The following is a 56176-nucleotide window of genomic DNA, read 5'->3' as shown; positions in this document are numbered from 1 at the left end:
GGCAGCGGCACCCTTTCCACCTCCGCCGCCGGCAGCAGAATCTCCAGCCTGCTGCGCCCGGCGCTCGCCAGCTCGGCAGCCACCGAGATGTCGGCGAACAGCTGCCCGCCGGGCAGGCCCTCGGCCTCCTGCAGCTGGTATTCGCCGCTGCCCGGCAGCGACAACCGCTGCCAGCGCGCCAGATCCGCGGCACTGCCGAGCAGGAGTGGGCGATCGAGCGCGGCGAGCAGTGTATCGGCCGCTGGGGCACCGTCCCTGTACTGCCGCAGACAAGCGGCACTCAATGGGTCGATACCAATCACTGCCGGTGCGCCGCTGGCGGCGAAGCGCACTTCCAGGCGCGGCGACGCGCAGAGCCCCGCCCTGCGCAGCAGTGCGAAGTCTTTCACATCCACCGGGCGTCCATCGGCGCGCACCACACTCAGCAGCGGCTCCAGCGCCGCCCTGGATCTTGCGACCGCATTCTCCGCCGAGCCGGTCAGTGAGCGGACCCCGCTCCACAGCATGGCCGCACACACCAGGATCAGCAGCAACCCGGCCAGCTGGCCCGGGTGGCGGCGGTAATGGCTCAGGAAGACAGTGCCGAGTCCCATGGGCGCAGGGCTCCTTCCCGCAATTCGAGAACCCGGTCGCAGCGCCGGGCCAGCGCCGGGTTGTGGGTGACGATCAGCGCGCCCAGCGCCCGTTCGCGGATGGCGTCGAAGAACAGCGGCGCCACGCGTCTGGCCGTTGCATAGTCGAGGCTGCCGGTGGGCTCGTCGGCGAGCATCAGTTGCGGCTGCATCACAAAGGCACAGGCCAGTGCCGCCCGCTGCCGCTGGCCGCCGGAGAGTTGATCGGGATAGCGGTGTGCCGTATCGGCAATACCCAGCCGCTCCAGCAGCGCCTCGCCGTCATGCTGCTGCAGTCCGGCCAGCCCGGCGCGAAAGGCGATATTGCGAGCAACAGTGAGCGTGGGAATCAGGTTGCCGTCCTGAAAGAGTGTGGCGATACGGGTGCGGCGCAGTTCGGCCCAGTCGTCGTCATTCAGTTGGGACCGGTCGCGGCCGAATACCCGCAGCTGGCCGCTGTCGGGCGCCAGCAGGCCGTTGAGCAGATTCAGCAGCGTACTCTTGCCCGAGCCCGATGGTCCGATCACCGCCACCGCCTCGCCGCGGCGCAGCTCGAGGGACAAGCCGCGCAGTACGCTGATCTGTTCGCGGCCGGTGCGGAAGGATCTGGTGAGATCCTGGGCCTGGACCAGGGCATCATTCATGGTTTGGTGGGCTGCCTGATGGACTTTGGCAAGTTTATCGCATTGGGAGGCGCTGCAGCGTCAAGGACGCAGAATCAAAGACCCCCATCATATAGGCAGGATCTTCCGCCACACCCGGTGCACTCTTTGCCCATCAGCTCCAGCCACTGTCTACCCGTACAGCTGTGTAAAAATACAGCCTCTACCCTGCCGCGAAAAACTTAATCCAGAATCACGGAGAATTTACCAATGCGATGTCAAATTCCAGACCTGTCTATGGCAGTACGTCTACCCCTTTAATTCGTGCCTATCCGATTTTTTATCCTCTCTTTCCCGATATTTTTCGAAGAACGCATTGAGGAGCGGCGCTTGCCGGAACAGGTGACACGTTTTACCATGCGCGGCAGATGTAACGCGCCCGCAAGGAGCGCTCCACAAGGAAAGTTGGGACTCGCCATGCAATTCAATCACGATCTCCCCATTGTCGCCGGACATTCCGCCGGAAAACGCATTCGCTGCACTACCGCCCTGATGCCCACCTATCAGCGGCTGAAGGACGCCGCCGATCGGGGCAATTACTGGCCGCGTATCGCGATCAGAGAGCTCAATGCTTTGACCAGTGGCATGCTGGATAAGAAAAACGTGTACGTCCGTCCCGGGAAACGGGATTATTACGTTGTTTTCCTTCCGGGTATCAAAGCCACGATCAATCGCTGGGCCAATGATCAGTATTGCATCACGGATATGGTGCTGGATGAGCATTATTTTGAGGCGACAAGTCAGAAGAATACCCGGATGGGGCTCTACCGAGCTACGCCGCTCAAGCGCGATAAACGGTGGATCGCTAGATATGTTGAGGATGGCCGGGTTGATTCCAGGGATGGTCGTATGGTTGCGGTATCAGATGCGGGCTATTCGGAAGCCGACCAAGCCGCCGCAGCAGTGATCCCGCGCGCGATTAGGGCTCCCGACGTGCCGGGTGCCAGTGTTCGCAATGACGGCTGTGATCTGCACTTCACTCCCGGAAAAAAGCGGCTGGGCAACTTGGTCCGCTATGACGCCCTCGCTAATAATCATTGCCGCGGTTCGGCACTGCACCTAGCCTACACCATGGCGAAAGCGAGGAATATCAAAAATGTCATCTGGGTGGCTGATCACGGCGGCTCGGTGGTACTGACTCAGGCCATGCAGATTTTGGTGGACCAGGGTGTTACCCTCAAGGGCCATACCGCTTACTTGGCTAAGCCCGCAAGCTCGCCCCGCCAAGCGGTAAACCTGGCCCACCAATTGGAAATGACACTCAACGAGGCCTTCGCCGATACAGGCCTAAGCCCGCGGGGCGCCTTCAGTCAATGGCTGGCAGCCGGCGCACGCTTCGCGAACAAGAATGATGCCTACGACAGAGAGCGCCATGTCGAAGCTTGGGTTGCCGGTGCAGGCAAAGTGGTCGCCCCGATGGGGGCGGCTGCCTTCACTGCCACCCTGGCAAATGCAACTGTCGCATCCGCACCAATTTTCGTTGCCATGAGCGCTATTGCCGGGGCAGTCGGCACCATCGGAGTCACCCATAGTCTGGGGAAAAGCCTAGTGGCAAGTACCCGTGAAAAACAACTAAAGCGCTGAGGTCTCCATGTGGAATCCAATCAAATACCCGCACGTAGAATGGTTTAAGCGCGATCTCCACTGCATTCCCAAGGGACCCAGCTTCAAATGGGCCCCCTGGAAAACCCTGCCCCTTGCGGGCAGCAGATTGCGCCTGAAGGTGCCGCGTCACTGCCCCACACATTCCACTGTCAAGCAATACGATCTCCCGTTCGGTAAAGATCCCACGGGCCGCTCCATGGGCTCCTTCTCAGAAGTTGAGATGGCCAACGATCACTGGGGTTACTGGAGCGTCCTGTATCGCTGCTACGCCTTCTGGGGGCCCTGGATGAGCGGCTGCAAGGCGGAGCTGGAGTTTGCAGTTTGCGTGATAGGACGGCAGGAGGAGTTCGAATTTCCCAATACTTCGTTCTTTCACCCCCGCGCCTTTGAATCGGTGCTTACCCAGTACCTGAACGACCTTTACGGACACCACCGTTGGGGCTCCACAAAAACCGACCCTCGCCCCCGGCACGCGGGCCCCTTCGACTGGAAGCCTCGCTACCACCTGCCCGTATTCGGCGCCAGCTGCAAGATCGACAGTACAGGGATGGACGGCAAGACCCTGGAGGATAACCCCGAGCGCTTGTTTTTCTTCCCCATTAGCGACCGGCACTTTGTCGAAGTCCTGTTCAAGCGCAAACTTTATGACCGCGATAACAAGGGCAAGCCGACCTATGACGCCAGCCCGGTGCGGGATCTGCAGCATGCGATCTTCGATAGCATAAGCCTGGAACTCGGCCCCGAGGCACAGGCCAGCTATGACAGAATCAAGGCCGAGTGTCCCGATATGCGCCTGACCGAGACTTTCGCTCCGCTCAACTGGCCCACAAAAGCCACAACGCCAGGCGAGGTCTATGAACCCGAGCAGGCATCCCACAAGGCCCTGGGTTTTTGACACACAAGTGCTGAAGCCACGCCATGTGGAATCCAATCAAATACCCGCACGTAGAATGGTTCAAGCGCAACAACTACTGCATCCCCAGGGGACCCAGCTTCAAATGGGCCCCCTGGAAAACCCTGCCCCTTGCGGGCAGCAGATTGCGCCTGAAGGTGCCGCGTCACTGCCCTACACATTCCACTGTCAAGCAATACGATCTCCCGTTCGGTAAAGATCCCACGGGCCGTTCCATGGGCTCCTTCTCAGAAGTCGAGATGGCCAACGATCACTGGGGTTGCTGGAGCGTCCTGTATCGCTGCTACGCCTTCTGGGGCCCCTGGATGAGCGGCTGTAAAGCGGAGCTGGAGTTTGCGGTTAGCCTGATAGGGCGGCAGGAGGAGTTCGAGTTTTCCAACACCTCCCTCTTTCACCCCCGAGCCTTTGAATCGGTGCTGACCCAGTACCTGAACGACCTTTACGGGCACCACCGCTGGGGGGCTACAAAAAACGACCCCCGCCCCCGGCACGCGGGCCCCTTCGACTGGAAGCCCCACTACCACCTGCCTGTATTCGGCGCTAGCTGCAAAATCTACGATACGGGCATGGACGGCAAGACTCGGAAGATCAATCCTGAGCGCTTGTTTTACTTTCCTATTAGCGACCGGTATTTTGTCGAAGTCCTGTTCAAGCGCGACTTATTCGCTCTCGATAGCAAGGGCAAGCCGACCTATGACGCCAGCCCGGTGCGGGAGCTGCAGCAGGCGGTCTTCAACAGCATAAGCCTGGAACTCGGCCCCGAGGCACAGGCCAGCTATGACAGAATCAAGGCCGAGTGTCCCGATATGCGCCTGACGGAGACTTTCGCTCCGCTCAACTGGCCCACTGAGGCCACAACGCCGGGTGAAGTCTATGAACCCGAACAGGCATCCCACAAGGCCCTGGGTTTTTGAGGCTCGAGCACTGAGATCATCCCATGTGGAATCCGATCAAGTACCCACGCCTGGAATGGTTCCAGCGCGATACTTACTGTATCCCCAGAGGGCCGAGTTTCAAATCGGCCTCTTGGAAAACTCTGCCCCTTGCCGGTAGCAGGTTGCGCCTCAAGGTTCCACGCCACTGCCCTGCAGACTCCTCCGTCAAGCAGTACGATCTCCCATTTGGTAAGGATCCCATAGGTCGGTCTATGGGCTCGTATTCTAAAATGGCCATGGCCAATGACCATTGGGGCTATTGGAGTGTCTTGTACCGCTACTACGCTTTCTGGGGGCCTTGGATGAGCGGCTGCAAGGCGGAACTGGGCTTTGGAATGAGTGTTGTGGGACGGCGGAAGGGGGCCGAGTTTCCCAACACTTCCCTCTTTCACCCCCGCGCGTTTGAATCGGTGCTCACTCAGTACCTGAACGATCTTTACGGGCACCAACGCTGGGGCTCCACAAGAACCGATCCCCGTCCCCGGCACGCGGGTCCCTTCGACTGGAAGCCCCACTATCACCTGCCGGTGTTCAGCGCGAGCTTCATGATTTGCAATACAGGGTCAGATGGTAAGACCCGGAAAATCAATCCCGACCGCCTGTTTTACTTTCCTATCAGCGATCGATACTTTGTCGAAGTCGTGTTCAAGCGCGAGCTCTACGCCCGCGATAACAAGGGCAAGCCCACCTTTGATGTCAGCCCGGTACGGGATCTGCAGCAGGCGATCTTCAATAGCATAGGCTTGGAACTCGGCCCAGAGGCGCAGGCCAGCTACGACAAAATCAAGGCCGAGTGTCCCGACATGCGCCTGACGGAGACTTTCGCTCCGCTCAACTGGCCCACCGAGACTACCACGCCGGGTAGAGTTTATGAGCCCGAGCAGGCAGCTCAAAAAGCCCTGGGTTTTTAAAATGCAAGCGCCGAGACCTACCCATACCGTAGGATTAGCTCACCGCTACAGCTCCACCTTAATATCCGCAATCACCGCATTGGCAATATCGCGCGCAGTTTCAATATCGTCCGCCCGCGCCAGGGCCACGCCCAAGCGGCGCTTGCCGGCGACCTCCGGTTTGCCGAACAGGCGCAGCTGGGTATCCGGGCGGGAGAGTGCGGCGGTCAGGTTGCCGAACTGCATCTGGGTGGAATTGCCCTCCACCAATAGTACCGATGAGGCCGAGGCGCGGTGCAGCTGGATATTGGGAATGGGCAGGCCGAGGATGGCGCGGGCGTGCAGGGCGAACTCGGAGAGGTCCTGGGAGATCAGGGTCACCAAGCCGGTATCGTGCGGCCGCGGTGAGACTTCACTGAAGATCACTTCGTCGCCTTTGACAAACAGCTCCACACCAAACAGGCCGTGGCCGCCGAGGTTGTCGGTCACCGCCCTGGCAATCTCCTGGGCGCGGCTCAGCGCCGCTGCCGACATGGCCTGCGGCTGCCACGACTCCTGGTAATCGCCATCGGCTTGGCGGTGACCGATAGGCGCACAGAAACTGGTGACAGTGTTGCCGCTGCCGTCGTTGTGACGAATCGTGAGCAGGGTGATTTCGTAATCGAAGTCGACAAAGCCCTCGACAATCACCTTGCCTTTGCCGGCGCGGCCGCCCTCCTGGGCGTAGGCCCAGGCCTCTTCGATCTGTGAGGTATCTCGCACCAGGCTCTGGCCCTTGCCCGAGGAACTCATAATCGGTTTGACCAGGCAGGGAATGCCGATCTCGTCAATAGCCGCCTTGAATTCCGCCTCGCTGGCGGCAAAGCGGTAGGTGGAGGTGGGCAGCCCCAGGGTTTCCGCCGCCAGACGGCGGATGCCCTCGCGGTTCATGGTCAGCTGGGTCGCCCGCGCGGTGGGGACAATATTGACCCCCTCCTCTTCCAGTTCGGCCAGGGTGTCGGTGGCGATCGCCTCGATCTCCGGCACCACCAGGTGCGGCTGCTCCTGTTCAATCACCCGGCGCAGGGCACCGCCGTCGAGCATACTGATCACATGGCTGCGGTCGGCCAGCTGCATCGCCGGAGCGTTGGCGTAGCGGTCCACCGCAATGACTTCGCAGCCGAGGCGCTGCAGCTCGATCACAACCTCCTTGCCCAATTCGCCGGCCCCGCAGAGCAGGACGCGGGTGGCGCTAGGAGAGAACGGGGTGCCCAGGGTAGCCATAGAATTCCTGCCTTTTTATGTATGTAGCGCCGGGGATATCACCGGCGCCCTATTATCCTATCAAAGCGGCCACAATTTCACCGCCGCCATTTATCACGTCACGCAGCAGCTGGAGCCACAGCCCGCGCTGCTATCGGCATAGGCATTTATCCGGCTGCGATTTGATCTAGACTTGGACTGGCCACAGTGCGGGCCAGTCTCACCGACCGAGGAACGCCCGATCAACAGGAGCGCTCGATGAATATCAGCACAGCAAACCGGGCAAGACTGGCGTTTGCGCTCACGCTGCTTCTGGTTCTGGTGGCGGGCGCTATCTGGTATTACCAAGCCTCCGGCCGTTTCGATAGCTACCAGATTGTCACCGAGGATTCCGTGTCCGGCTTGATTGCCGGTGCCCCGGTCGAGTTCCACGGCGTGGATGTGGGCAAGGTCACCCTGGTCGAACTCGCCGGTCCCCGCTCCGTCCGTATTCTGCTGGACGTCGAGAAAGACGCACCCGTCAGTAAGGCAACTGTCGCCACCATCACCGCCCGCGGACTCGCCACCCGGGGTTTCACCGGCTATGTCTATATCCTGCTGGAAAACACCGGTACGGACCAGGGTCCACTCACGGCCGCTCCCGGCGCCCGCTATGCGCAGATACCCAGCACGCCATCCCGCTCGGTGAACCTGGACACCGCGATCAGCCAGGTGAATCAGAACGTGCAATTGCTGACGGAATTGCTGCACACCCTGTTGGACGATAAGACCATCGCGTCGTTCAGGCAGGCCGTAGACAATCTGCAGCAGGTCAGCCGCATGCTCGCCGAGAACCAGGAGAAGCTCAGCTCGATCATCGCCAACACCGAGCGGGCCAGTGGCCGGCTCGGGCCGCTGCTGGATTCGAGCAGCGACACCATCGACGCACTGCAGCAGGTCAGCCGCATGCTCGCCGGGAACCAGCAGAGGCTCAATTCGATTATCACCAACACCGAGCGGGCGAGCGGCCGACTCGGACCGCTGCTGGATTCGAGCAGCGACACCATCAACGCGCTGCAGCTCCAGGTACTGCCCGAAGCCTATAGAACTATGACCACGCTGAACAGGCTGACGAATTCGATGAACCGCCTGACGGACAAGATCAATCGCGATCCATCCATCCTTGTGCGCGGCAGTGCCCCTCTGCCCCTGGGTCCGGGCGAAACCGAATGAGCGTAAACGGCTGCGCCACTCTACTCGTTGCACTCATCGCAACACTGGTTTCCGGCTGCACGCTGTTTTCCCCGCTGGAAGACGAAATCCGGGTGCAGGTGATAGACCAGCTGCCGCTCGAACTCCCGCAACGGCAAACGCATCCGGTGACGCTGCTGGTACTGCCGCCGGCAACAAACCCGGTTTACGACACAGTCCGGATGGCCTACAGAACACGGCCGTATCAGATCGACTATTTCAGTCAGCACGAATGGGGCGCAACACCAGCACAAATGCTGCTGCCGTTGCTGGCGCGGACGATGGAGAACACCCACTACTTCGACACAGTGATCACGCCCCCCTACTTCGGCCCGTACAGTTATGCGCTGCGCACGGAGATTCTCGAACTCACGCAGGATTTCAACTCCGATCCGGCAACATTACATCTTTCCCTGCGGGTGCAGCTCGTCGATGGGGCATCGAACCGGATCATCGCAAGCCAAGCCATATCGCTGCGCGACCCCATATTACAGGAGACGCCCTATGCCGGCGTTGTGGCGGCCAACGATGCCACGGCGAAAACCCTGCAGCAGATTGCCGGATTTGTGCTGGTGAGTGTGCGGTGAGCGGGGGCTAGGAACCTGTACCGGGCAGTATCTTTTTCAGAGTGTTATCCCGGAAAAAGAAATGGTGCCTCAGCGCCGCGCCGGCATGCACGACAATAAAGCCGATCAATGCATAGCCGAGCCACTTGTGGATATCGATAAATGCCTGGAACAGATAGTCATTCTGCGCAATTAAATCCGGCAGCCTGATACCGAAGAAATACACCGGAATGTCCGCGGCGGAAGACATCAGCCAACCGCTGATCGGCAGGGCGAACATCAGAGCGTAAAACCAGAGGTGGACAAAGCGCGCGACCACTTTTTGCCAGTCCGGCAGGTTTTCGACCAGAACCGGTAGTGCGTTGCCGACGCGCCAGGCCAACCGCACCGCGGCCAGCCCCAACGCCAGCATGCCGAATTCCTTATGATTCAAGATAAGCAGGATTTTTTGCTTGTTGAATCCGACATCTGGCAGACCACTCATATAGAGCCCCTGCACGGTAAGCGCAATAAGCAATACCGCCATCAGCCAGTGCAGCGCGATGGCCACGGCGCCGTAGCGCTGCCCCGTGTTTGTTAGCCTTGTCATAGTTCGCGCTGGCCGGCAGCTACTGCCCCACCTAGCGGTGCGCCAGCGCGTAGTCGATCGCCGCACAAACCGCGACGGCCTGCGCGCTATTGCACTGCTCGGGCGTCGCGCGGGGGCTGTCGGGGTAGACCTCGGTGGTAGTCTTGTAGCGGGCGCTGGTGATGCTCGCGCACAGGCCGAGCCGCTTGAGCGGGTACTGGATAACGCCCCGCGCGACCACGGTTGAGCCGATAATCTCACCGTTGTCATCGGCCGGGGCGATATGGGTGACCCGCTCCACCGCGGCGATCACCGCCTGCTGGAATTCGGGCTGCGGATTCTCGCTGTCGTCCACCAGATAGAAGCCGTCGGGAATCCCGCCCGGCACGAACGGCTTGCCGTCGCGGGCGGCCAGTGCGGGGCGGAATTCGGTTTCATCGCTGTCGGTGGTCTCGTGCAGATCGATATGCATCAGCACACGATCGCGCACCGGCGCCACCAGCCGCATCAGCGCCGCTGACTCTTGGGCGGGGCTGCCCTCGCGGAAGGAGCGGTTCGGGTCAATCGCATGGGCGTTCCAGCGCTGGATATGCTCATAGCCCCAGGGACTGACGCAGGGCGCGACCAGCAGGTTGACCCGGCCGGCATAGTCCGCGGCATGCTGCTCAACGAACCGCAGCGCGCCGTGCACACCGCTGGTTTCGTAGCCGTGCACCCCGCCCGACACCAGCACGACCGGCAGATCGTCACGCCAGTCGCGGCTGCGGATCGCCAACAGCGGATAGCTGTCGGGGCCATAGTCCAGACGGCCGTACTCCTCCACGTCGAAGCGCGGGCGCAGGCGCTCGATTGCGCTCAACACCTCCGCGGCGTAGCTGCGCTGACGGGTCTGTCGCGACAACCACTCGGCGCGCTCCGCCTCGCCCCAGGGAGTGCCGGGGGTGCCGATTGGATAGGGTGCGGGGGCCGTGTTCATAGCGCTTGTTCTCCAGTGATGATCGAGGCAGGCAAGCATTCTACACCCGGACAGCAATATTGCGGCGTCCTTAAAAAGAGGCGGCTCACATCCGCGGCAACCACATACCCATGGTAGCGGCAAAGATGCCAATGGCCATAAAGACGGTCAGCGGCACCAGGGTACTGACAAAGGCGAGCTGTGCGCCCTGCCCGGCTTCGCGCTTTTGACAGTGGAAATACCATTGCAGCATGGCCAACGGGACCAGGTACTGACCAAAACCCAGGGCGTACAGGAAGGGCCCGGTGAAGGATTCCCAGTCGACTCCCCATCCGCCGGTGAGCATCGCCCAGCCCATCAACACCACACGAAAGAACCACACCGCGCTGGCGGCCATGAACAAGCGCAGGGCCCAGCGCCGGTGCTCGGCAAAGCGGCCGGCCATGGCGGTTCGCAGCGCCAGGAACGCAAACACCAGAATCAATACCCCGTCGATGGAGATGCTGATCTGGGACACCAGGTCGCCAATGCTGTGGCGCGTCCAGGTCATGTACAGCCCGCCGACACTGCTGATGACGGCAGCCAGCAGGTAACTGCGGCCCAACCAGCGGTGGAAGCCGGGCGCATGTCGGCGCACGGCAGGAATCAGCTGCAAGGGGCCGCCGCCGATCACAATCGCGGCCAGCAGAACGTGCGCCGCCGCGGCCAGGTTGCCCAGCGTGTCGCCCTCGCGAAAGCCGGCCGGCAGGTGCAGGCCCTCCAGGCCGTGGAGTCCGGACTGCGCGATGGGCGGGTAGAACACGGCGAGAATGTAGGCAACGAAGATCGCGTGCCCCGTTGCCGCGAGGCAAAACCAGGTTTTTACCGTCAGGTTAACGGCCCGCCGCGTATCGAACGGGCGGAGCAGTGTTGGACTCAGTACAGCGTCGTTCATAGTGTTTCTCCAGGCGTCTGTGTAGCGGGACTCACGCGGCTGACTCACAGGGTGTTGGCTCACCCTGGTTTCCACGGCGTGGTCCTCGCGGACTTGGGCTGAATGTGCCTGGCGAGCATGGTCGGCTTTTGCAGGCCTCTGCACATCCGCCACAGGCAGGAATCCGGTCTCCCCCAAAAGGTGGAGATGGCACTGCTACCAGCTCCCCCGCAGGGCTCATGACAGCTGGCCGCGCCTGGTTTAGCATGCGGGAATGAAGTCGCCGCCCCCCAAGACACAGGCATCGAATCCGCCCGACGCCGGCACAGAATTACCCAAGCTTCCGGTCTGGCAGCCACTGCGCGGACCATTCGAGCGCTGGCCACAGCTGACCGACCTGCTTATCGCCCTGCTCGCCTTTCTGCTGACGCTGCTGATGTGGTCGCGCCAAACCGTACACGATGTACTGGCCCTGCAGAGCCTGTGGGATGTCGCCGCCTTTCAGTGCGCCTTCGTCGGCTGCTTCGCCCTGTTGTGGCGCCGCACCCACCCGTGGCAGGTGCATGCCGTAATTCTCGCAGCCAGTCTGCTGCTGGAGCTTGGGTTGCCGGCCAATGGCATCGTTGCCCTGGCTTTTTCGCTCTACAGCCTTGGCCGCTACGAGCCCAATGCCCGAATCAGCCTGATCGCGGTTTTTGCGACGCTGGTTTACGTGGCGCTTGATATGAGGGTCCTGGTTCAGCCCACGGCCTCTGGCACCGTGGCGGTCGTACTGGCGTGGGCACTGTGGCACACTGGCCGCCGGCTGCGCTTTCGCGGCGAATACCTGCGGTTGCTGGAAGAGCGAGCCGAGTATCTGGAACGCGAGCGCAATGCCGAGTCCGAGCGCGCCGTGGCGGCCGAGCGCACCCGAATCGCGCGCGAGATGCATGATGTGGTGGCGCACCAGGTTAGCCTCATGACGGTTCAGGCCGGCGCCGCCAGAACCATCTGCCGCAATAACCCCGAGGCGGCCAGTGAAGCCATGGCTTCGGTGGAGGCCGCCGGTCGCCACGCCCTGTCGGAGATGCGGCATTTGCTCGGCGTGCTGCGCCCGGCCAGTGACGAGGCAGCACTCACACCGCAGCCGGGCCTGGATGACCTGCCAGCCCTGATCGAGAAGGTCCGGCAGGTCGTAGCCAGGGTGGACTATGAAACCCACGGCGAGTTCGCGGGTGTGCCTGCCCGAGTCGCCCTCGCCGCTTACCGCATCGTTCAGGAGTCATTGACCAACGTCATCAAACACGTCGGTGCCGCGGCCAGTGTGCGCGTGAGTGTGAACGCAGAACCCGGCCATATTGCCATTCGTGTTCGCGATGACGGGCATGGCACCGGTGAGCAGCCTATTAGTGAACAACACAGCAGTGGACATGGTATCGCGGGCATGCGCGAACGGGCGGAACTGCTCGGCGGCCACTTGCGCGCCGGTGTGATCGATGGCGGTGGCTTTGAAGTGACTGCACAACTGCCCACTACGGAAGGGGGAACCTGATGATACGAGTCATGGTGGTGGATGATCAGGCGCTGGTGCGGCGCGGTTTTGCCCTGGTGCTGGATAACGAGCCCGATATTGAAGTGGTGGCCGAGGCCGGCACCGGCGTCGAGGCCATCGAGGCAGCGCGTGAGCAGCAGCCGGACATCATCCTGATGGACATCCGCATGCCGGAGATGGATGGGCTGGAAGCCACCGCGCGCATTTTGGAAGCCGGCGACGCAGCCTGCCGGGTCATCATCCTGACCACTTTCGATCCCGACGAATACGTGTTTCGTGCGCTGCAGGCTGGAGCCAGTGGTTTTGTGCTCAAGGATATTCCGCCCGAGGCACTGGTGCAGGCGGTGCGCACCGTTGCGGATGGCAGTGCCATGCTCGCACCCGGCATCACCCGGCGCCTGATCAGCCAATTCGCGCAAAAGATGGGGGCAGGACGCAACCTGGCAGAGCGTTTGGAGCGCTTGACCACTCGCGAGCGCGAGGTTCTGGCGGCCATCGCCGCTGGCAAGAGCAATGCCGAGATCGCCGAGACCCTGTTTATTGGCGCGGCCACCGTCAAAAGCCACGTTTCCAGTGTGCTGTCCAAGCTGGGGTTGCGCGATAGAGCCCAGGCCGTCGTCTTCGCCTACGAATGCGGCCTGGCCACCGTCGGGGAGCGCGATGTCGGTTTCTAGCGCAAGACCTTCCAGCCCAACATCAGGCTTGCAGCGCAATGCGCTGTATAACCTTGCCGCTGTCACTGCTGTACTCCTGGGCGCTCTGCTCACCCTGGGCGCCTACGGGCATTTTGCCGCTGTCTGGGCGCAGATTGTGAGCGAGGATACTGCCCTGCCGCGTCGCCTGCTGCTGATGCTGCCCGGCGCGATGCTCGCCGGCACCGCCGTGTTGAACATCCTGCTCAGCAAGCCGCTATGGCAAGCGCGTGGCTACGCGCTTACCGGCGCCCTGGCGGGCAATCTGATTGCCATGGTGTATTTGGTCTACTTGCTGATACGAGGTGTGCCGGGCCACCCTATTGGTACCTTCCTGGCCCTGGAAATGTCGTATGTCATCCTGCTGGTGGGTATACGGGCAGGCTTGGTATGGCCGCCGGTAGCTGAAAAGTCAACTGATACCGAATCGAAATAAAGTCCCTAGCCCGGATTTTGCACCACGTCAGATACTTTTTTCCGACCAATAAATTTGTAGAGAAGCAGAGTCGGGGGTTCTAGGGAAGACGATATACTTGTGGCCAGGTACGACACGGAACTCTAATTTATGCTCTCGGTGTACTATTGTTTCAATGGAAACTTCTAGACTTCCTAGGCCCACTGTTTCATGCCCAGTAGTTGAGGGTATTGAAAATTGTGGTGCGAATGAATATTTCTTATTTTTTAAATCTTCTTCCTCTACTTTGAAATTAAATTTACCCCTCTCTAGTAGTGAAAAATCTCTATCGATAAAAAATATATCTGGGTTGATTTTTTTGATGTTTTCAACCTTCCTCAGTACTCTGTCGTAGGTGTTAGAGCAGTAGTGTTCCCCTAAAATTTCCTTTAAGTATTTTAGATGCCTACTGTCTATATCAATCCGGTCAAAAGTATATAAATCTTTGACGGCTGCTATGTTAGGATATGTCCACTTCTGAAAATATATGGTTGCGTTAGCGATAACCGTTAAACATTCACTTTCTGATTCAGCTTGATCAGAGAGCCTTACTTTGAATTGTCTCCCTCCACCGAATTGGGCGCCTAGAATTGTAATTGTGAGGTTTTCTTCCTGAGATTTGGAGTTTGAAAAATTCGCGACAGTATAGCAATTGGGTAAGTGCGGTGAATGAAGTTCGCAAATAGGCAGCTTCAAGGTAAAGCCAAGGTGATCTCGATCTCTTTTGTATCCTTGTATGAATCGTTTGACACTTTCGAACCAGTTTGGTTCGTTGGCATCAATATTGGAAAGTTTTTTAAGATTAGATATAAACTCGTCTTTATCTGCAGCTGCATAGTAATCGGTAAATTCATCTTCGCTCACATCTTGGTTTTGTAAAAATTCCACCGGGCTAAGTATCTTTTTCTCTTCTAGGATATCCATGTCCAGAGGGCAGTTGGTTTCGTTGAGGGTGGTGTCTCTAGAGATTTCTTCGTGAGATACTTCTGTTTCAGAAGTCGCACTAGTATCAGTTTCAAATTCCGAAGCCATTTCTTGCGCACTCCTGCTTGAAATCTACGACATTTAATATGCTAGTGTGAGATAATAGTAGTGGGTAGTTTTATTTATTCCATCCGATATTTTGGAATGGTCTTTAATTGTAATTTTCAGAGTTATTGTCAAATCTGGTGTATGCATCAGGCGGCTACCCCGTCTGATGGCATACACCAGATTTGACAATAACTCATATTAAGCACCAGGTAGCAGACACAAAAAGCGAGCCTCAATTGAGGCTCGCTTTTTCGACTTCCGAATCCAGCTGAGTAGTGCCCGCTGCTATTCGCGGCTCCACTGCAACGCAAACTAAAAGGAATCGCCAGGCACCCGCACCCAGCCATCCATCAGAACCCGCGCACTGCGACTCATGATGGCTTTGGTGGCACTCCACTGACCGTTCACCACTTCCGCTTCCGCGCCAACCCGCAAGGTACCGGACGGATGGCCGAAGGTCACGGCATTGCGCTCCCCTCCCCCGGCAGCCAGGTTCACCAGGGTACCGGGAATAGCAGCCGCGGTGCCGATGGCCACCGCGGCGGTGCCCATCATGGCGTGGTGCAGTTTGCCCATGGACAGGGCGCGCACCAGCAGATCGATATCATCTGCTGCCACTTGCTTACCGCTGGACGCAGTGTAGTCCTTCGGCGGCGCGACAAAGGCGACCTTGGGGGTATGCTGGCGAGCGGCTGCTTCTTCCACCTTTTCGATCAGACCCATCTTCACTGCGCCGTGCGCCCGGATGGTTTCGAACATGGCCAGGGCCTTGTCGTCGCCGTTGATCGCCTCCTGCAACTCGGCACCCGTGTAACCGATATCCGCGGCGTTGACGAAGATGGTCGGGATGCCGGCGTTGATCAGGGTGGCTTTCAGGGTGCCGACGCCGGGCACTTCCAAGTCGTCCACCAGATTGCCGGTGGGGAACATGGCGCCCTCGCCGTCGGCTGGGTCCATAAACTCGATCTGCACTTCGGCCGCCGGAAAGGTGACGCCGTCCAGCTCGAAATCGCCGGTTTCCTGTACTTCACCGTTGGTGATGGGTACGCGGGCGACGATGGTCTTTTTGATATTGGCCTGCCAGATGCGCACGGTGCAGATGCCGTTTTGCGGGATGCGCTCGGCAGCGACGAAGCCGCTGTTGATGGCGAAGGCGCCGACGGCGGCGGTGAGGTTGCCGCAGTTGCCGGACCAGTCTACGAACGGCTTGTCGATGGAGACCTGGCCGAACAGGTAGTCCACGTCGTGGTCGGGCTGTTCGCTCTTGGACAGGATGACCGTCTTGCTGGTGCTGGAGGTGGCGCCGCCCATGCCGTCGGTCTGTTTGCCGTAGGGGTCGGGGCTGCCGATGACGCGCAGCAGGAGTTTGTCGCGGGCTTCGCCGGGGACCTGGGCGGGTTCGGGCAGGTCCTGCAGGCGGAAGAAGACGCCTTTGCTGGTGCCGCCGCGCATATAGGTAGCGGGGATTTTTATTTGGGGTTTGTGGCTCATTGTGTTCTCGGCAAAAGTCATTCAATCATTTTGTGGGAGCCTGCCTTGCAGGCGAAAGTATCGGGGCTCGATTCCTTCGCCTGCGGGGCAGGCTCCTACAGTGACTTCTGATCAGGCGGTTGCCTCCGCCTCGAGGAAGTCCTTGGCAAAGCGCTGCAGTACGCCGCCGGCTTCATAAATCGAAACCTCTTCGGCGGTATCCAGGCGGCAGGTTACCGGGACATCCAGGCTTTCACCGTTCTTGCGGTGGATTACCAGCGTCAGGGTCGCGCGCGGGGTGCGCTCGCCGATCACGTCGTAGGTCTCGGTGCCGTCCAAGCCCAGGGTTTTGCGCGTGGTGCCGGGCTGGAATTCCAGCGGCAGTACGCCCATGCCGATCAGGTTGGTGCGGTGAATGCGCTCGAAGCCCTCGGCGACGATGGCTTCCACACCCGCCAGGCGCACACCCTTGGCGGCCCAATCGCGGGAGGAGCCCTGGCCGTAGTCGGCGCCGGCGATGATAATCAGCGGCTGCTTGCGCTCCATATAAGTCTCGATGGCTTCCCACATGCGGGTCACCTTGCCTTCCGGCTCGATGCGCGCCAGCGAGCCCTGGCGGATATTGCCGTTCTCGTCGCGCACCATCTCGTTCAGCAGTTTCGGGTTGGCGAAGGTGGCGCGCTGGGCGGTCAGGTGATCGCCGCGGTGGGTCGCGTAGGAGTTGAAGTCCTCCTCCGGCAGGCCCATTTTCGCCAGGTATTCGCCGGCGGCGCTGTCCGGCAGAATCGCGTTGGACGGCGACAGGTGGTCGGTGGTGATGTTGTCACCCAGCACCGCCAGCGGGCGCATACCGCGCAAAGTGCGCTCACCTGCCAGCGCGCCCTCCCAGTAGGGCGGGCGGCGGATATAGGTGCTCATCGGGCGCCAGTCGTACAGCGGACTCCCCTTCTCGCTCTCACCCTTCTCCAGATCGAACATCGGGATATAGACGTCGCGGAACTGTTCGGGCTTGACGCTCTGCTTGACGATTGCATCTATCTCTTCGTCGCTCGGCCAGATATCTTTCAGCGTTACCGGCTTGCCGTCCTTGTCATAACCCAGCGCATCCCGCTCGATATCGAAGCGGATGGTGCCGGCGATCGCATAGGCCACTACCAGCGGCGGCGAGGCCAGGAAGGCCTGCTTGGCGTAGGGGTGGATGCGGCCGTCGAAGTTGCGGTTGCCGGACAGCACCGCGGTTGCGTAGAGGTCGCGGTCGATCACTTCCTTTTGAATAGCCGGGTCCAGCGCGCCGCTCATGCCGTTGCAGGTGGTGCAGGCGAAGGCCACGACGCCGAAGCCCAGCTGCTCCAGTTCCGGCAACAGGCCGGCCTCTTCCAGATACATTTTTACCGTCTTGGAACCCGGCGCCAGGGAGGTTTTTACCCAGGGCTTGCGGGTCAGGCCCAGCTTGTTGGCGTTGCGCGCGATCAGGCCGGCGGCAATCATATTGCGCGGGTTGCTGGTGTTGGTGCAGCTGGTGATGGCGGCGATGATCACGGCACCGTCGGGCATCAGGCCCTCTTTCTCTTCCCATTCCTTGGCGATGCCGCGCTCGGCCAGTTCGGACACCGGCAGCAGCGCGTGCGGGTTGGACGGGCCGGCCAGGTTGCGGCCGACGGAAGAGAAATCGAATTTCAGTACCCGCTCGTATTCGGCGTCTTTGAGGCTGTCTGCCCAGAGGCCGGTTTCCTTCGCGAACTTCTCCACCAAAGCCACCTGCTCGTCGTCGCGGCCGGTCAGCTTCAGGTAGTCGATGGTCTGCTCGTCGATCGCGAACATACCGGCGGTGGCGCCGTACTCCGGCGTCATATTGGCGATGGTGGCGCGGTCGCCGAGGGTCAGGTTGGCCGCGCCCTCGCCGAAGAATTCCAGGTAGGCGCCGACCACGCGTTCGCGGCGCAGGAATTCGGTCAGGGCCAGCACCAGGTCGGTGCCGGTGATGCCCGGGTTCAGTTTGCCGGTCAGTTCGACGCCGACGATATCGGGCAGGCGCATATAGGAGGCGCGGCCGAGCATGACGCTCTCGGCTTCGAGGCCGCCGACGCCGACGGAGATGACACCCAGCGCGTCCACCATTGGCGTGTGGCTATCGGTGCCGACACAGGTGTCCGGGAAGGCGACGCCGTCGCGCACCTGCACCACCGGGGACATCTTCTCCAGGTTGATCTGGTGCATGATGCCGTTGCCGGGCGGAATCACGTCGACGTTTTCGAACGCGGTCTTGGTCCAGTTGATAAAGTGGAAGCGGTCTTCGTTGCGGCGCTCCTCGATCGCGCGGTTCTTTTCAAACGCGTCCTTCTCGAAGCCGGGGTGTTCCACCGCCAGTGAGTGGTCGACGATCAGCTGGGTCGGCACCACCGGGTTGACCTTGGACGGGTCGCCGCCCTTTTCCGCAATCGCATCGCGCAGGCCCGCGAGGTCCACCAGTGCGGTCTGGCCGAGGATATCGTGGCAGACGACACGCGCCGGGAACCAGGGGAAATCCAGCTCGCGCTTGCGCTCGATAATCTGCTTCAGCGAGTCGGTCAGTTTTTCCGGCTCGCAACGGCGCACCAGGTTTTCCGCCAGGATACGCGAAGTGTACGGCAGCTTGGCGTAGGCGCCGGGCTGGATGGCGTCGACGGCGGCGCGGGTATCGAAGTAGTCGAGGTCCGTGCCGGGGAGGTTTTTGCGGTATTCGGTGTTCATCATGGCTAGCTACAGCTTTGTAGGAGCGGCCGTTGGCCGCGATCGGACTTTCCGGGTCGGTAAAGCGTGCCCGTAGATAGTGCTGGGCGGCCCTGCTCCCGGAGGCTGTTTGCGGGACACGCTGTGAATACATCCCTGTACGCTCTCCACGGCCATCCATGGCCGTGAAAAGTCCCGCAAACAGCCCCCGGGATCAGGGCCTTCGCGTCGAGTTCGGAGTTCTTTCCGAACTCTAAATCTCTTACTTCGTCATTCCGGCGCATGCCGGAATCCAGCTCCTCGGACTCTCCGACCTCACTGGATCCCGGCCTTCGCCGGGATGACGACAGTGGCGATTAACCGCGCTCGGCGATCGGCACGACTTTGCGCAGCTCGGGGCCGATATATTCCGCACTCGGGCGGATAATGCGGTTGTCGGCGCGCTGCTCGAATACGTGGGCGGCCCAGCCGGTGACGCGGCTCATCACGAAGATGGGCGTAAACAGCTTGGTCGGGATACCCATAAAGTGATAGGCGGAGGCGTGGAAGAAGTCCGCGTTGCAGAACAGCTTCTTCTCGCGCCACATAACCTCCTCGCAGCGCACGGATACCGGGTAGAGCACTGTGTCGCCCACGTCGGCGGCCAGCTTTTCGGACCACTGTTTAATGATGGCGTTGCGCGGGTCGGATTCGGTGTAGACCGCGTGGCCGAAGCCCATGATCTTTTCCTTGCGCTCCAGCATGCCGAGCAGCGCTTTCTCCGCTTCGTCCGGGCTGGAGAACTGCTCGATCAGTTCCATCGCCGCCTCGTTGGCGCCGCCGTGCAGCGGGCCGCGAAGGGAGCCGATGGCACCGGTGATGCAGCTGAACAGGTCGGACAGGGTGGAGGCGCAGACGCGCGCGGTGAAGGTGGAGGCGTTGAACTCGTGCTCCGCGTACAGGATCAGGGACACGTTCATCACCTGCTCGTGCAGCGCATTCGGCTTCTCGCCGCGCAGCATATGCAGGAAGTGGCCGCCGATGGAGTCGTCATCGGTCTCGGTTTCGATACGCACGCCGTCGTGGGTGAAGCGGTACCAGTAGCAGATGATGGACGGGAAGGCGGCCAGCAGGCGGTTGGCTTTTTCCTGCTGCTGGTCGAAGGACTCCTCGCCCTCCAGGTTGCCGAGCATGGAGCAGCCGGTGCGCATCACATCCATCGGGTGGGCGTCGGCGGGAATACGCTCGAGTACTTCCTTCAGCGCCTGCGGCAGGCCGCGCATACCCTTCAGCACGCCCTTGTAGTCCGCCAGCTGCGCCTTGGTGGGCAGTTCGCCGTAGAAAATCAGGTAGGCGACTTCTTCGAACTCGCAGTTCTCCGCCAAGTCTTTGACGTCGTAGCCGCGGTAGGTCAGGCCGGAGCCGGACTTGCCGACGGTGGACAGCGCGGTTTTACCGGCGACCTGACCGCGCAGGCCGGCGCCTCCTACTTTTTTCTCTGCCATGATATTTCCCCTTTTGTCGAATTTTTCTCACGCTGTAGGATGGGCAAAGCGCAGCGTGCCCATCCTACAAAGTTTCTGCCAGTTACTTTTTGAACAGCTGGTCCAGCTTCTGCTCGAACTCGTGGTAGTTGAGGTAGTCGTACAGCTCTTCGCGGGTCTGCATGGTGTCGACCACCGCCTGCTGGTCGCCGTTTTGCAGAATACTGGTATAGACGTTTTCCGCCGCACGGTTCATCGCGCGGAAGGCGGACAGCGGATACAGGACTATATCCGCGCCGGATTCGCCCAGCTCCCTGGCATTGTACAGCTTGGTTTTACCGAACTCGGTGATATTGGCGAGGATAGGCACATTCAGCGCATCCTTGAACGCGCGGTAGTGCTCCAGCTCGGTCACCGCTTCGGCGAAGATGCCGTCGGCGCCGGCCTCGACGCAGGCCTGGGCGCGCTCGATAGCGGCCTCCAGGCCCTCCTGGGCGAAGGCGTCGGTGCGGGCCATGACAAAGAAGTCGTCGTCAGTGCGCGCGTCGACGGCCGCCTTGATGCGGTCGACCATCTCCTCTTTGGAGACGATCTCCTTGTTCGGGCGGTGGCCGCAGCGCTTCTGCGCCACCTGGTCCTCGATATGCACGGCGGCAGCGCCGGCGCGGATCATTTCCTTGATGGTGCGGGCAATATTGAAGGCGCCGCCCCAGCCGGTGTCGATATCCACCAGCAGCGGCAGCTCGCTGGCGGCGGTGATGCGGCGCACGTCCTCGAGCACATTGTCGAGGCTGGTCATCCCCAAATCCGGCAGGCCGTAGGAGGCGTTGGCGACGCCGGCGCCGGACAGGTAGATGGCCTTGTGGCCGATGCGCTCGGCCATGATGGCAGCGTAGGCATTGATGGTACCGACCACCTGCAGCGGCTGGTTTTCTTCGAGTGCGCGGCGAAAACGCGCGCCGGCGGAAGGCTTCTGGCTCATAGCGACCTCAATTTTCTCTCGTCAGTTTCTTTTCAATGTTTTGTCGCGAGGCGCGGATATGGCGGCGCATCAACAGCTCCGCCAGCTCGCCATCCCCCGCTTCAATGGCTTCGATGATATGGCTGTGCTCGCGGAAGGCGCGCCTGGCGCGCGGGCTGGCCATGCCCAGCTGGTAGCGGTACATGCGCACCCGGTAGTAGAGACGATTGCACAGTGTGTCGATCAGCAGGTCGTTCTTGGACGCCTGCACTATGCGGAAGTGAAAATCGAAATCCCCCTCCGGCTGGAAATAGGCCTTGCCCGCCTGCAGTTCCTCCTGCTGTTCGTGGCGGGCCAGCATCTGGCGCAGCTCCGCCAGATCCTCTTCGGTGCGGTGCTCGGCGGCCAGGCGGCAGGCCATGCCCTCCAGCGCCTCGCGCACCTCGTACAGCTCCAGCAGGCCGCGCTCGGTCAGGTCCACGACCCGCGCGCCGACGTGCACGCGGCGCTCCAGCAGGCCGAGGGATTCCAGGCGCATCAGCGCCTCGCGCAGACTGCCGCGGCTGGCACCAAAGCGCCGCGCCAGCTCCGGCTCGCTGATCTTGCTGCCGGCGGCGATGCGCCCTTCGACGATTTCGCCGCGCAGGGTACAAAACAGGCGCTCCGCCAGACTCTGATTCGCGTCTGCCACCCGCAGCTTTTCGTCCTTCAGCCCAGCTTCCAATCCGCCCTCCAGCTTCACCGGCTCCCGAGTCGATCAGAATTGTCGACAATCTCATTGGGATAAGACGATAAACCAGCACAATCCCGCAGTCAACCGGACAAGACCCGCTAAAGTGTTGACAATTTTGTGAAAAAGCCGCGACCCGGCGGGACGGTAGTCTTGTAACCGCGAAGTGGGCATAATAGCGGCCGCGTCGGTACGCCCGTGCTCCACCCGCCCCGGCACTCTATGCTTATTCAGGGGCAGCGCGGAGGGTTCCGTCACCCAAATCGTCCCATTATCCAGTTGCGACAAAGTCCCTAGGCTGCCGGTACCCGGGTAAACAGAGTTATGCCGAAGAGTATTATCAGGCGATGGCTGCCAACACCCGAGCAGATCCGCGCCAAAGGCGGCCTGAAGTTCTTCGGCACACTGCTGCACGACCCCAACCTCTTCCACCTGAACCGGCACTCGGTATCCGTGGCCTTCGCCGTGGGTGTCTTCACCAGCTTCCTGCCGCTGCCCGGGCAGATGATTATCGCGGCGCTGCTGGCACTGTGGTTTCGCTGCAACCTGCCGCTGTCGGTGATCCTGGTGTGGATCAGCAACCCGGTGACCATGCCGGCGATCTTCTACAGCACCTACAAGCTGGGCGCCTGGATACTGGGCACGCCGCCGCTGGATTTCAGGATAGAACTGTCGTGGGAGTGGCTGACTACCGAGGTGGGGAAAATCTGGATGCCGCTGTTCTTCGGCTCACTGCTGGCCGGCATTTTCTTCGCGACCCTGTCCTACTTCGCGATGCAGGCGCTGTGGCGCTGGCATGTGGTCAAGCGCTGGAAGACACGGATTGCGCAGCGCACCATCGCCAGCGGCCAGTGATTCGCGCGCGCCGGCCACTACTCGTGGCGCAGCGCCGCCGCCGGCTGTACGCGGCTGGCCTGTAGCGCCGGATAGAGCGTCGCCAGCAGGCTGAGCAGGAACCCCGCCCCCACCACCAGCGCCACGTCGCCCCACTGCAGCTCCGACGGCAGGTAGTCCACCGGGTAGACATCGGATTTCAGAAACTGGATACCGAACAGGGACTCCAGCCCGGCCACCAGATCGGTCACCGTCAGCGCACCGAGCACACCCAGCAGCCCGCCGACCACCGCGCCCACCAGCCCCACCAGCGCCCCCTGGCTGACGAAAGTGAGCAGAATCTCGCGGGTGCTGGCGCCCATGGTGCGCAGTATCGCGATATCGCCGTGCTTGTCGATCACAACCATGACCAGGGTGGAGACCACATTGAAGGCGGCGATGGCGATGATCAGCAGCACCAGCAGCCCCACCAGGTTGCGCGACATCTGGATCGCCTGGTAGAGGTTGCCGTGGGTGCTGCTCCAGTCACTGCCGTAGAAATCCTGCGCCGGCAGCTGCTGCAGCAGGCGGCGCATGATCCAGTTGGCCTCCAGCATCTCCTCCAGGCGCAGCTGTATACCGGCGCCGCCGCTGCCACCGGCGAGGGACTGCGCCTGGGACCAGGCGACCAGCGCCAGGGAGTGGTCCAGCGCGGTGCCGGAATGGAAGATATCCGCGACCCTGAAGCCCGCCAGGCGCGCCGCGCGGCGGCCGCCATCGGCGCCTTCGCTGTTGGGGACAATCAGCGACAGGTGATCGCCCTCTTCCACGCCCAGTTTTTCCGCGAGGCCGCGCCCGAGGACAACCCCGGGGTCGGCGGCATCCCCCAGCGCGGCAAACGCCTGGGGATCGAGAAAACGCCCGATATTCGACACCTGGACGATAGTGTCCGGATTGACGCCCTGCACCAGTAGCGGCGTCACCGCCCTGCCCTTGCGTGCCAGCGCATTGACCTGCCACACCTCGGCCGCAGCCAGCACCTCCGGATCCGCCGCCAACTGGTCGCGCAGCGCCGGCCAGTCGATATCCGGGCTGGCGTTGTAAATGGTCGCGTGGGGCATGATGCCGAGAATGCGCTCGCGCAGTTCGCGGTCGAAGCCGTTCATCACCGACATGACCACGATCATCAGCGCCACGCCGAGAATCAGGCCGACCATCGACAGGCCGGAAATAAACGACACCAGGCCGGCGGAGTCCTCGCTGCGGCGCTGCGCGCCGGCGTAGCGCAGACCGATAAACGCAGGCAGCGGCCTAAACACGGTCGCCCTCGTGCCAGTCGGCCTCCAGTTTGCCGTCGATCAGGTGCAGGCAACGGTCCAGGGCCGCGGCCAGATCCGGATCGTGGGTGACGATGACGAAGCTGATCCCCATCTCGCTGTTGAGCCTGTCCATCAGCTTGTGGATCTCTTTCGCCGTGGCGCGGTCCAGGTTGCCGGTGGGTTCGTCCATCAGCACGCAGGCGGGCCGGGTCACCAGCGCGCGCGCGATGGCCACCCGCTGGCGCTCGCCGCCGGACAACTGCGACGGCTTGTGGCTCAGGCGCTCGCCGAGCCCCACCGCATTCAACATCGCCGCGGCCTCCTCGCGCGCTTCCGCCACCGAATGTTTGCCGATCAGCAGCGGCATGGCCACATTTTCCAGTGCCGAGAATTCCCCCAGCAGGTGGTGGAACTGGTAGACGAAACCGAGGCTGCGGTTGCGCAGCCAGCCGCGCTGGTTCGCGTCCAGCTCGGCGAGGTTTTTCCCCGCAACCCAGACCTCCCCCGCAGAAGGGGTATCCAGGCCGCCGAGCAGATTCAGCAGCGTGGACTTGCCGGAGCCGGAGGCGCCGACGATCGCGAGTTTTTCGCCACGCTGCACTTCCAGCTCCACGCCGCGCAACACTTCCAGTTCCTTGTTGCCCTGGCGGTAGCGCTTGCGCAGCCCGCGGCAGGCGAGCACCGCCCCGCCGTCGCCGGGCTTTGCGGGGATCGCCCGCTCGGTTTTTATTTCCACTTGGCTGTTCATCAAATTTTTGGCCTGATTATTTCTCCCTGTAGGAGCCTGCTTGCAGGCGAAAAGCTACGGAGCACCGCGCCTTATCGCCTGCAAGCAGGCTCCTACAGTATTCGTTGACACTTATTCGTAACGCAGCGCCTCCGCCGGCTCTATCTGCGCCGCGCGCCAGGCGGGGAACAGGGTCGCCAGCAGGCTCATCGACACCGCCGCGGTCAGCACGATAGCGGCGTCGCCGGGGCGGAATTCCGACGGCAGGAAGCTGACGAAAAATACCCGCGGGTCGAATATCTTTGCACCGAGCAGATTCTCCACCCAGGAGACCATCTCGGTCAGGTTCAGTGCGATCAGTATGCCGGCGAGCGCGCCGATAAAGGCGCCGATAATGCCGATGGCACTACCCTGCACGACGAACACCGACATTATCTGCCGCGAGGTCAGCCCCAGGGTGCGCAGCACCGCGATATCCGAGCGCTTGTCCGCCACCATCAGTACCAGCGCGGACACGATATTGAACGCGGCCACCGCGACAATAATCATCAGCATCAGGGTCACGACGGTTTTTTCCATCTTGACGGCCTGGAACAGGCTGCCCTGGGACAGGCTCCAGTCCTCGCCCTTGAAGTCTTCGCCGAGCGCCGCCGCATAGGCGGATACGCGCCCCAGCGCATTGTCCATATCGTCGAAGCGCAGCTGCAGCCCCTGGGCCCGGCCCGGCATACGCAGCAGCCGCGCGGCATCGTCGATATGCATCAGCGCCATACTCTGGTCCACCTGGGCGCCGACGGAGAAGACACCGGCCACTGTGAAGCGCTTGGTGCGCGGGAATATCCCCGCGGGCGTGACCGTCACCTCCGGCAGTGTCAGCACCACGCTGTCTCCCGGGATCACATTCAGCTGGCGCGCCAGGATGCGCCCCAGCACTATCTGGTAACTGCGCGGCTGCAGCGCATCCAGGCTGCCCATCAGCATATGCTCGCCGACGGCGGAGACGCTGCGCAGCGCCTGCGGGTCCACGCCCTGAAACTCGACGCCGTGGCTGCCACCGCCTGCACTGAGCAGCGCGAAACCGCGCACGAAGGGGCTGGCCGCCTCCACATGGGGCTGCTTTTCCAACTCGGCGGCGGCGCCGCGCCAGTCCTCGAGGCCGCCGGCCTTTTCGACGAAACCGTGCGGCACCACGCTCAGTATGCGCGTCTTCAACTCGCGGTCGAAGCCGTTCATGACCGAGGTCACGACGATCAGCGCCAGAACGCCCAGCGCCATTCCAAGCAGCGAGAAGCCGTTGATAAAGGAAATAAACTGCTGGCGGCGGCGGGCGGCCACATAGCGCAGGCCGATAAACAGGGGGACAGGTTTATTCATGCGGGTGATTTAAGCGGAAAAACGCCGGAAAATCCAAGTATTTACTTAATGTTATAGGTTTCCAGCTTCTCCCGCAGCCGCTCCAGATCCCGCGCGCTCCAGCCCGCGGGCTCCGTCAGCGCCAGCCAGGCGCGCAGGTAATCCGCCGGCGCGTAGCTGTGTCCATAGCCCATCGGCGCCACGCCCGCGTGCATATCCGCCGCCAACTGGAACATGGTCACTATCGGGTACCAGTGCAGATCCGGGGAGACATCCGGCCCCCGCGGTATCTCCATCCAGGCCGGCCTGCGGAACAGCGCCTGCGGCTCGAAGAACACGATCGGGTCACTGGCGTGCTGCAGGTAGGCGATGCGAAAGGCGCCCCAGGGCTTGGCGCCCTCCCGGTAGCCGCCGAAATGGTTGCCGAAGCGCACCACCGCCCCGCCGCCGAACTGGGGCAGCCAGGCCGGCGAACCAGGATCCCGGTGCGCCGTCACGTCCCGCCAGGTATCGCTGCGAAACGGCGGCCCCGCCCACAGGGCGCCCTGGAAGGGATCGTCGATGATGTCGTAGAAATCGAAGGAGCGGTCCGAGTTCAGCGCCCCGAGGCTCAGGCCGAACAGGTACAGCTTCGGTCGCGATTCCCGCGGCAGCTCGCGCCAGTAGCCGTAAATCGCCTGGAACAGCGCCTCGGCCGTCTCCCTGCCGTAGGCATCTTCGGTCATCAGCGCGATGGGACTCGGCAGATAGGAATACTGGGCCGCGACACTGGCGATATTCCCGCGGTGCAGGAACTCGACCGAGTTGATGCCGCCCGGGTCTATCCAGCCGGTGCCGGTCGGCGTAACCAGCACCAGCAGCGAGCGCTCGAAGCCGCCCACCCGCACCAGCTCCTCCAGGGCCAGGCGCGCGCGTTCCGCCGGCGTCTCCGCCGCGTTCAGCCCAACGTAGACACGGATCGGCTGCATCGCCTCGCCCGTCACGGCCCCTATCTCGGCCGCTGTGGGGCCCAGCGCCAGGTAGCGGCGCCCCTGGTGCCCCATATCCTGCCAGCGCAGCAGCGAGGCGCTGCCCCCGGGCTTGTCGGGATCGGTGGGCGCGCTGATATCCGGCTGCATACGCGCATCCAGCTGCTGGTAGATGGAATCCACCGTGCGCAGCGCCGCGGAAATCAGTACGTCGTTGACCAGCGCCCAAAACAGCCAGAAGGCCGCCACCAGCCCCAGCAGCAGGGACACGCGCCGCGGAATCAGGCGCTCGAGCCCGCGCGCGACGAAAAACAGGATGCGCCGAAACAGCTTGGCCAACGACAGCAGCAACAGAAATACCACCAGCGCCACCAGTGCCACGGTAAAGGGGCGTATGCCGGACACCTCCTCCAGCCCCATCAATGCCCTGACCGAGTTCTGCCAGTGGCTGGCGCGAAACAGAAACGCCAGCGCCAGCAGCGCGGCCAGGACCGCGGCTATCCACAGCAACAGTCGCCGGAATTTGCCCGCCGGCAGCGGCAGGCCGAGATAGGACCAGAGCCAGGCGAGGAAAGCGCCCACGGCGTAGCCGGCGGCAAAGGTCACGCCGGAAATACCCCCCTGGACCAGGTCGCTGCGGGGAATCAGCGACGGCGTCAGGGAAAGCGCGAAGAAGACGGTACCCAGCAGCAGTCCCGGAGCGGAAAAGAATTGTCCAAGTCGCATCGGTAGCAGCCCGCAGGACAAGATTCGATCTACAGCCTAGCATATACCCTCGGTACGCCCGGCAGCGGCGGCGGAAAACGTGAAGAAATCCAGGTGTTTAGGGCGGATTTCTGCTTTAATTGACCGGCAAATACAGAACAAGGGAACCTCTGAATAACTCCATAGCCTCTCTGCGGGCCCTGAAGCGTGCAGATGCAAGGCGCAGCTCGCAGCGAATGGCTCGGCCCTTTGCAAGAGCTGCAACGCCGCAGGTGCATGCTTCAGGGCCCGCCCTGCGGGGCTTTCAGAGCGATTCACACTCTGCGTTGCGACTTTTGAAAGGTCTAGACATTCCTGCAAAGTCGCGCCTTGATTGTGAACCGCTCTGAAAGCCAGAGAGGCCATGGAGTTATTCAGAGGTTCCCAAGAACCCCGGAGAAGGACAAATGTTCAGCAGACTCCGCAACCGCATCCCCACCATCGCCGGCGCAGCCGCCCTGAGCCTGGCCCTCGGCGCCCAGGCCGAGACCATCGAAGTGCCGGTCGGCGCCCAGGGCGACGACACCTATGTGGAACAGGTGCGCGGCCTGAAGAAAGATGAAGTCAGCGCGCGCCTCGGCGAGCCGATCGGCATCCAGGGCCCGGTGGGCGAACCGGCCATCACCCGCTGGGAGTACGCGGATTTCTATGTGTACTTTGAGTGGGATGTGGCGCTGCATACGGTGAAGAAACACCGCGGCTGATCACCTGATCGAATTCATTTCCAGGGAGGGAAAACCAATGATGAAATCGCAGATTTCCATTCGCCGGGCACTCGGCCTGGCCATCGCAACTTTCGCCCTTAGCCATACAGCCGGCGCGCAAACCGATCCGGCCCAGCTGGTTATGCCGGACGTGGCGGGCCAGCTGGGCAAGTTCAGCGGCACCCTGCACGCCATCGCCAGAGCCTGCGGACACTATTCCAGCGAGCAGCTGGCGGAAATGAAACAACAGCAGCTTGAGCAGCTCAAAGAATCCGGCATGGACACCAGCGGCTTCGATCGGGCCTTCACCAGCAGCGAGAGCGCAGCGACCGAGCGATGGGAAGCTATGTCCGAGGCGGAACAGAAGTCGACCTGCGAGGAGGTCAAGCAGCAGATGTCTATGGCGCCCGCCGGCTGACGCCACGGCAAGTCAACAGACCGGACGGCGGGCCCTACACAGGCGACCGCTTCCCACCGGTACGGGGCTCAGTAGAGATAAGTCGCCGTACCGGTAGCGATCAATTCATTCTCATTGTTGTGCAGTTCCATCCGCGTCACCACCAGCTTGTTGCCGGTGCGCAGAATCGAGCCGTGACAGATAAAGTGCTGCCCCCTGCCCGGCTTTAAATAATCCACGCGCATATCCACGGTACCGAGTTTCGACAGCCGCTCGGTCTTCTCCTGCCAGTCGATATCGCCCAGGCGCTGGTAGGCGGCCACCATCGCGGTGAGGCCGCCGACGGTGTCCAGCGCGGTGGCGATAACGCCGCCGTGCAGGATGTTTTTCCAGATATTGCCGATCAGCTCCGGGCGCAGTTCGAAGTGCGCGGAGAGGGTGAGCTTTTCCAGGTCCAGCTCGCGCATCTCCAGGCCTATCTGGCGGTTGAAGGGGATCTGCTCGAAGAACCCCTTCACCAGCTCGCGGAATTCACTCGGGGATGGTTCTGTCACAAGCGCGCCACTCTGTTCAAGCCGTCCAGTGCCGCGCTGCGGTAGGCCTCGGCCATGGTCGGGTAGTTGAAGGTGGTGTTGACGAAATAGTCGATCACATTGTTCGGCGCCGGCTGTTTCATGATCGCCTGGCCGATATGCACAATCTCCGCCGCCTCGGCGCCGAAGCAGTGGATGCCGAGTATTTCACGGGTCTCGATATGGAAGAGGATTTTCAGCATACCGACCCGCTCGCCGGAAATCTGCGCCCGCGCCGTGTGCTTGAACAGCGCGCGCCCCACCTCGTAGGGCACCTTGGCGGCGGTCAGTTCCGACTCGGTTTTGCCCACCGACGAAATCTCCGGCAGCGTGTAGATACCGGTGGGCGCATCCTCGATCACGCGGTGACCGCGACCGGCGATGGCGGAGGCCACGGCGCGGCCCTGGTCGTAGGAGGCACTGGCGAGACTGGGCCAGCCGATCACATCACCCACGGCGTAGATATTTTCCACCTCGGTGCAGTAGTGATCATCGACACTCAGCTGGCCGCGGTGGTTGGCCTCGAGGCCGATATTCTCCAGGCCCAGAGCGCTGGTATTGCCGGTGCGGCCGTTGCACCACAGGAGCGCGTCGGCGTGAATGCGCTTGCCTGACTGCATCTCCATGATCACGCCGCTGTCGGTGGGCAGCACCCGGGCGTACTCCTCACGGTGGCGTACGGTGACGCCCATATCCCGCAGGTGGTAGCTGAGCGCATCGGAGATCTCGTCGTCGAGGAATTCCAGCAGGCTGCCGCGGGTATTGATCAGGTCCACCTTGACGCCGAGGCCGGCGAATATCGAAGCGTATTCGCAGCCGATCACACCGGCGCCGTAGATCATGATGGAGTGCGGCGTATGCTGCATATCCAGGATGGTATCGCTGTCGTAAACCCGCGGGTGATCGAAGTCCACATCGGCGGGCCTGTAGGGGCGCGAGCCGGTGGCGATGACAAACTTGTCCGCTGAGACTATCTCGGTGGCGCCGTCCGGCAGCACGACCTCGACACTGTTGGCGTCGCGGAACCTGGCCTCGCCGACAATCAGGTCGACGCGGTTGCGCGCGTAGAAGGCGGTGTGCATTTCCACCTGGTAGTTGATGACCTTGTTGACCGTGCGCATGACCTGGGGGAAGGTCAGGCGGCGCGGTTCACCCAGGGCGCGGAAAACGCTCTGGGTGTTGTAGCGCATCAGCTGCTTGACCGAGTGGCGCAGGGCCTTGGAGGGGATGGTGCCCTTGTGGGTGCAGTTGCCGCCCACCACGTGGTGCTTCTCGATCACTGCCGAGCGCATGCCTTTCTTGGCGGCACTCATGGCTGCGGCCTCGCCGGCGGGGCCGGAGCCGATTACTACCAGGTCGTACTTTTGCTCTGCCATCTACAAGCTCTGTTTTATTCGTTAAATTCGCTTGCCAGTGTAGGAGCAGCCCATGGCCGCGATCGATGTCAGACATTGACCCAGAGTCCAATCGCGGCCATGGGCCGCTCCTACAAAGGCATCTCCCGAGGAGGGAAAAACGTTCAGCGTTTGGTCGCGTCGTAGGCCAGTTCTGCCTGTTCCGCGCGGCGCTGCTGGCGCTCCTGCTCCTTCTTGCACTCGTCGTCGTCGCCGCCGCAGATCGCGCAGTCCTGCTTCATGCCGATATTGTTGAGACCGCCGCAGGAGCCTTTCAGCGGCTTGTTCTGCAGGATGGCCCCGAGGGCCATGCCGGTGACGATCAGCAGCATGGCGACAAAGGCAAAAATAAATACTGTCACTTCTCAGACCTCTCCAAATAGGGCGCGAAGGCACTGCTGTAGCGCTCTTCGAAGCCCTCGTCGGTTTTCACCAACATAAACACGGCGAGATTTTCCCGCTCTGCCAATTCTAATCCCGCGTCTGCACCGAGCACATTCAGCGCCGTGGCGAGCCCGTCCGCCTCGGCACAGGTCTCCGCGATCACGGTGACCGAGGCCAGGCGGTGCCTGAGCGGGCGACCGCTGCGCGGATCGATACTGTGCGCATAGCGCACGCCGTCGCGCTCATAGTAGTTGCGGTAGTCGCCGCTGGTGGCGACGGACTTTCCGCTTACCGAAATCGGCTTTTGCACCACGCGCCCGGCGGGGTCCGGGCTCTCGATACCGATGCGCCAGTCTTTGCCCCTGGGATTTTTACCCAGGGTGCGCAGTTCACCACCGATTTCCACCAGATAGTTGCGGATACCCTGCGCTTCCAGCAGCTCCGCGACCCGGTCGACACCGTGCCCCTTGGCAATGGCCGACAGGTCTATCTCCACCGCGCGGCTGCGGGTGATGCGGTCCGGATTGCGCTCGACGGCGAGCGCATCCGAGCCCACCTGTTGCAACAGCGCCTCTATTTCCGCATCGCTCGGCACCGTCTCCGGTTCCGGCTCCGGACCGAAGCCCCAAAGGTTCACCAGCGGGCCGACGGTCACCTCAAAGGCGCCGCCGCTGCGGCGGTAGATATCCAGTGAGAGCGCCACCACCTCGGCCAGGTGTGCGCTGACCGGTACCGCCTCGCCCACCGGACCGCGGTTGAAACGCATCAACTCGGAATCGTCGATATAGGTCGACATCTCGTCGTTGACCCGCTGCAACTCGGCGTCGATCAGCTGCTGCAACTGCGCCCTTTTTACCTGCGCCGGCACATCCACCACGGTGATGTGGTAGCGGGTACCCATGGTCGGGCCCTCCAGCTGCCAGCTCCTCTGTGCCGGCGAACAGGCGCACAGGAGCAGCAGGCAGCCGAGCAGCCACAGCTTCCGCATTTTCAACGGCCGCCAAAAAAGCAAAAACAGGGCCGGAAAATCGGGCCCTGTTTTTGTTGTTATCGGCACTCGGATTGCTTTGCGCAAACTGAAGCTCCCCGATCAGCCACCGAAGTCGTCCAGCAGGATGTTTTCATCCTCCACGCCCAGCTCCTTGAGCATGTTGATGACTGCGGCGTTCATCATGGGCGGTCCGCACATGTAGTATTCGCAGTCTTCCGGCGCCGGGTGGTCCTTGAGGTAGTTCTCGTAGACCACGTTGTGGATGAAGCCAGTGTAGCCGGTCCAGTTGTCCTCCGGCTGCGGGTCGGACAGGGCCACGTGCCAGGTGAAGTTTTCGTACTCCTCCTGCAGCTTGTCGTACTCGTCCTGGTAGAACATCTCGCGCAGAGAGCGGGCGCCGTACCAGAAGCTGATCTTGCGCTTGGACTTCAGACGCTTCAGCTGATCGAAGATGTGCGAGCGCATCGGCGCCATACCGGCACCACCACCGATAAACACCATCTCGTTGTCGGTATCCTTGGCGAAGAATTCACCGAAGGGACCGTACACCTTGATCTTGTCGCCCGGCTTGAGGCTGAACACGTAGGAAGACATCTGGCCCGGCGGCACACCTTCGGTGCGCGGCGGCGGCGTGGCGATACGGATATTGAATTTCACAATACCCTTTTCTTCCGGGTAGTTGGCCATGGAGTAGGCGCGCACGATCGGCTCGTCCACCTTGGACTCCAGCTTGAAGAAGCCGAAGTGCTCCCAGTCGCCACGATACTGTTCCTCGATGTCGAAATCGGAGAATTTCACGTGGTGGGGCGGCGCCTCCAGCTGTACATAGCCACCCGCGCGGAAGTCGACGTTCTCGCCCTCCGGCAGTCTCAGGGTCAGCTCCTTGATGAAGGTGGCCACGTTCGGGTTGGATTCCACAGTGCATTCCCACTGCTTCACACCGAACACCTCTTCCGGCACCTCGATTTCCATATCCTGCTTCACTGCGACCTGACAGGAGAGGCGCTTGCCCTCCTTCGCGTCGCGCGGCGTGAAGTGCGCGGCCTCGGTGGGCAGCATGTCGCCGCCGCCGGACTTGACCACGCACACGCACTGGGCGCAGCTGCCGCCGCCGCCACAGGCGGAGGCGAGGAACAGGTTGTTGGCCGCCAGGGTCTGCAGCAGCTTGCCGCCGGCGGGCACGGTGAGAGTCTTCTCACCGTTGACCAGGATGTTGACGTTGCCGGTGTTTACCAGGCGCGAGCGGGCGACGAGGATCACCGCCACCAGCGCCAGCACTATGACGGTAAACATGGCTACGCCGAGGATGATTTCAATATTCATTCTATTGTGCTCCCCCGCTTAGATGTCGATGCCGCCGAATGACATGAAGCCCAGGGACATCAGACCAACGGTGATGAAGGTGATACCCAGACCCTTGAGGCCATCCGGCACGTCGCTGTACTTCAGGCGCTCGCGGATTCCCGCCAGGGCGGTGATCGCCAGCGCCCAGCCGAGGCCGGCGCCAAAACCGTAGGCGACACTCTCACCGAAGTTGTACTCGCGCTCCACCATGAACAGGGACGCACCCATGATGGCGCAGTTCACGGTGATCAGCGGCAGGAACACACCCAGCGCGTTGTAGAGCGCGGGCACGTATTTATCCAGGAACATCTCCAGGATCTGTACCAGCGCGGCGATCACGCCGATGTAGGACAGCAGTCCGAGGAAGCTCAGGTCCACGTCCGGGTAGCCGGCCCAGGCCAGGGCGCCGTCCTTCAGCAGGTAGGTGTAGATCAGGTTGTTGACCGGCACTGTCAGAGTCAGCACCACGATCACCGCCACACCCAGGCCGATGGCCGCCTCGATCTTCTTCGACACGGCGAGGAAGGTACACATGCCGAGGAAGAAGGCCAGCGCCATGTTTTCAACGAAAACGGCGCGAATAATCAATGAAATAAAATGCTCCACGATCAGGCCTCCTGCGCTTGTGCCGGTAGCGGTTTAGAGTTGGGCGCGATCACAAACTCGTCCTCTTCCACCTGCGCCGGCTTCCAGGTACGGATGGCCCAGATAAACAGGCCGATCAGGAAGAAGGCGGAAGGCGGCAGCAGCAGCAGGCCGTTGGGGATATACCAGCCACCATTGCTGACCGTCTGCAGAATTTCCGCGCCGAACAGCTTGCCGGCACCGAAGAGTTCGCGAATGAAAGCCAGCCCGATCAGGATCACGCTGTAGCCGAGGCCGTTGCCGACACCGTCGAGGAAGCTCGGCAGCGGCGGGTTCTTCATCGCGAAGGCTTCCGCGCGGCCCATCACGATACAGTTGGTGATGATCAGGCCGACGAATACCGACAGCTGCTTGGAGATGTCGTAGGCCACCGCCTTGATCACCTGATCCACCAGGATTACCAGAGACGCAATCACGGTCATCTGCACGATGATGCGGATGCTGTTCGGAATCTGGTTGCGGATCAGGGACACCGCCACGTTGGAACAGGCCACCACGGTGGTCAGCGCGATACACATCACCAGGGTGACCTGCAGCGAGCTGGTGACCGCCAGTGCGGAACAGATACCGAGGATCTGCAGCGCAATCGGGTTGTTGTTGAAAATCGGCTCTAGCAGAGTGTCTTTCACTTTCATGCTCACGCCTCCCCTGCTTTCAGATTTTTCAGGAAGGGACCATAGCCCTCGCTGCCCAGCCAGAAGTTGACCAGGTTGTCGACGCCGTTACTGGTCAGAGTCGCGCCGGACAGGCCGTCCACCTGGTGAATGGCGTTGGGGCTGTTCGGGTCGACGCTGCCCTTGATCACGTCGATATCCACATTGCCTTCGGCGTCGTAGACCTGCTTGCCGATCCACTGGGCCTTCCAGTTGGGGTTGTCCACCTCACCGCCCAGTCCCGGGGTTTCCTTGTGCTCGTAGAAACCGAGGCCGGCGACTGTCTTCAGGTCGCTCTCCAGGGCGAGGAAGCCGTACAGCTGGCCCCACAGGCCGTAGCCGCGCACCGGCAGGATGATGCGCTGCAGCTCGCCATCCTTCTCCACCAGATACACCTCCTTGGTGTTCTCGCGGCGGATGATCTTGGCGGTATCCTGCTCCGGCGCCAGCTTTTCGCTGGCGGACGGAATCTTGGCCGCGGCGCGGCCGCTGCCGCCGGCCGGCGCTTCGTCGGTGAACTTGCCGGTGCGCAGGTCCACATACTTGACAGTCACAGACTCGAAGGCCTTCTCGACCTCGTCGGAACTGGCGTGGGCGTCCTGGATCAGGCCGCCGGCCATCAGCACGTTGCGCTTCATGTCCAGCGCCGCATTGGCCTGTTGCGCCGGCTTCAGCATGACTGCCGCGGTGGAAACCACCACCGAGCAGACGAGACACATTACCAGGGCAACCAGCAGCGTGCCCTTGACGGAATCTTTATTAGCCACGTGCCAACCTCCGTTTGATATGGGACTGCACCACGAAGTGGTCAAACAGCGGTGCGAACAGGTTGGCGAACAGAATCGCCAGCATCATGCCTTCCGGGAAGGCCGGGTTCACCACGCGAATCAGTACGCACATAACGCCGATCAGGATGCCGTACCACCAGCGGCCGGTATCGGTCATGGCGGCGGAAACCGGGTCGGTGGTCATGAAGATCAGGCCGAAGGCAAAGCCGCCCACCACCAGGTGCCAGTACCAGGGCACATTGAACATCGGGTTGGTGTCGGAGCCGATCATGTTGAACAGGAAGGCGGTGGCCATCATGCCCAGCATGGTGCCGGCGACGATGCGCCAGCTGGCGATCTTCATAAACATCAGGATGGCGCCGGCGATCAGGATCGCGAGCGTCGAAGTCTCACCGATGGAGCCGTGCATATTGCCGAGGAAGGCATCCATCCAGGTCAGCTGGCCGGTAGGCACGCCCACGGCGCCGTTCTGGATACCCTCGCTGGCCATCACAGACAGGGCTGTCGCGCCTGTGTAGCCGTCCACCGCGGTCCAGACCGCGTCGCCGGACATGCTGGCCGGATAGGCGAAGAACAGGAAGGCGCGGCCGGTCAGGGCCGGGTTCAGGAAGTTCTTACCGGTACCGCCGAAGACTTCCTTGCCGATCACCACGCCGAAGCTGATGCCCATGGCCACCATCCACAGCGGCAGGTCCGGCGGACAGGCCAGTGCGAACAGGATAGAGGTCACGAAGAAACCCTCGTTGACCTCGTGGCCGCGCACCGCGGCGAAGAGCACCTCCCAGAAACCGCCCACCACGAAGGTGACAAAATAGATGGGCAGGAAGTACATGGCCCCGTGCACGAAGTTGTCCCAGGTGCTGTTGGGATCATAGCCGGACAGTGCGCCGATGATCGCGTGGCGCCAACCGGCCAGCTCCGGATTGGTCATGCCTTCGATGATGGTGTTCGCCTGGAAGCCGACGTTCCACATGCCGTAGAACATCGGAATCAGTGCCGCCGCCCACACGGAGATCATGATGCGCTTCAGGTCGATACCGTCGCGCACATGCGCCGTGCCCTTGGTGGTTTCCGCCGGCTGGAACAGACCGGTATCCACCGCCTCGTAGAGGGCATAGAACTTCTCGTATTTGCCGCCCTTGTGGAAGTGCGGCTCAATGGAATCGAGGAACTTACGCAACATCCTTAACCCTCCTTCTCAATACGGGTCAGGTTGTCCCGCAAAATGGGGCCGTATTCGTACTTACCCGGGCACACGAAGGTGCACAGCGCCAGATCTTCTTCGTCCAGTTCCAGCACGCCCAACTGCTGGGCGGTGGCTGTGTCTCCGACGATCAGTGCACGCAGCAGCTGAGTCGGCATCAGATCCAGCGGCATCACGCGCTCGTAGGTGCCGATCGGCATCAGCGCGCGCTCGGAGCCGTTGGTGCTGGTGGTGAAGTTAAACTTGCGGTTCTTGAACAGACGCGACAGGTAGATCGGCAGAATCGAGAAGCGCTTGTTGCCCGCGCGCAGGTAGTGCAGGAAGGGACGCTCGCGCCCCTCTTCCAACACGCTGACCTGGTTGTGGTAGCGGCCCAGGAAAGCGAGCGGACCCGCCGCGGTGCGACCGCCGAAGACGGAGCCGGAGATGACGCGGTTGTCACCGGCCTTGATTTCACCGGCGGTCAGCTCGTCCAGGTTGGCGCCGAGGCGCGCGCGCAGCAGGCGCGGCTTGTCCACCTGCGGGCCGCCGAGGGCGACGACGCGGTCGGTGAACAGCCGGCCAGTGGCAAACAGTTTGCCGACGGCGATCACGTCCTGGTAGTTGATCGTGAATACGCTGCGGCCGGGCTTGACCGGGCTCAGGAAATGAATGTGGGTACCGGACAGGCCTGCCGGGTGCGGACCGGCAAAGGCCTCGCGGCGGATGTTGGCGGCACTGGGAACCGGAATATCGGCGTCCGGCGCAGTGCAGACGTAGGTGGTATCCGCCAGCTTGGAGAGGATTTCCACCCCCTGGGCGAAGGCGTCGCGCTGCTCGGCAATCACCACGGCCGGATCCGCCGCCAGCGGGTTGGTATCCATGGCATTGATAAAGATCGCAGCCGGTTCGGCGTCCAGGGCCGGCACCTTGCTGTAGGGGCGGGTGCGCAGTGCGGTCCACAGACCGGACTCGACCAGGTTCTGCACCACCTGCTCGCGGGTCAGGCTGGCCAGTTGGTCGGCGCTGTAGGCCGCGAACTGCTCCGCGTCGTCACCGTCGATCTCGATGACTACGGATTGCAGCACGCGGCGGGCGCCGCGGTTGATCGCCACGACGCGGCCGGCGGCCGGTGCGGTGTAGCGCACGCCTTCGGTCTTCTTATCGGTAAACAGCAGCTGTCCGAGTTTGACGCTATCCCCCTCGGCCACCGCCATGGTCGGCTTCATCCCGTGGTAATCGGGGCCGAGCACAGCGACGGTCTTGAGCGCAGGACCATCGTGGATGACCTGCTCGGGCGCGCCGGATATGGGTAAATCCAATCCCCGACGGATCTTTCTCATACGCCTATGCCTAAGTTTCTAGTTTAAAAAATATGCAAAATGGCCTTGCAGCCAGAGGCCGGATACCGCACCTGGACCGCAAAGCCACTTCGAGGAAATTCGCGCTGCGAGGACTTAAACCGCATTGCCCGGGGTCAGGCAGGGGGAAGCTAACCACTGTAAACCACCGCTTTGGCGCACGCTAACGTCTCGGCGCACGGAGGCCCCGCAAAATCGCGCGCATTATAAAGATGGGCTCGGGGGTTTACCAGTGTGGAAGCGGTCTAATTGCCGATCTTCTAGGAAAATTTTGCTGAAAAAACAGCAATTTGGGAGGGATGACCGGGGCGACCGGCACGGCCGCCCCGGACGGGCGGAGCGGCCCCGCGGGGCCGCTCGCGGATTCGGCGCTGCGGCGCCTCAGTCCTCTTTCGGGAACAGCTCGTAGCGCACGCCGGCCATGTCCTCCAGGCAGCGCACCACCTGGCAGCTGTAGCCGAACTCGTTGTCGTACCAGCAGTAGAGCACCGCGTTCTTGCCGTCGACGATGGTGGCGATGGAATCGAACACGCAGGCGCGGCGGGAGCCGACGAAATCGCTGGACACCACCTCCGGGGAGTTGGTGTAGTCGATCTGCTGGCGCAGCGGCGAGTGCAGCGCCACATCGCGCATATACTCGTTCAGCTCGTCCTTGGTGGTCTCCCGCCCCAGAGTCAGGTTCAGGATCGCCATGGACACATTCGGAGTCGGTACGCGGATCGCATTGCCGGTCAGCTTGCCCTTCAGCTCCGGCAGGGCCTTGGCCACCGCCTTGGCGGCGCCGGTCTCGGTCAGCACCATGTTCAGCGCGGCGGCGCGGCCGCGGCGCTCGCCCTTGTGGTAGTTGTCGATCAGGTTCTGGTCGTTGGTGTAGGCGTGCACCGTCTCGACGTGGCCGTGCTCGACGCCGAACTTGTCCATCATCGCCTTCAGCACCGGCACAATCGCGTTGGTGGTACAGGAGGCCGCGGACAGTATCTTGTCCTCCGGCTTGATCTCGCTGTTGTTGATACCGTAGACGATATTCTTGATATCGCCCTTGCCCGGCGCGGTCAGCAGCACCTTGGAGGCACCCTTGCTCTGCAGGTGCTGGCTCAGACCCTCTTCGTCGCGCCACACACCGGTGCTGTCGACGACGATCGCATCGTGGATGCCGTGCGCGGTGTAGTCCACTTCCTGCGGGGAGTTGGCGTAGATGACCTTGATCTCGTTGCCATTGCAGATCAGGGTGTTGGTCTCCTCGTCGACGCGGATGGTGCCCTTGAAGGCGCCGTGCACCGAGTCGCGGCGCAGCAGGGAGGCGCGCTTGACCAGGTCGTTCGGCGCCTTGCCCTTGCGCAGCACGATCGCGCGCAGGCGCAGCACGTCGCCACTGCCGGCCTTGTCGATCAGCAGGCGCGCCACCAGGCGGCCGATGCGACCAAAACCGTAGATGACCACGTCGCGCGGCTCCGGCAGCGGCTTGCCGGCGCCCTCGGCGTCCGCCAGCTCCAGCTTGACGAACTCATCCACGGACAGACCGCGGTCGTCGCGCATATATTTGTTGGTCAGGGTGCCCAGGTCGATATGTACCGGTCCCAGATCCAGCTTGCAGATGGCTTCCAGCACCGGGAAGGATTCAAATTCGGAGAGCTCATTCTCCTCCACCTGCCGCACGAAGCGGTGCGCTTTCATGATGCTCAGAACTGAGCGGTTAACCAGGTTGCGGCCATACATATAGATTCCGACGTTGCGCTCGCGGTTGAGCTTGCCAATCATCGGGATCATGGATTCGGCCAGCGCCTCGCGCTGCTTCCAGTCCTTGAAAAAGTCCGCGGGCTTCGGTCGCTTCTGAGTCACAGTCAGACACCTCTGCAATGTGTTTGATAGGCAGGTAGTTGGCGGCCCCTCGGCCGCGTGGCTGCGCATTATCAGCATTCGCCTATAGGCGCGCAACTGAGCAAAAAAAAGCCCAAAAATTGTAGTAAAACTACCAATTTATTCTCCCCCGACGCACCCCGAGCAAGGCCCGGAAACGGCATTGCCCGGTGCCCGGAACACCCCGCAGACGCGCAGAGACTGCACCCGCCGGAGTTCACCGCTACAATAGCGTCCCCTCGAGCCAGCCCCGACCAAAAGTGCGGATATATAAGGAAAGATGACCGATTTAAACCCAATCTCCCCACCCCCGTTCCGCTCCGCCACCGACCGCCAATTCTGGGGCCAGCTGCACGGCGCGGCAGCCGCACTGGCGCTCCTGAACGCGGCCCGCCGGGCCGACGCCCCCACCCTGCTGATTGCCCGCGACAGCCTGGAGGCGCACCGCCTGGAGGTGCAGCTGAAATTTTTTAACAAGTCCGGGGGAGACAGCGCGGGGGGAGGCGAGCCACTGGAGATATTCCACTTTCCCGACTGGGAGATACTGCCCTACGACACCTTCTCGCCCCACCAGGACATCATCTCCGACCGCCTGGCCACCCTCTACCGGCTGCCGCAAATGCAGAGTGGCATAGTAATAGCCCCCGTCAGCACGCTGATGCACCGGCTGCCGCCGCGGGACTATGTGGCCGGCAACGCGCTGCTATTGCGCCAGGGGCAGCAGTTCGACATGAACCTGCAGCGCCGCCTGCTGGAACAGGCCGGCTACCACTGCGTGGACACCGTCTATGAACACGGTGAATTCGCCGTGCGCGGCTCGCTGATGGACATATTCCCGATGGGCAGCCGCCTGCCCTACCGCATCGACCTGTTCGACGACGAGATAGAGACCCTGCGCACCTTCGACCCGGAGACCCAGCGCACCGTCGACACGGTGGACAGCATCCACCTGCTGCCGGCGCGGGAGTTTCCGCTGCACAAGGCCGCACTGGCGGAATTCCTGCAAAACTGGCACGAGCAGTTCGACTGCGACCCGAGTCAGGTGCCCATCTACCAGGACATCGGCGCCGGCATTGCCCCGGCGGGTATCGAGTACTACCTGCCGCTGTTTTTCAGCGGCGGCTGCGCCAGCCTGTTCGACTATCTGCCCGAAAGCAGTCAGGCCTTCCTGCAGGGGGATATACAGAAACCGCTGGAAAACTTCTGGCGCGAAGTGGTCAACCGCTACGAGAGCCGCCGCGGCGACCTGACCCGCCCGATTCTCGAGCCGCGGCAGATATTGCTGGACGCAGCCGAATTCAACGCCGCCCTGAAGCGCATGCCGCGCGCGATATTCTCCTCCGACACACTGCCTCAGGCCCAGGGCAACCACAACTTCGCCAGTGAGATACCGCCGACACTGCCGGTGGACGGCAAGTCCGAACAGCCGCTGGCGGCGCTGGAAGCCCACCTGATGGAATACTCGGGGCGGGTCCTCTTCTGCGCGGAAAGCGGCGGTCGCCGCGAGGCCCTGCTGGAGCTGCTGCGCGGTATCCGGATCGCGCCCGCCCCGGTTTCCAGCTGGAGCGAATTTCTCGCCGGCGACGAGACCTTCGGCATCACCGTGGCGCCGCTGGACCAGGGCCTGAAGCTCGCCGACCCGGCGATAGAGCTGATCGCCGAGCCGCAGCTGTTCGGCGAGCGGGTGCTGCAGCAGCGGCGGCGCAGGAAGGCGAAAGACGACGCCGACAACGCGGTCAAGAACCTGGCGGAGCTGCGTGTAGGCGCACCCGTCGTCCATATAGATCACGGTGTCGGCCGCTACCGCGGTCTGCAGAAACTGGATATCGACGGCCAGCCGGCGGAGTTCCTGACCCTGGAATACGCCGACGAAGCCAAGCTCTATGTGCCGGTTTCCAACCTGCACCTGATCAGCCGCTACTCCGGCGCCGACGAGGCCCTGGCGCCACAGCACAAGCTCGGCAGCGAACAGTGGCAGAAAGCCAAGCGCAAGGCCGCGGAAAAGGTGCGCGACGCCGCCGCCGAACTGCTGGATATCTACGCCCGCCGCGAGGCCCGCGTCGGCCACGCCTTTTCCGACCCGGGCCTGGCCTACCGCGAGTTCGCCGCCGGCTTTCCGTTCGAGGAGACACCGGACCAGCAGCAGGCCATAGAGGCGGTGGTGGCCGATATGCTGTCGAAAAAACCGATGGATCGCCTGGTCTGTGGCGATGTCGGTTTCGGAAAAACCGAAGTCGCGATGCGCGCGGCCTTCGTCGCCGCCCACGCCGGCAAGCAGGTGGCCATGCTGGTGCCGACCACGCTGCTGGCCCAGCAGCATTTCCAGTCCTTCCAGGACCGTTTCGCCGACTGGCCGGTGAACATCGAGGTGATCTCGCGCTTCCGCAGCGGCAAGGAGGTGGACAGTGTCAAGGAGAAGGTGGCCAGCGGCAAAGTGGATATCCTGGTCGGCACCCACAAGCTGCTCTCGAGCGACCTGGACTTCAAGAACCTGGGCCTGCTGATCATCGACGAGGAGCACCGCTTCGGCGTGCGCCAGAAGGAGCGCCTCAAGAGTCTGCGCGCCGAGGTGGATATACTGACCCTGACCGCGACGCCGATTCCGCGCACGCTGAACATGGCCATGGCCGGCATCCGCGACCTGTCGGTGATCGCGACCCCGCCGGCGCGGCGCCTGTCGGTCAAGACCTTCGTGCGCGAGCGCGACGACGCCCTGATCAAGGAGGCGGTGCTGCGGGAGATACTGCGCGGCGGCCAGGTCTACTTCCTGCACAACGAGGTCAAGAGCATAGAGCGCATCGCGCGGGAACTGCAGGAGCTGATTCCGGAGGCGCGCATCGGCATAGGCCACGGGCAGATGCGCGAGCGCGAGCTGGAACAGGTCATGAGCGACTTCTACCACAAGCGCTTCAACGTCCTGGTCTGCACCACCATTATCGAGACCGGCATCGACGTGCCCACGGCCAACACCATTATCATCGAGCGCGCGGACAAGTTCGGCCTAGCCCAGCTGCACCAGCTGCGCGGCCGCGTGGGCCGCTCCCATCACCAGGCCTACGCCTACCTGCTGACCCCGAACAAGCGCGCCATGACCGCCGATGCGATCAAGCGCCTGGAGGCGATCAGCGAGGCCCAGGACCTGGGCGCCGGCTTTACCCTGGCCACCCACGACCTGGAAATCCGCGGCGCCGGCGAACTGCTCGGCGAGGAACAGAGCGGCCAGATCCAGAGCGTCGGCTTCAACCTCTATATGGAGATGCTCGACCGGGCCGTGAAGGCGATCCGCGCGGGCAGGACGCCGAATATCGACGAACCGCTGGAGTCCCCGGCGGTGGACGTAAACCTGCGCGTGCCGGCGCTGATCCCGGAGGACTACCTGCCGGACGTGCACGGGCGCCTGATGATGTACAAACGCATCGCGAACGCCGCCGACAGCCAGGAACTGAAGGAGTTGCAGGTGGAGATGATCGACCGCTTCGGCCTGCTGCCGGAGCCGGTCAAGCACCTGTTCCGCACCACCGAGATCAAGCTCAAGGCGGACTCCATGGGCATCCGCAAGCTGGAGGCATCACAGGCGCGGGGTCGTATCGAATTTGCGGACAATACCCGCGTCGATCCGCTGACATTGGTTAAGATGGTGCAGACAGAGCCCGGCCGCTACCAGTTGCAGGGGGCCAACCAGCTGAACTTCGCACTGGATGAGGGCGGCCCGGATCAGCGCCTGCAGCAGGTGGCCGGAGTGTTGGAGCGGCTGGCGCAGTGATACTATCCGGACATTGAGACATCCCGCGCCTACGGGCACAAACGAAATAAAGACTACAGCGGTAACACCATGACAAGAATCCTTCAGCTCTGCACGGCCCTGCTGCTGGCGATCACCGCGGCGGGCGCCCAGGCGGTCAACTACGCAGGTACCACCTTCGAGATAGAGATGATCGTCTTCGAGCGCGCCGACGGCATGGCGCAGTCCCGCGAGACCTGGCCGGCGGCGCCGCGCCTGCAGTATCCGCAGCGCTGGGTGGACTTCGACACCACCAGGGGCGGCGCCCTCTTCCTGTCCCCGGCAGCGACCAGGCTGGACAACAAGGTCGCGGCCCTGACCCGCGGCGGCGACCGGGTGCTGTTCCACAAGGCCTGGCGCCAGGTGTTGCAGCAGAAACGCAACTCGCCGGCGATACTGATCTCCGGCGGCGACCGCTTTCGCGATCACCAGCGGCTGGAGGGCAGCGTAACCCTGAGTGTATCCCGCTACCTGCACCTGAGTGCCGACCTGTGGCTGAACGAATTCGATCCGAATCAAAGCGGCAGCGGCATACTGCTGCCGCGGCGCCCCAGGGCCGCGGTCGAGGAACCGCTCGACCTGATGGCATCGGGCGGCGACTTCGCACCCGCCGCAATCCGCCCCGACGCCTCCGAGCCGGTCCAGGTATATGCCGAGCGGGTTGCCCAGCTGCGGGCGGAGCGCCGCATGCGCAGCGGCGAACTGCACTATATCGACCACCCGGCATTCGGCATTCTGATTGAGGTCCGCACCGTCAAAGAGCCGAAAGAACCTGAAGAGTGATCGCCGGTCAGGAGCGGCGCGCGCCACTCCTGACCGACACAGCCGAACACCGGCCAACTGCAACAACCGCTCCAATAAGAATAATGATTACCAACGACGCCATCATTCTCGGCATGCTCGCCGCCATCCTCGGATTCGTGTTTTACACCGCCGGCAGCGAGCACCGCTTCTGGAAGCGCTTTTACCGCATAGTTCCGACAGTGCTGCTGTGCTACTTCCTGCCATCGCTGCTCACCAGCTTCGGCATAATCGATGCAGACGCCTCCAAACTCTACTATGTGGCCTCCCGCTATCTGCTGCCGGCGAGCCTGGTGCTGCTGACCCTGAGTATCGACCTTAAGGCCATTGTCAATCTGGGGCCCAAGGCGCTGGTGCTGTTCCTGACCGGCACCCTCGGCATAGTGATCGGCGGCCCCATAGCGCTGCTGATTCTGTCCGCGGTTCACCCGGAAATACTGAACGTGGGTGGGCCGGGCGAGGTGTGGCGCGGCATGACCACCGTGGCCGGCAGCTGGATCGGCGGCAGCGCCAACCAGACGGCGATGAAAGAGGTGTTCGATGTCGGCGAGCAGGTCTTCTCCGCCATGGTGGCGGTGGACGTGATAGTGGCCAATATCTGGATGGCCGTACTGCTGGTCATGGCCGGCAAGGCGCCGCAACTGGACGCGCGCCGCGGCGCCGACACCACCGCCATTACGGAACTGCGGGAGAAGGTGGAGGCGCTGCAGAGGAAGCACGCGCGCATCCCCACCCTGCCCGACCTGATGCTGATCGCCGCCGTCTGCTTCGGCGTGACCGCCATCGCCCACGCCGCCGCCGATCAGATAGCCCCCTGGTTCCAGGAGCACGCGCCGCAGACGGCCCGCTTCAGCTTCACCAGCCAGTTTTTCTGGCTGGTCATTATCGCCACCACCATCGGGGTCTCCCTGGCATTCTCGCCGGCAAAGAAACTGGAGGGCGCCGGCGCCTCCAAGGTGGGCTCGGTGTTTATCTACTTCCTGATCGCCACCATCGGCACCCATATGGATATCACCGCCCTCAGGGACAGCCCGGCGCTGTTCGTGCTCGGCGCCATCTGGATGGCGGTGCACGCGGGGCTGATGCTGCTGGTGGCCAAGCTGATCAGGGCACCGACCTTCTTTATGGCCGTGGGCAGCCAGGCCAATGTCGGCGGCGCGGCGTCGGCGCCGGTGGTGGCGGCAGCCTTCCACCCGTCGCTGGCGCCGGTGGGTGTGCTGCTGGCGGTGCTGGGCTATGCGTTGGGCACCTATGCGGCCTGGTTCTGCGGCCAACTGCTGCGCGTGGCGGGCGGGGGCTAACGAAAACGGGAAAGGCGGGCCAGATGGCCCGCCTTTCAGGAGACGCCTGTCGGAATCCGGAACGCTGACTGCGGGCCGGGTCCAGTTGGATAGAAGGTTATTTCAACGAGTAATTCAATCGGAATCACTCACAGGGAACAACATCTTCCGCCAACAATCCCTTGTCACCCTGCTGCATTTCAAACTCTACAGCCTGACCTTCGTTCAGAGTCTTATACCCCTCGCCGCGAATGCTGCGATAGTGAACGAAAATGTCTTCAGTCCCTTCTCCACAGGTGATGAAGCCATAACCCCGGGCGTTGTTAAACCACTTCACGGTACCTGTAACGCGATCACTCATTGAGACAACCTCATTATTGTTATTGCGCCCACCTCTTAAGGAATCCCCGAAAAACCACTGCGCGTGCGTCTGACTGTGTCCGGCACCGCTCGTCACGCTTTGCCGAGATTCCTTTAACCTCTATCGGCAAGAGGGGAAAACGCCACCCCAATATCAGCCTTCGGCGAAATGCCGGCGGCTGTCTTGCAATGTCCATCAAGTCAGACTCGATGTACGTAACCCGATTCTTAGATAAAACGGCGCCAGTGTCCAGGTTTGAATATGAAATAAATACTACCGTTTCCAATTCGTGCGCAATAAATCGCCAAAAGCGGCGAAAAAGCCCCCTGATACCTGTTCAATCGTGCTTTTTTGCACTCCCATCCATCAACTGTCTAACGCGGCTTCACGCGCTAGCTGCGGTATTTCGGCGATATGCAGTGTCGAGGTCGGGAATGCACAGGAGGCGCCGTGCCCCTCGATGATTTTCAGTATTGTCAGCAGGATATCCTGCTTTATTTCGTGATATCGCACCCAATCGGTGGTTTTGGTAAATGTATAAACAAAGAAATCCAGCGACGACGGCGCAAAGCTATTGAAGTTGACGATCAGCGTCTGGTTGGTATCAATTTCCGGGTGCCGCTGCAGCATCGCTTTGACATCGGCCACTATGGCCGGCATCCGCGGTGCGTCTTCATAGCGAATACCGATAGTTTCGTATATACGCCGATTTAACATCCGCGACGGGTTTTCCACCGCTATCTGAGTGAATACGGCGTTGGGAATATAAAGCGGTCGTTTGTCGAAAGTGCGAATACGTGTCAGGCGCCAGCCGATATCCTCCACCGTGCCCTCTATCTCCTTGTCCGGCGAGCGCACCCAGTCGCCTACGGAAAAGGGCCTGTCCAGGTAAATCATCAGGCCGCCGAAGAAGTTGGCCAGCAAATCCTTGGCCGCAAAGCCCACCGCCAGACCGCCGATACCCCCGAAGGCGAGTATGCCGCTGATGCTGTACTCGAAGTACTGCATGATCACCATGACCGCGGTGATCAGGATGGATGCGCGCACCAGCTTGCCGATGGCGCGCACCGTGGTCGCGTCCATGGGCTTGCCCATATAACGCGGGTCGCGCAGATTGCGCTCGACATTGTGGGACAGGCGCCAGGCAAACCAGGTCAGCACGAGTATCACACCCACATCCCGCACCGGCTCGGCGAGGCTGAAAATTTCGGCGGCAGTCGCCTTCCCGGCGCGATTGGCCGCCACGGTCAGGCCGAGGAGCCAGATCAGGACTGACCCGGGCGGCATCAGGGCCCCGACCAGGGCGTCATCCCAGGCATTGACGGTTTTCTCGGCGCGCAACTGCAGGCGCTGCACGAAACGCCCGAACAGCCAGGCGGCCACGGCGGTCGCCAGGATGATCAGGAACAGAGCAATAATCCAATAGCGGTTATCGCCGACCCAGGACAACAACATCCCCTTCACCGAATCCACAGAAAAACCTCCCCTCTAATCACTGCTTGCCAATCGGACAGTCAGCCAAACTGCGCGTTCAGCCAGTCCCGCGTATCCCGCCAGCGCTCGCTGGCCTCCAGCTCACGCCAGGATCCTATTGCGGGCCTGCCCCGCATACGCTGCAACCGCTCACGGGATTCGGGCGGCGGAGAGAATCCCTCCAAAGCCTCGAGTACCTCGAGCGCCCCGGCGCGATTGTTGCAAACCACACCCATATCACAACCCGCCTCCATCGCCGCGCGGATGCGGTCGCCGTAGCCACCGGCAGCGCCGGCGCCCTCCATCGACAGATCATCGCTGAATATCACACCGTCGAACCCCAGCCTGCCGCGAAGTATCTCCTGCAGCCAATAGCGGGAGAAGCCCACCGGCTGGCGGTCCACCTGTACGAAGCGGATATGCGCCGGCATGACCGCATCCAGCTCCCCGGCCCGGATACACTCGATAAACGGCAGCGCATCCGACTGCATGACCTGCTCGAGATCGCGCTCGTCCTCGGGCAGCTCCTCGTGACTGTCCTCGAGCACGTGGCCGTGTCCGGGAAAGTGCTTGCCGGTAGTGGCCATGCCGGCCTCGTGCATCCCCCGCATAAAGGGGCGCACGCGCGCGGCCACCTGCGCCGGGTCGGCGCAGAAGCTGCGGTCGCCGACGATGCGGCAGTGCCGGTCGTCCGCATCCAGCACCGGCGCGAAACTGAAGTCCAGGCCCACCGCGAGCAGCTCCGCCGCGAGCAGCCAGCCCACATCCCGCAACCGCTCGCTGTCGGCTCTGGCGCACAGGGCCTGCATCGACGGCAGGCGGGTGAATTCATCGCGAAAGCGCTGCACCCGCCCGCCCTCCTGGTCCACCGCCAGCAGTATCTCCGGGCGCACCTCGCGGATGGCGCCGACCAGCTCCTCGAGCTGTGCGCGGTCGCGGTAGTTGCGCGCAAAAAAAATCAGTCCGCCTACCAGCGGGTGGCGCAGCAGCTCGCGGTCTTCCTCCACCAACTGCTGGCCTTCGATATCGATCATGACCGGGCCGAGCACAGACATAGGGGGCTCCTTAAAGTTCGGTACGCACCATTGGCGGGATGGGCGCCGCTACTCCGCGTTGACCTTCAACATCGCCGCGGCTGCGGGCACCAGGCGCTCCAGGGTTTCCGGCAGGCTGCTCTGAGCGCCAAAATCCTCCCTCAGGATAGCCTCGATGGCGTCGTAGCTCGACAGGGTAAATATGGTTGCGCCGAGCATAAAGTAGAGGCGCCAGTAGAAGGTCACCGGATCCAGCCCCGGCAGCGCCTGTGCCAACAGGCCGGCAAAGCGGCGATAGCTGTCGCCATAGCGGGACACGATAAAGCGGCGCAGGTGTCCCTGATACTGGGTATAGGCCAGCCCGAGAAGCCGCATAAAGCGCTGCGGATCCCGCCCCTGCTCGGCGAGACTCCCCATACCGACGCGGTACAGGCTCTCCAGCAGCGCCTCGACGGTCAGCGCGCCGCCGGCGGCGGCGCGCCTGTCCAGCTCCGCCGCCAGGGCATCGGTAAAAGGCGTCAAAAAGCGCTCGAAAACCGCCTGGATCAATTCCTTTTTGGAGCCAAAGTGGTAATTTACAGCAGCCAGGTTGACGCCGGCGGTACTGGTGATGGTACGCAGGGAGGTCTCGGTAAAGCCGCGCTCGGCGAACAGCACCTCCGCCGCGTCTAGGATTCGGCTGACGGTATCCGTCTGGCTCATAGGGTTCAAACCAACATTTAAAACAACTGTTTAGTTACCCGCAGATTAGCATATTCCGCGCCAGCTGACGCCGTTACCGAGCCACAGGGGCAGACACTAGATTGAGAGGAAAGCAGCAGGGGCAAAGGCCATGGCACATCTGCAACCGGAAATCGGCAACTGGTTCGAGGATCTCGACAGCGGCCAGCTGTTTGAAGTGGTGGCCATCGACGAATTCCAGCAGACGGTGGAGATTCAGTATCTGGATGGCACCCTGGACGAGATAGAGCTCGAGCAGTGGCAGGGCCTGCCGGTGATAGGCGCCGCACCACCGGAGGACGCCAATATCGCCTACGGCGTCAGCGCCCTGGAGCAGGATTCCGCCTCCGGCGGGACCGATCTGTCGGCGGGCCTCAGCCCCGTGGACACCATCGAGGGCGAGAGCTTTATCGGCACCGACGAATCACCGTTTTGATGCCCCCGACGGCAGGCGCAGGACACCAGCCCTACTCCCGCGACTTGATATATTCGATAACCAGCTCCGCCGCCTCATCCACGGTATCGACGATATGGAACAGGTCCAGGTCGGATGAGTCAATGCAGGCGTGCTCGAGCACGGTATCGACCAGCCAACCGTGCAGCCCGGACCAGTAGCGCTTGCCCACCAGCACGATCGGGAAGCGGCGCACTTTCTGGGTTTGCACCAGGGTCAGCGCCTCGAACAGCTCGTCCAGCGTGCCGTACCCCCCCGGCAACCCGACAAAACCCACCGCGTGCTTCACGAACATGAATTTGCGTACGAAAAAGTAGCGGAAATTCAGGCTGATATCCTGGTAGGGGTTGGCCTTCTGCTCGAACGGCAGCTCGATATTCAGGCCGATGGAAGTACCCGGCTGCGGATAGGCGCCGCGGTTGCAGGCTTCCATCAATCCCGGTCCGCCGCCGGTGATCACCGGTATTCCCTCGGCGGCCAGCAGCTCACCCAGCCTGACGCCCTGCTTGTATTCCGGCGAGTCCTCGGCAAAGCGCGCGCCACCGAATACGGTAACGGCGCCACTCAAGGCGACGAGCCGCTCTATTCCATCCACCAATTCCGACTGAATGCGCAGCACGCGCCAGGCCTCTGGCATTTTTGCATCTAGCATTATTGTTCTTCCTCGTTGTCACCAAATTCCGCGATCTTTTTTCCCCGCTGTTCTTTCCCCTTCAATGTAGCAGCTTTCGCGACCTATCGATGGAGATTGCGCAGCTGCAAAATCTGTATATAATCCCAGCAACTGTATAAAAATACAGAAACAGATTAGGTGACCCTATGAGCAACCTCACAGCGCGCCAGGCCCAGGTTCTGGAATTGATCAAAGCCTACCTGGACGAAACCGGTTACCCGCCCACGCGGGCGGAGATCGCCCAGGAACTGGGCTTCCGCTCCCCCAACGCGGCGGAGGAACACCTGAAGGCACTCGCGCGCAAGGGCGCCATCGAAATGGTCGCCGGGGCCTCCCGCGGGATCCGCATCCCCGACCACCAGACGGGGCTCCCCATTGTCGGCCGCGTGGCCGCGGGCAACCCGATCCTGGCGGAGGAGAATATCGAGGACTACTGCGATCTCCCGGCAGACTTCTTCCACCCGCCGGCCGACTATCTCCTGCGGGTGCACGGCATGAGCATGCGCGATGCGGGCATTCTCGACGGCGACCTGCTGGCGGTGCAGAAAACGGATCAAGCCCGCAACGGCCAGATAGTCGTCGCGCGCATCGAGGATGAGGTGACGGTCAAGCGCTTCCGCCGCAAGGGCAACCAGGCCACGGTGCAGCTACTGCCGGAGAACGAGGATTTCGACGTGATCCAGGTGGATATGCGGGATAAGAGTTTCGCGATCGAAGGCCTGGCGGTGGGTGTGATTCGCCAGAGCCCATGAGGGAATGATGAATGATGGAAGATGAATACGCGCTATAGCTTTTAGTGTAGGCGCGGCCGCTGGCCGCGATCTTGCCTTTCAGATTCCCGGAGCCTGTGGTCGCGGCCAACGGCCGCGCCTACAGCGGGGAATCAGCTCACCACTTAGTGCACCGTGTGGTTGATCGGCATCAGTTCGTCGTCTTCGTCGAAGTAACCGGGCTCCAGGTCGTCCAGATTCTGCACCGCCTCAATACCCGCCTCCAGCATCGCACGGGCAATGGCCACCTTGTGTTCGCGCAGAAAGTGCAGGCTCTCCGCCGAGAAGTGGATACGCACCAGCGGGTCCTCCTTCTGGCCGGCGCGGCGCAGCGCCACATCCCCGTTGGCCAGTTCGATAATTTCAAAAGTCTCGGAGGACATTCGCTTCTCCCTCAACAGCACATCAATTTTTCGCGCAGTGTAACACAGGCACTGCGGTAGTTTCAGCGCGGCGTAGGGGCATTTGTGGGCGGAAAAATGGAAAAGCCGCTACCACTCTTCCGACTGGGCGCGCTGGCGCTGCACCAGCTCGGCGAGCGCGCGCTGCCAGGCGCGCAAAAGCTCGTCGCTGAGAGAGGGCGGGCCGGCCGCGGTCAGATTCCGCGCCGGAATCAGATTGGCCGCCTGACGCTGGCTGCCCCCCTCGGTGGAAAAGCTCCACAACTGCACCCAGGCGGACTGCAGCCCCGCGAGCCAGCTGTCGGGGTCTGCCGACAGCTCCTGCAGCTCGACGGCCTCTCCGCAGGGTTTGCCGAGCGCGCGAGCGCGCTCGGCCAGCGCCTGTGCGGATTCCGGCTCGGCGTCCAGGTGCAGCTGAAAGGCGATTTCAGCCAGGAAGGCGCGGTAGGCCCGCCACAGCTGCAACACCGCGGCCTCCTGCAGCGCGGCGCGCTGCAGCGGCTCTTCACACGCCGTTTCCAGTAACAGCTGGCTCTTGCGCAGCGCGGAGGCCACCGAGCCGGTATAGGGATTGCTCATTTGCTCTTCGCCGCCGCTTTCTTGCGCACCGGCTTGCGCTTGGCGCCGCCGGACTTGCTGCCTGCCTCAACCTGCCATTTGCCGTCGCGATAAAACGCGCGCCAGCCGGTGGCCTTGCCCTCTTCTTCCGACTGCACATACTGCTCCTGCGTCTTGCGGCTGAAGCGCACCACCGTGTCGCGCCCCTGGTCGTCTTCCGTCGGCGCCGAGAACAGGAAACTGTATTTGGGGTCTATCTCGCTCTTGTGCGGCAACAGTTCCTTCACCCGCGGCGCGCGGGTCTCGCGGTTTTTCGGGAACTGGCTCGCGGCCAGGAACAGACCCGAGGCGCCGTCGCGCAGAATGTAGTGATCGTCCACCTTCTCACAGGCCAGCTCCGGCATCGGCACCGGATCCATTTTCGGCGGTGCCGGCTGGCCGTTCTTGAGCAGCTTGCGGGTATTCTTGCAGCTTTCACTGGTGCAGCCGAAGTATTTGCCGAAGCGGCCGGACTTCAACTGCATATCGGCCCCACACTTGTCGCACTCGATCACCGGGCCGTCGTACCCCTTGATCTTGAAGGTGCCCTTCTCCACCTCGTAGCCGGGGCAGTCCGGATTGTTGCCGCAGATATGCAGCTTGCGCTGCTCGTCCAGCAGGTAGCTGTCCATCGCCGTGCCGCACTTGGCGCAGCGGCGCTTTTCGCGCAGTTGGCGGGATTCCGCCTCCTCGTCCTTGTCCGCGTCCACCGCCTCGTCGCCGGACACCAGGTTCATGGTATTGGTGCAGCGTTCCTTGGGCGGCAGCCCGTAACCGGAACAGCCGAGGAAGACGCCGGTGGAGCCGGTGCGGATCTGCATATGGCGGCCGCACTTGCTGCACTCGATATCCGTGTCGGTGGGGGTATTGCGGCGCATGCCGCCCTCGGCGGCCTGGGCCTTTTCCAGGCGCGCGGAGAAATCTTTGTAAAACTCGTCGAGCAGCTCCTTCCAGCCCTTATCGCCTTCAGCCACCGCATCCAGGGATTCCTCCAGACTGGCGGTGAAGCCGTAGTCCATCAGGTTTTTGAAGCTTTCGCTGAGGCGGTCGGTGACGATATCCCCCATTTTTTCCGCGTAGAAACGCCGGTTTTCCAGCCGCACATAGCCGCGCTCCTGAATGGTGGAGATAATCGAGGCGTAGGTGGACGGGCGGCCGATACCGCGTTTTTCCAGCTCCTTGACCAGCGCCGCTTCGCTGTAGCGCGCCGGCGGCTTGGTGAAGTGCTGCTTCGGATCCAGTTTCTTCAGCGAGAGTTTCTCCCCCACTTTCACATCCGGCAGAACCAGGTCTTCATCCTTTTTGCTGACCGGCGGCGCCACTTTCAGGAAGCCGTCGAAGCGGATCACGCGGCCGCGGGCACGCAGCTCGAAGTCGCCGGCGCTGACCGTGATGGAGGTGGAGGTGAACTGGGCCGGCGTCATCTGGCAGGCGACGAACTGCTGCCAGATCAGGTTGTACAGCCGCTCCGCGTCCCGCTCGACACCGGTGAGCATATTCGGCTGAACCCGCACGTCGGATGGGCGGATCGCCTCGTGCGCCTCCTGGGCGCCCTCTTTACTGCTGTAGCTGTTCGGGCTCTCGGGCAGGTATTTGTCGCCGTAGTTCTGGCCGATAAACTCCCGCACCGACTCCACGGCCTCCTTGCTGAGGTTGGTGGAATCGGTTCGCATATAAGTGATATGCCCCGCTTCGTACAGGCGCTGCGCCAGCATCATGGTCTTCTTGACGCTGAAACCGAGGCGGTTGCTCGCGGCCTGCTGCAGCGTCGAGGTAATAAACGGCGCCGACGGCTTGGAGCTGGTGGGCTTGTCATCCCGCGCGCTGACGACGAACTCGCTCGCGGCGAGCGCCTTGGCGGCGGCGCTGGCCTGGGCCTCATTGGTGGGGCGGAAGGCCTCCCCGGCCTGCTTCTTGACCTCCAGGCGCAGCGGGTTCGCCTTGGCGGTCTCGGTATCCGCGGCGATGGTCCAGTACTCTTCCGGGATAAAGGCGCGGATCTCGCGCTCGCGCTCGACCACCAAACGCACCGCCACCGACTGCACGCGGCCGGCGGAGAGTCCGCGCGCGACCTTCTCCCACAGCAACGGCGATACCATATAGCCGACGATGCGGTCGAGGAAGCGCCGCGCCTGCTGGGCGTTGACACGATTGATATTCAAGCGCCCCGGATCCTTGAAGGCCTCCTGGATCGCGGACTTGGTGATTTCGTTAAACACCACCCTGCGGTAGCGCTCCTCGTCGCCGCCGATGGCCTCGCGCAGGTGCCAGGCGATGGCCTCCCCCTCGCGGTCCAAGTCCGTCGCCAGGTAGATATGGTCCGCCTCGGCGGCGAGTTTGCGCAGTTCGCTGACCACCTTTTCCTTGCCGGGCAGGATTTCATAGTGGGCGGCCCAGTCGTGGTCCGGATCTATCCCCATGCGCTTGATCAGCTGTTCGCGGTTCTTCTTGCGCTTGTAGGCCTCCTTGGCCTCCGGGGAGAGCTTGCGGGTTTCCGCGGCGCGGCGCGCCCGCTCTTTCGCATCGACCGGCTGTTTGCTGCCACCGCCTGTGGGCAAATCGCGAATATGGCCGACGCTGGACTTCACCACGAAGTCCTTGCCGAGGTATTTATTGATGGTTTTCGCTTTGGCCGGCGATTCGACGATGACCAGTGATTTACCCATAAGCACTTGATTTTAAATAGAAAATTTACTGCTTTCGCAAACCTCGCAGCGCCTTGGCTAAGGCTTGCGCTGCGCGAATATATAAGCTCCGCCCCCGGTGCGGTCAAGCAAGTGACGCAAATTCGCAGTGCCGGTCACGAGATTTTCGCGGGCGCAGAAGCGGTTTCGAAGGCACCTCAATCCTCCGCCTTCGGCTGTCTTATCGCTTCTTCTATAGTGGGCCTGAAATTGTTCAGCGCGGATTCCAGCGCGCGGTAGGCGGCGTCGCCGCCGGTTTCGCGCCACTGGATGCCGAGGCCGTTCTGCGAGGCCACTATGCCGCAGGCGTCCTCCGGCAGTTGGGCCAGCATCTGCCGCAGAGGCTCCCAGGCGGTCTTGGGCGCGGCGCGGCCGTTGCGCCAATCCCAGCGGCCCTGGAAGTGCATCTCGTGTTCGACGCGCTGCCGCTCCAGCATCCAACCCAACTGCAGCCGGCGCGCGTCCCCCCAGCGGCTGTAGTAGACCGCCGCCGTGCCCTCGCCCAGCGCCGCGGGCAGTGCCTGCATCTGCACCACCATACCGGAGCCGGCCGCGCGGCTGCGCAAAGTGGCGAGGCGCCGGTCGCGCCCGCTGGGCTTCAGCCACATCACCGGCCCGACCACCAGCACGGCGGCGAAGAGAATAATGATCAGGGGGAGCCACGCGGACATAACTGCTCCTTGTCAGTGGGATAAGGCGCCTATTGTTGAAGCGGCGCGCGCTAATTCGCGCCGTCTGATGCGATAAATCCATCGCTCGAATTGTTGCGCATAGCGCAATGGCCTTGCAACCACTCAGAACAGACCGGCCGGCTCGGC

Annotated in this window: 53 protein-coding genes (1 of these 53 cut by a window edge); 17 read left to right on the top strand and 36 right to left on the bottom strand. The window is 62.2% G+C overall.

What is annotated here, in order from left to right; all coding sequences use genetic code 11:
* Positions 1 to 593, bottom strand: partial view of an ABC transporter permease gene (locus tag ACXAF3_RS09710; RefSeq protein ID WP_475112098.1) — the 5' portion only. 1762 nt of this gene lie to the left of the window's left edge; 593 of the gene's 2355 nt are visible here — the first part of the coding sequence; the start codon lies at positions 591 to 593; the stop codon falls past the left edge of the window.
* Positions 569 to 1255 (bottom strand): ABC transporter ATP-binding protein, encoded by a 687-nt coding sequence (locus ACXAF3_RS09705; RefSeq protein WP_475112097.1) that lies wholly within the window; start codon positions 1253 to 1255, stop codon positions 569 to 571. Before ACXAF3_RS09705 ends, ACXAF3_RS09710 begins: the two co-directional genes overlap by 25 nt.
* A gap of 435 nt (positions 1256 to 1690) precedes the next feature.
* Between ACXAF3_RS09705 and ACXAF3_RS09700 the strand changes: the two genes are divergently transcribed.
* The 4 genes from ACXAF3_RS09700 (at position 1691) to ACXAF3_RS09685 (ending at position 5637) form a co-directional block, all read left to right on the top strand.
* Positions 1691 to 2857: a hypothetical protein gene (locus tag ACXAF3_RS09700; protein ID WP_475112096.1), complete on the top strand. Its 1167-nt coding sequence runs from the start codon at positions 1691 to 1693 to the stop codon at positions 2855 to 2857.
* Between the two features lie 7 nt (positions 2858 to 2864).
* Positions 2865 to 3773 carry a hypothetical protein gene (locus tag ACXAF3_RS09695; RefSeq protein ID WP_475112095.1) on the top strand — a complete coding sequence of 303 codons (909 nt, stop codon included), beginning with the start codon at positions 2865 to 2867 and terminating at the stop codon, positions 3771 to 3773.
* A gap of 23 nt (positions 3774 to 3796) precedes the next feature.
* Positions 3797 to 4705 carry a hypothetical protein gene (locus ACXAF3_RS09690; RefSeq protein WP_475112094.1) on the top strand — a complete coding sequence of 303 codons (909 nt, stop codon included), beginning with the start codon at positions 3797 to 3799 and terminating at the stop codon, positions 4703 to 4705.
* A 323-nt stretch (positions 4706 to 5028) separates the two neighbouring features.
* Positions 5029 to 5637 carry a hypothetical protein gene (locus ACXAF3_RS09685; RefSeq protein WP_475112093.1) on the top strand — a complete coding sequence of 203 codons (609 nt, stop codon included), beginning with the start codon at positions 5029 to 5031 and terminating at the stop codon, positions 5635 to 5637.
* A 45-nt stretch (positions 5638 to 5682) separates the two neighbouring features.
* Here the strand turns inward: ACXAF3_RS09685 and purT are convergent, their stop codons facing one another.
* Positions 5683 to 6879, bottom strand: a complete 1197-nt coding sequence (gene purT / locus ACXAF3_RS09680; RefSeq protein ID WP_475112092.1) for a formate-dependent phosphoribosylglycinamide formyltransferase — start codon at positions 6877 to 6879, stop codon at positions 5683 to 5685.
* A gap of 237 nt (positions 6880 to 7116) precedes the next feature.
* Between purT and ACXAF3_RS09675 the strand changes: the two genes are divergently transcribed.
* Together ACXAF3_RS09675 and ACXAF3_RS09670 are read left to right on the top strand one after the other, a co-directional pair.
* On the top strand, positions 7117 to 8070 hold the full coding sequence (locus ACXAF3_RS09675; RefSeq protein WP_475112091.1) for an MlaD family protein: 954 nt from the start codon (positions 7117 to 7119) through the stop codon (positions 8068 to 8070).
* On the top strand, positions 8067 to 8675 hold the full coding sequence (locus tag ACXAF3_RS09670) for an ABC-type transport auxiliary lipoprotein family protein (protein ID WP_475112090.1): 609 nt from the start codon (positions 8067 to 8069) through the stop codon (positions 8673 to 8675). Before ACXAF3_RS09675 ends, ACXAF3_RS09670 begins: the two co-directional genes overlap by 4 nt.
* A 7-nt stretch (positions 8676 to 8682) precedes the next feature.
* Here ACXAF3_RS09670 and ACXAF3_RS09665 read toward each other — a convergent pair whose 3' ends face one another.
* From ACXAF3_RS09665 to ACXAF3_RS09655, 3 genes are all read right to left on the bottom strand, one after another.
* Positions 8683 to 9204 (bottom strand): cytochrome b, encoded by a 522-nt coding sequence (locus ACXAF3_RS09665; protein ID WP_475112089.1) that lies wholly within the window; start codon positions 9202 to 9204, stop codon positions 8683 to 8685.
* Between the two features lie 70 nt (positions 9205 to 9274).
* A complete protein-coding gene (locus tag ACXAF3_RS09660; protein WP_475112088.1) occupies positions 9275 to 10198 on the bottom strand; it encodes a M14 family metallopeptidase in 924 nt (307 codons plus the stop codon).
* A gap of 85 nt (positions 10199 to 10283) precedes the next feature.
* The gene (locus ACXAF3_RS09655) at positions 10284 to 11111 is read right to left on the bottom strand and encodes a DUF2306 domain-containing protein (protein ID WP_475112087.1); all 828 of its coding nucleotides are present in this window, start codon (positions 11109 to 11111) and stop codon (positions 10284 to 10286) included.
* 253 nt (positions 11112 to 11364) lie between these two features.
* Here ACXAF3_RS09655 and ACXAF3_RS09650 point away from each other — a divergent pair, with 253 nt between their 5' ends.
* From ACXAF3_RS09650 to ACXAF3_RS09640, 3 genes are read left to right on the top strand one after another with little or no spacing between them, the layout of a single operon-like run.
* Positions 11365 to 12621, top strand: a complete 1257-nt coding sequence (locus ACXAF3_RS09650) for a sensor histidine kinase (protein ID WP_475112086.1) — start codon at positions 11365 to 11367, stop codon at positions 12619 to 12621.
* Positions 12621 to 13295: a response regulator gene (locus ACXAF3_RS09645; protein WP_475112085.1), complete on the top strand. Its 675-nt coding sequence runs from the start codon at positions 12621 to 12623 to the stop codon at positions 13293 to 13295. The genes ACXAF3_RS09650 and ACXAF3_RS09645 overlap by 1 nt, the downstream gene beginning before the upstream one ends.
* Positions 13282 to 13749: a hypothetical protein gene (locus ACXAF3_RS09640; protein WP_475112084.1), complete on the top strand. Its 468-nt coding sequence runs from the start codon at positions 13282 to 13284 to the stop codon at positions 13747 to 13749. The genes ACXAF3_RS09645 and ACXAF3_RS09640 overlap by 14 nt, the downstream gene beginning before the upstream one ends.
* Before the next feature lie 27 nt (positions 13750 to 13776).
* Here the strand turns inward: ACXAF3_RS09640 and ACXAF3_RS09635 are convergent, their stop codons facing one another.
* The 6 genes from ACXAF3_RS09635 to ACXAF3_RS09610 form a co-directional block, all read right to left on the bottom strand.
* Positions 13777 to 14799: a hypothetical protein gene (locus tag ACXAF3_RS09635; protein WP_475112083.1), complete on the bottom strand. Its 1023-nt coding sequence runs from the start codon at positions 14797 to 14799 to the stop codon at positions 13777 to 13779.
* Positions 14800 to 15111: 312 nt separating this feature from the next.
* Positions 15112 to 16290, bottom strand: coding sequence for a 2-methylaconitate cis-trans isomerase PrpF (gene prpF / locus ACXAF3_RS09630; protein WP_475112082.1), 1179 nt, complete (start codon positions 16288 to 16290; stop codon positions 15112 to 15114).
* Between the two features lie 111 nt (positions 16291 to 16401).
* Positions 16402 to 19002, bottom strand: coding sequence for a Fe/S-dependent 2-methylisocitrate dehydratase AcnD (acnD, locus tag ACXAF3_RS09625; protein ID WP_475112081.1), 2601 nt, complete (start codon positions 19000 to 19002; stop codon positions 16402 to 16404).
* Positions 19003 to 19334: 332 nt separating this feature from the next.
* Positions 19335 to 20462 carry a bifunctional 2-methylcitrate synthase/citrate synthase gene (gene prpC, locus ACXAF3_RS09620; RefSeq protein ID WP_475112080.1) on the bottom strand — a complete coding sequence of 376 codons (1128 nt, stop codon included), beginning with the start codon at positions 20460 to 20462 and terminating at the stop codon, positions 19335 to 19337.
* Positions 20463 to 20544: 82 nt separating this feature from the next.
* Positions 20545 to 21423, bottom strand: coding sequence for a methylisocitrate lyase (gene prpB, locus ACXAF3_RS09615; RefSeq protein ID WP_475112079.1), 879 nt, complete (start codon positions 21421 to 21423; stop codon positions 20545 to 20547).
* A gap of 7 nt (positions 21424 to 21430) precedes the next feature.
* A complete protein-coding gene (locus ACXAF3_RS09610; RefSeq protein ID WP_475112078.1) occupies positions 21431 to 22126 on the bottom strand; it encodes a GntR family transcriptional regulator in 696 nt (231 codons plus the stop codon).
* 330 nt (positions 22127 to 22456) lie between these two features.
* On the opposite strand from ACXAF3_RS09610, the gene ACXAF3_RS09605 reads away from it, so the two are divergent.
* Positions 22457 to 22987: a DUF2062 domain-containing protein gene (locus ACXAF3_RS09605; RefSeq protein WP_475112077.1), complete on the top strand. Its 531-nt coding sequence runs from the start codon at positions 22457 to 22459 to the stop codon at positions 22985 to 22987.
* A gap of 17 nt (positions 22988 to 23004) precedes the next feature.
* On the opposite strand, the gene ACXAF3_RS09600 is transcribed toward ACXAF3_RS09605, so the two are convergent.
* From ACXAF3_RS09600 to ACXAF3_RS09585, 4 genes are all read right to left on the bottom strand, one after another.
* Positions 23005 to 24264 (bottom strand): lipoprotein-releasing ABC transporter permease subunit, encoded by a 1260-nt coding sequence (locus ACXAF3_RS09600; protein ID WP_475112076.1) that lies wholly within the window; start codon positions 24262 to 24264, stop codon positions 23005 to 23007.
* Positions 24257 to 25012: a lipoprotein-releasing ABC transporter ATP-binding protein LolD gene (lolD, locus tag ACXAF3_RS09595; RefSeq protein ID WP_475112075.1), complete on the bottom strand. Its 756-nt coding sequence runs from the start codon at positions 25010 to 25012 to the stop codon at positions 24257 to 24259. Before lolD ends, ACXAF3_RS09600 begins: the two co-directional genes overlap by 8 nt.
* Before the next feature lie 111 nt (positions 25013 to 25123).
* Positions 25124 to 26365: a lipoprotein-releasing ABC transporter permease subunit gene (locus ACXAF3_RS09590; protein WP_475112074.1), complete on the bottom strand. Its 1242-nt coding sequence runs from the start codon at positions 26363 to 26365 to the stop codon at positions 25124 to 25126.
* 41 nt (positions 26366 to 26406) lie between these two features.
* Positions 26407 to 28038, bottom strand: coding sequence for an alpha/beta hydrolase (locus ACXAF3_RS09585; RefSeq protein WP_475112073.1), 1632 nt, complete (start codon positions 28036 to 28038; stop codon positions 26407 to 26409).
* Positions 28039 to 28463: 425 nt separating this feature from the next.
* Here ACXAF3_RS09585 and ACXAF3_RS09580 point away from each other — a divergent pair, with 425 nt between their 5' ends.
* Together ACXAF3_RS09580 and ACXAF3_RS09575 are read left to right on the top strand one after the other, a co-directional pair.
* The gene (locus tag ACXAF3_RS09580; RefSeq protein ID WP_475112072.1) at positions 28464 to 28760 is read left to right on the top strand and encodes a hypothetical protein; all 297 of its coding nucleotides are present in this window, start codon (positions 28464 to 28466) and stop codon (positions 28758 to 28760) included.
* Between the two features lie 37 nt (positions 28761 to 28797).
* A complete protein-coding gene (locus ACXAF3_RS09575; RefSeq protein WP_475112071.1) occupies positions 28798 to 29178 on the top strand; it encodes a hypothetical protein in 381 nt (126 codons plus the stop codon).
* Positions 29179 to 29246: 68 nt separating this feature from the next.
* Here ACXAF3_RS09575 and ACXAF3_RS09570 read toward each other — a convergent pair whose 3' ends face one another.
* From ACXAF3_RS09570 to ACXAF3_RS09520, 11 genes are all read right to left on the bottom strand, one after another.
* Positions 29247 to 29711 carry a thioesterase family protein gene (locus tag ACXAF3_RS09570; protein WP_475112070.1) on the bottom strand — a complete coding sequence of 155 codons (465 nt, stop codon included), beginning with the start codon at positions 29709 to 29711 and terminating at the stop codon, positions 29247 to 29249.
* Complete coding sequence (gene sthA / locus ACXAF3_RS09565) at positions 29708 to 31105, bottom strand: Si-specific NAD(P)(+) transhydrogenase (protein WP_475112069.1); 1398 nt, start codon at positions 31103 to 31105, stop codon at positions 29708 to 29710. The genes ACXAF3_RS09570 and sthA overlap by 4 nt, the downstream gene beginning before the upstream one ends.
* Positions 31106 to 31248: 143 nt before the next feature.
* Positions 31249 to 31485 (bottom strand): (Na+)-NQR maturation NqrM, encoded by a 237-nt coding sequence (gene nqrM, locus ACXAF3_RS09560; protein WP_475112068.1) that lies wholly within the window; start codon positions 31483 to 31485, stop codon positions 31249 to 31251.
* Positions 31482 to 32495, bottom strand: coding sequence for an FAD:protein FMN transferase (locus ACXAF3_RS09555; RefSeq protein WP_475112067.1), 1014 nt, complete (start codon positions 32493 to 32495; stop codon positions 31482 to 31484). Before ACXAF3_RS09555 ends, nqrM begins: the two co-directional genes overlap by 4 nt.
* Positions 32496 to 32597: 102 nt before the next feature.
* A complete protein-coding gene (nqrF, locus tag ACXAF3_RS09550; protein ID WP_475112066.1) occupies positions 32598 to 33821 on the bottom strand; it encodes an NADH:ubiquinone reductase (Na(+)-transporting) subunit F in 1224 nt (407 codons plus the stop codon).
* A gap of 18 nt (positions 33822 to 33839) precedes the next feature.
* Complete coding sequence (gene nqrE, locus ACXAF3_RS09545; protein WP_067153436.1) at positions 33840 to 34448, bottom strand: NADH:ubiquinone reductase (Na(+)-transporting) subunit E; 609 nt, start codon at positions 34446 to 34448, stop codon at positions 33840 to 33842.
* A 2-nt stretch (positions 34449 to 34450) separates the two neighbouring features.
* Positions 34451 to 35122: an NADH:ubiquinone reductase (Na(+)-transporting) subunit D gene (locus ACXAF3_RS09540; RefSeq protein WP_475112065.1), complete on the bottom strand. Its 672-nt coding sequence runs from the start codon at positions 35120 to 35122 to the stop codon at positions 34451 to 34453.
* Between the two features lie 2 nt (positions 35123 to 35124).
* A complete protein-coding gene (locus tag ACXAF3_RS09535) occupies positions 35125 to 35907 on the bottom strand; it encodes a Na(+)-translocating NADH-quinone reductase subunit C (protein WP_475112064.1) in 783 nt (260 codons plus the stop codon).
* Entirely contained in the window at positions 35900 to 37111 is a 1212-nt protein-coding gene (locus tag ACXAF3_RS09530; protein WP_475112063.1) for an NADH:ubiquinone reductase (Na(+)-transporting) subunit B, read from the bottom strand. Before ACXAF3_RS09530 ends, ACXAF3_RS09535 begins: the two co-directional genes overlap by 8 nt.
* 2 nt (positions 37112 to 37113) lie before the next feature.
* Positions 37114 to 38454 carry a Na(+)-translocating NADH-quinone reductase subunit A gene (locus ACXAF3_RS09525; RefSeq protein WP_475112062.1) on the bottom strand — a complete coding sequence of 447 codons (1341 nt, stop codon included), beginning with the start codon at positions 38452 to 38454 and terminating at the stop codon, positions 37114 to 37116.
* Positions 38455 to 38853: 399 nt separating this feature from the next.
* Positions 38854 to 40239: a glyceraldehyde-3-phosphate dehydrogenase gene (locus ACXAF3_RS09520; protein ID WP_475112191.1), complete on the bottom strand. Its 1386-nt coding sequence runs from the start codon at positions 40237 to 40239 to the stop codon at positions 38854 to 38856.
* A gap of 370 nt (positions 40240 to 40609) precedes the next feature.
* Here ACXAF3_RS09520 and mfd point away from each other — a divergent pair, with 370 nt between their 5' ends.
* From mfd to ACXAF3_RS09505, 3 genes are all read left to right on the top strand, one after another.
* Positions 40610 to 44092: a transcription-repair coupling factor gene (gene mfd / locus ACXAF3_RS09515; protein WP_475112061.1), complete on the top strand. Its 3483-nt coding sequence runs from the start codon at positions 40610 to 40612 to the stop codon at positions 44090 to 44092.
* Positions 44093 to 44161: 69 nt separating this feature from the next.
* Complete coding sequence (locus ACXAF3_RS09510; RefSeq protein ID WP_475112060.1) at positions 44162 to 44893, top strand: CsiV family protein; 732 nt, start codon at positions 44162 to 44164, stop codon at positions 44891 to 44893.
* An 83-nt stretch (positions 44894 to 44976) separates the two neighbouring features.
* A complete protein-coding gene (locus ACXAF3_RS09505) occupies positions 44977 to 46212 on the top strand; it encodes a DUF819 family protein (protein ID WP_475112059.1) in 1236 nt (411 codons plus the stop codon).
* Between the two features lie 124 nt (positions 46213 to 46336).
* Here ACXAF3_RS09505 and ACXAF3_RS09500 read toward each other — a convergent pair whose 3' ends face one another.
* The 4 genes from ACXAF3_RS09500 to ACXAF3_RS09485 all read right to left on the bottom strand — a co-directional run bounded on the left by ACXAF3_RS09500 (position 46337) and on the right by ACXAF3_RS09485 (position 49761).
* A complete protein-coding gene (locus ACXAF3_RS09500; protein WP_020413094.1) occupies positions 46337 to 46552 on the bottom strand; it encodes a cold-shock protein in 216 nt (71 codons plus the stop codon).
* Between the two features lie 366 nt (positions 46553 to 46918).
* Complete coding sequence (locus tag ACXAF3_RS09495) at positions 46919 to 48007, bottom strand: mechanosensitive ion channel family protein (protein ID WP_475112058.1); 1089 nt, start codon at positions 48005 to 48007, stop codon at positions 46919 to 46921.
* A gap of 59 nt (positions 48008 to 48066) precedes the next feature.
* The gene (gene nagZ / locus ACXAF3_RS09490) at positions 48067 to 49080 is read right to left on the bottom strand and encodes a beta-N-acetylhexosaminidase (RefSeq protein ID WP_475112057.1); all 1014 of its coding nucleotides are present in this window, start codon (positions 49078 to 49080) and stop codon (positions 48067 to 48069) included.
* 48 nt (positions 49081 to 49128) lie between these two features.
* Positions 49129 to 49761 carry a TetR/AcrR family transcriptional regulator gene (locus tag ACXAF3_RS09485; protein ID WP_475112056.1) on the bottom strand — a complete coding sequence of 211 codons (633 nt, stop codon included), beginning with the start codon at positions 49759 to 49761 and terminating at the stop codon, positions 49129 to 49131.
* Between the two features lie 130 nt (positions 49762 to 49891).
* On the opposite strand from ACXAF3_RS09485, the gene ACXAF3_RS09480 reads away from it, so the two are divergent.
* Complete coding sequence (locus ACXAF3_RS09480; protein WP_475112055.1) at positions 49892 to 50215, top strand: DUF6763 family protein; 324 nt, start codon at positions 49892 to 49894, stop codon at positions 50213 to 50215.
* A 31-nt stretch (positions 50216 to 50246) separates the two neighbouring features.
* Here the strand turns inward: ACXAF3_RS09480 and ACXAF3_RS09475 are convergent, their stop codons facing one another.
* Positions 50247 to 50885 (bottom strand): LOG family protein, encoded by a 639-nt coding sequence (locus ACXAF3_RS09475; RefSeq protein ID WP_475112054.1) that lies wholly within the window; start codon positions 50883 to 50885, stop codon positions 50247 to 50249.
* A gap of 167 nt (positions 50886 to 51052) precedes the next feature.
* On the opposite strand from ACXAF3_RS09475, the gene lexA reads away from it, so the two are divergent.
* Positions 51053 to 51658: a transcriptional repressor LexA gene (gene lexA / locus ACXAF3_RS09470; protein WP_475112053.1), complete on the top strand. Its 606-nt coding sequence runs from the start codon at positions 51053 to 51055 to the stop codon at positions 51656 to 51658.
* Positions 51659 to 51801: 143 nt separating this feature from the next.
* Here the strand turns inward: lexA and ACXAF3_RS09465 are convergent, their stop codons facing one another.
* The 4 genes from ACXAF3_RS09465 to ACXAF3_RS09450 form a co-directional block, all read right to left on the bottom strand.
* Entirely contained in the window at positions 51802 to 52059 is a 258-nt protein-coding gene (locus tag ACXAF3_RS09465) for a hypothetical protein (protein WP_475112052.1), read from the bottom strand.
* Positions 52060 to 52167: 108 nt separating this feature from the next.
* Positions 52168 to 52656 carry a DUF6586 family protein gene (locus ACXAF3_RS09460; RefSeq protein WP_475112051.1) on the bottom strand — a complete coding sequence of 163 codons (489 nt, stop codon included), beginning with the start codon at positions 52654 to 52656 and terminating at the stop codon, positions 52168 to 52170.
* Positions 52653 to 55340, bottom strand: a complete 2688-nt coding sequence (topA, locus tag ACXAF3_RS09455) for a type I DNA topoisomerase (protein ID WP_475112050.1) — start codon at positions 55338 to 55340, stop codon at positions 52653 to 52655. The genes ACXAF3_RS09460 and topA overlap by 4 nt, the downstream gene beginning before the upstream one ends.
* Before the next feature lie 176 nt (positions 55341 to 55516).
* Positions 55517 to 56029: a hypothetical protein gene (locus ACXAF3_RS09450; RefSeq protein WP_475112049.1), complete on the bottom strand. Its 513-nt coding sequence runs from the start codon at positions 56027 to 56029 to the stop codon at positions 55517 to 55519.
* Positions 56030 to 56176 lie beyond the last annotated feature (147 nt).

The organism is Microbulbifer sp. ABF4_143 (assembly GCF_056160225.1).
Note: the sequence above shows the minus strand (reverse complement) of the source record. Positions and strands in the feature narration are given on the sequence as shown.

Coding starts and splice junctions, on each gene's coding strand:
- ACXAF3_RS09705 (WP_475112097.1), bottom strand. CDS start 1,255: ATGAATGATGCCCTGGTCCAGGCCCAGGATCTCACCAGATCCTTCCGC.
- ACXAF3_RS09700 (WP_475112096.1), top strand. CDS start 1,691: ATGCAATTCAATCACGATCTCCCCATTGTCGCCGGACATTCCGCCGGA.
- ACXAF3_RS09695 (WP_475112095.1), top strand. CDS start 2,865: ATGTGGAATCCAATCAAATACCCGCACGTAGAATGGTTTAAGCGCGAT.
- ACXAF3_RS09690 (WP_475112094.1), top strand. CDS start 3,797: ATGTGGAATCCAATCAAATACCCGCACGTAGAATGGTTCAAGCGCAAC.
- ACXAF3_RS09685 (WP_475112093.1), top strand. CDS start 5,029: ATGAGCGGCTGCAAGGCGGAACTGGGCTTTGGAATGAGTGTTGTGGGA.
- purT (WP_475112092.1), bottom strand. CDS start 6,879: ATGGCTACCCTGGGCACCCCGTTCTCTCCTAGCGCCACCCGCGTCCTG.
- ACXAF3_RS09675 (WP_475112091.1), top strand. CDS start 7,117: ATGAATATCAGCACAGCAAACCGGGCAAGACTGGCGTTTGCGCTCACG.
- ACXAF3_RS09670 (WP_475112090.1), top strand. CDS start 8,067: ATGAGCGTAAACGGCTGCGCCACTCTACTCGTTGCACTCATCGCAACA.
- ACXAF3_RS09660 (WP_475112088.1), bottom strand. CDS start 10,198: ATGAACACGGCCCCCGCACCCTATCCAATCGGCACCCCCGGCACTCCC.
- ACXAF3_RS09655 (WP_475112087.1), bottom strand. CDS start 11,111: ATGAACGACGCTGTACTGAGTCCAACACTGCTCCGCCCGTTCGATACG.
- ACXAF3_RS09650 (WP_475112086.1), top strand. CDS start 11,365: ATGAAGTCGCCGCCCCCCAAGACACAGGCATCGAATCCGCCCGACGCC.
- ACXAF3_RS09645 (WP_475112085.1), top strand. CDS start 12,621: ATGATACGAGTCATGGTGGTGGATGATCAGGCGCTGGTGCGGCGCGGT.
- ACXAF3_RS09640 (WP_475112084.1), top strand. CDS start 13,282: ATGTCGGTTTCTAGCGCAAGACCTTCCAGCCCAACATCAGGCTTGCAG.
- ACXAF3_RS09635 (WP_475112083.1), bottom strand. CDS start 14,799: ATGGCTTCGGAATTTGAAACTGATACTAGTGCGACTTCTGAAACAGAA.
- prpF (WP_475112082.1), bottom strand. CDS start 16,290: ATGAGCCACAAACCCCAAATAAAAATCCCCGCTACCTATATGCGCGGC.
- acnD (WP_475112081.1), bottom strand. CDS start 19,002: ATGATGAACACCGAATACCGCAAAAACCTCCCCGGCACGGACCTCGAC.
- prpC (WP_475112080.1), bottom strand. CDS start 20,462: ATGGCAGAGAAAAAAGTAGGAGGCGCCGGCCTGCGCGGTCAGGTCGCC.
- prpB (WP_475112079.1), bottom strand. CDS start 21,423: ATGAGCCAGAAGCCTTCCGCCGGCGCGCGTTTTCGCCGCGCACTCGAA.
- ACXAF3_RS09605 (WP_475112077.1), top strand. CDS start 22,457: ATGCCGAAGAGTATTATCAGGCGATGGCTGCCAACACCCGAGCAGATC.
- lolD (WP_475112075.1), bottom strand. CDS start 25,012: ATGAACAGCCAAGTGGAAATAAAAACCGAGCGGGCGATCCCCGCAAAG.
- ACXAF3_RS09590 (WP_475112074.1), bottom strand. CDS start 26,365: ATGAATAAACCTGTCCCCCTGTTTATCGGCCTGCGCTATGTGGCCGCC.
- ACXAF3_RS09585 (WP_475112073.1), bottom strand. CDS start 28,038: ATGCGACTTGGACAATTCTTTTCCGCTCCGGGACTGCTGCTGGGTACC.
- ACXAF3_RS09580 (WP_475112072.1), top strand. CDS start 28,464: ATGTTCAGCAGACTCCGCAACCGCATCCCCACCATCGCCGGCGCAGCC.
- ACXAF3_RS09575 (WP_475112071.1), top strand. CDS start 28,798: ATGATGAAATCGCAGATTTCCATTCGCCGGGCACTCGGCCTGGCCATC.
- sthA (WP_475112069.1), bottom strand. CDS start 31,105: ATGGCAGAGCAAAAGTACGACCTGGTAGTAATCGGCTCCGGCCCCGCC.
- ACXAF3_RS09555 (WP_475112067.1), bottom strand. CDS start 32,495: ATGCGGAAGCTGTGGCTGCTCGGCTGCCTGCTGCTCCTGTGCGCCTGT.
- nqrF (WP_475112066.1), bottom strand. CDS start 33,821: ATGAATATTGAAATCATCCTCGGCGTAGCCATGTTTACCGTCATAGTG.
- ACXAF3_RS09540 (WP_475112065.1), bottom strand. CDS start 35,122: ATGAAAGTGAAAGACACTCTGCTAGAGCCGATTTTCAACAACAACCCG.
- ACXAF3_RS09530 (WP_475112063.1), bottom strand. CDS start 37,111: ATGTTGCGTAAGTTCCTCGATTCCATTGAGCCGCACTTCCACAAGGGC.
- ACXAF3_RS09525 (WP_475112062.1), bottom strand. CDS start 38,454: ATGAGAAAGATCCGTCGGGGATTGGATTTACCCATATCCGGCGCGCCC.
- ACXAF3_RS09520 (WP_475112191.1), bottom strand. CDS start 40,239: ATGATCCCGATGATTGGCAAGCTCAACCGCGAGCGCAACGTCGGAATC.
- mfd (WP_475112061.1), top strand. CDS start 40,610: ATGACCGATTTAAACCCAATCTCCCCACCCCCGTTCCGCTCCGCCACC.
- ACXAF3_RS09510 (WP_475112060.1), top strand. CDS start 44,162: ATGACAAGAATCCTTCAGCTCTGCACGGCCCTGCTGCTGGCGATCACC.
- ACXAF3_RS09505 (WP_475112059.1), top strand. CDS start 44,977: ATGATTACCAACGACGCCATCATTCTCGGCATGCTCGCCGCCATCCTC.
- ACXAF3_RS09500 (WP_020413094.1), bottom strand. CDS start 46,552: ATGAGTGATCGCGTTACAGGTACCGTGAAGTGGTTTAACAACGCCCGG.
- ACXAF3_RS09495 (WP_475112058.1), bottom strand. CDS start 48,007: ATGTTGTTGTCCTGGGTCGGCGATAACCGCTATTGGATTATTGCTCTG.
- nagZ (WP_475112057.1), bottom strand. CDS start 49,080: ATGTCTGTGCTCGGCCCGGTCATGATCGATATCGAAGGCCAGCAGTTG.
- ACXAF3_RS09485 (WP_475112056.1), bottom strand. CDS start 49,761: ATGAGCCAGACGGATACCGTCAGCCGAATCCTAGACGCGGCGGAGGTG.
- ACXAF3_RS09480 (WP_475112055.1), top strand. CDS start 49,892: ATGGCACATCTGCAACCGGAAATCGGCAACTGGTTCGAGGATCTCGAC.
- ACXAF3_RS09475 (WP_475112054.1), bottom strand. CDS start 50,885: ATGCTAGATGCAAAAATGCCAGAGGCCTGGCGCGTGCTGCGCATTCAG.
- lexA (WP_475112053.1), top strand. CDS start 51,053: ATGAGCAACCTCACAGCGCGCCAGGCCCAGGTTCTGGAATTGATCAAA.
- ACXAF3_RS09465 (WP_475112052.1), bottom strand. CDS start 52,059: ATGTCCTCCGAGACTTTTGAAATTATCGAACTGGCCAACGGGGATGTG.
- ACXAF3_RS09460 (WP_475112051.1), bottom strand. CDS start 52,656: ATGAGCAATCCCTATACCGGCTCGGTGGCCTCCGCGCTGCGCAAGAGC.
- topA (WP_475112050.1), bottom strand. CDS start 55,340: ATGGGTAAATCACTGGTCATCGTCGAATCGCCGGCCAAAGCGAAAACC.
- ACXAF3_RS09450 (WP_475112049.1), bottom strand. CDS start 56,029: ATGTCCGCGTGGCTCCCCCTGATCATTATTCTCTTCGCCGCCGTGCTG.